Annotated in this window: 53 protein-coding genes and 2 riboswitches (2 of these 55 only partly in view); of the genes, 28 read left to right on the top strand and 25 right to left on the bottom strand. The window is 63.1% G+C overall.

Translation table 11 applies throughout. The annotated features are described in order from the left end of the window. Both IC757_RS16005 and hrpB read left to right on the top strand, forming a co-directional pair. Positions 1–190, top strand: the end of a protein-coding gene (locus IC757_RS16005) for a thioredoxin family protein (protein ID WP_190975273.1). The gene continues 368 nt to the left of window position 1, outside the view; only the last 190 of its 558 coding nucleotides appear in the window; its start codon lies beyond the left edge, outside the window; its stop codon occupies positions 188–190. Positions 191–355: 165 nt separating this feature from the next. After that, on the top strand, positions 356–2806 hold the full coding sequence (gene hrpB / locus IC757_RS16000; RefSeq protein ID WP_190975272.1) for an ATP-dependent helicase HrpB: 2451 nt from the start codon (positions 356–358) through the stop codon (positions 2804–2806). Here hrpB and IC757_RS15995 read toward each other — a convergent pair. Both IC757_RS15995 and IC757_RS15990 read right to left on the bottom strand, forming a co-directional pair. After that, positions 2797–3927: an NnrS family protein gene (locus tag IC757_RS15995; protein WP_190975271.1), complete on the bottom strand. Its 1131-nt coding sequence runs from the start codon at positions 3925–3927 to the stop codon at positions 2797–2799. The genes hrpB and IC757_RS15995 overlap by 10 nt on opposite strands. Before the next feature lie 28 nt (positions 3928–3955). Continuing rightward, a complete protein-coding gene (locus tag IC757_RS15990; protein ID WP_190975270.1) occupies positions 3956–4252 on the bottom strand; it encodes a zinc-finger domain-containing protein in 297 nt (98 codons plus the stop codon). Positions 4253–4423: 171 nt separating this feature from the next. Between IC757_RS15990 and IC757_RS15985 the strand changes: the two genes are divergently transcribed. Together IC757_RS15985 and IC757_RS15980 are read left to right on the top strand one after the other, a co-directional pair. Continuing rightward, positions 4424–5863 carry an FAD-binding oxidoreductase gene (locus tag IC757_RS15985; RefSeq protein WP_190975269.1) on the top strand — a complete coding sequence of 480 codons (1440 nt, stop codon included), beginning with the start codon at positions 4424–4426 and terminating at the stop codon, positions 5861–5863. Then, positions 5853–7133, top strand: a complete 1281-nt coding sequence (locus IC757_RS15980; RefSeq protein WP_190975268.1) for an FAD-dependent oxidoreductase — start codon at positions 5853–5855, stop codon at positions 7131–7133. The genes IC757_RS15985 and IC757_RS15980 overlap by 11 nt, the downstream gene beginning before the upstream one ends. A gap of 9 nt (positions 7134–7142) precedes the next feature. Here IC757_RS15980 and IC757_RS15975 read toward each other — a convergent pair whose 3' ends face one another. From IC757_RS15975 to IC757_RS15965, 3 genes are read right to left on the bottom strand one after another with little or no spacing between them, the layout of a single operon-like run. Continuing rightward, complete coding sequence (locus IC757_RS15975) at positions 7143–7661, bottom strand: ferritin-like domain-containing protein (protein WP_190975267.1); 519 nt, start codon at positions 7659–7661, stop codon at positions 7143–7145. After that, positions 7658–8503, bottom strand: coding sequence for a thiamine pyrophosphate-dependent enzyme (locus IC757_RS15970; RefSeq protein ID WP_190975266.1), 846 nt, complete (start codon positions 8501–8503; stop codon positions 7658–7660). Before IC757_RS15970 ends, IC757_RS15975 begins: the two co-directional genes overlap by 4 nt. Then, entirely contained in the window at positions 8500–10230 is a 1731-nt protein-coding gene (locus IC757_RS15965; RefSeq protein ID WP_190975265.1) for a 2-oxoacid:acceptor oxidoreductase subunit alpha, read from the bottom strand. The genes IC757_RS15970 and IC757_RS15965 overlap by 4 nt, the downstream gene beginning before the upstream one ends. A gap of 190 nt (positions 10231–10420) precedes the next feature. Between IC757_RS15965 and IC757_RS15960 the strand changes: the two genes are divergently transcribed. After that, the gene (locus IC757_RS15960) at positions 10421–11887 is read left to right on the top strand and encodes a UbiD family decarboxylase (RefSeq protein ID WP_190975264.1); all 1467 of its coding nucleotides are present in this window, start codon (positions 10421–10423) and stop codon (positions 11885–11887) included. Here IC757_RS15960 and IC757_RS15955 read toward each other — a convergent pair whose 3' ends face one another. Continuing rightward, positions 11888–13027 carry a sensor domain-containing diguanylate cyclase gene (locus IC757_RS15955; RefSeq protein WP_190975263.1) on the bottom strand — a complete coding sequence of 380 codons (1140 nt, stop codon included), beginning with the start codon at positions 13025–13027 and terminating at the stop codon, positions 11888–11890. A gap of 210 nt (positions 13028–13237) precedes the next feature. Between IC757_RS15955 and IC757_RS15950 the strand changes: the two genes are divergently transcribed. Together IC757_RS15950 and IC757_RS15945 are read left to right on the top strand one after the other, a co-directional pair. Further along, complete coding sequence (locus tag IC757_RS15950) at positions 13238–14233, top strand: peptidase U32 family protein (RefSeq protein ID WP_190975262.1); 996 nt, start codon at positions 13238–13240, stop codon at positions 14231–14233. Next, a complete protein-coding gene (locus tag IC757_RS15945; protein WP_190975261.1) occupies positions 14230–15096 on the top strand; it encodes a U32 family peptidase in 867 nt (288 codons plus the stop codon). Before IC757_RS15950 ends, IC757_RS15945 begins: the two co-directional genes overlap by 4 nt. Positions 15097–15102: 6 nt before the next feature. Here IC757_RS15945 and IC757_RS15940 read toward each other — a convergent pair whose 3' ends face one another. From IC757_RS15940 to IC757_RS16800, 11 genes are all read right to left on the bottom strand, one after another. Further along, the gene (locus IC757_RS15940) at positions 15103–17229 is read right to left on the bottom strand and encodes a TonB-dependent receptor family protein (protein ID WP_190975260.1); all 2127 of its coding nucleotides are present in this window, start codon (positions 17227–17229) and stop codon (positions 15103–15105) included. A 259-nt stretch (positions 17230–17488) separates the two neighbouring features. Beyond that, positions 17489–17947 carry a hypothetical protein gene (locus IC757_RS15935; protein ID WP_190975259.1) on the bottom strand — a complete coding sequence of 153 codons (459 nt, stop codon included), beginning with the start codon at positions 17945–17947 and terminating at the stop codon, positions 17489–17491. A gap of 81 nt (positions 17948–18028) precedes the next feature. Then, positions 18029–18727: a Crp/Fnr family transcriptional regulator gene (locus IC757_RS15930; RefSeq protein ID WP_190975258.1), complete on the bottom strand. Its 699-nt coding sequence runs from the start codon at positions 18725–18727 to the stop codon at positions 18029–18031. 107 nt (positions 18728–18834) lie between these two features. Beyond that, positions 18835–19275, bottom strand: coding sequence for a response regulator transcription factor (locus IC757_RS15925; RefSeq protein ID WP_190975257.1), 441 nt, complete (start codon positions 19273–19275; stop codon positions 18835–18837). 54 nt (positions 19276–19329) lie between these two features. Then, entirely contained in the window at positions 19330–19953 is a 624-nt protein-coding gene (locus tag IC757_RS15920; protein ID WP_190975256.1) for a response regulator transcription factor, read from the bottom strand. Next, complete coding sequence (locus tag IC757_RS15915) at positions 19950–21848, bottom strand: PAS domain-containing sensor histidine kinase (protein WP_190975255.1); 1899 nt, start codon at positions 21846–21848, stop codon at positions 19950–19952. The genes IC757_RS15920 and IC757_RS15915 overlap by 4 nt, the downstream gene beginning before the upstream one ends. Before the next feature lie 168 nt (positions 21849–22016). After that, entirely contained in the window at positions 22017–24308 is a 2292-nt protein-coding gene (metE, locus tag IC757_RS15910; RefSeq protein ID WP_190975254.1) for a 5-methyltetrahydropteroyltriglutamate--homocysteine S-methyltransferase, read from the bottom strand. Then, positions 24289–24738 carry a hypothetical protein gene (locus IC757_RS15905; protein ID WP_190975253.1) on the bottom strand — a complete coding sequence of 150 codons (450 nt, stop codon included), beginning with the start codon at positions 24736–24738 and terminating at the stop codon, positions 24289–24291. Before IC757_RS15905 ends, metE begins: the two co-directional genes overlap by 20 nt. 31 nt (positions 24739–24769) lie before the next feature. Continuing rightward, positions 24770–25003, bottom strand: a riboswitch (cobalamin riboswitch). Between the two features lie 91 nt (positions 25004–25094). Next, the gene (locus IC757_RS15900) at positions 25095–27197 is read right to left on the bottom strand and encodes a diguanylate cyclase domain-containing protein (RefSeq protein ID WP_190975252.1); all 2103 of its coding nucleotides are present in this window, start codon (positions 27195–27197) and stop codon (positions 25095–25097) included. Positions 27198–27269: 72 nt separating this feature from the next. Further along, the gene (locus IC757_RS15895) at positions 27270–29516 is read right to left on the bottom strand and encodes an EAL domain-containing protein (RefSeq protein ID WP_190975251.1); all 2247 of its coding nucleotides are present in this window, start codon (positions 29514–29516) and stop codon (positions 27270–27272) included. A gap of 53 nt (positions 29517–29569) precedes the next feature. After that, on the bottom strand, positions 29570–30520 hold the full coding sequence (locus tag IC757_RS16800; RefSeq protein ID WP_317976669.1) for a methyl-accepting chemotaxis protein: 951 nt from the start codon (positions 30518–30520) through the stop codon (positions 29570–29572). Positions 30521–30822: 302 nt separating this feature from the next. Here IC757_RS16800 and IC757_RS15885 point away from each other — a divergent pair, with 302 nt between their 5' ends. The 5 genes from IC757_RS15885 (at position 30823) to fabB (ending at position 35416) form a co-directional block, all read left to right on the top strand. Continuing rightward, positions 30823–31308 (top strand): TlpA family protein disulfide reductase, encoded by a 486-nt coding sequence (locus IC757_RS15885; RefSeq protein WP_190975250.1) that lies wholly within the window; start codon positions 30823–30825, stop codon positions 31306–31308. 154 nt (positions 31309–31462) lie between these two features. Next, on the top strand, positions 31463–31825 hold the full coding sequence (locus IC757_RS15880) for a c-type cytochrome (protein ID WP_190975249.1): 363 nt from the start codon (positions 31463–31465) through the stop codon (positions 31823–31825). A 38-nt stretch (positions 31826–31863) separates the two neighbouring features. Further along, entirely contained in the window at positions 31864–33492 is a 1629-nt protein-coding gene (locus IC757_RS15875) for a plastocyanin/azurin family copper-binding protein (protein WP_411913461.1), read from the top strand. Positions 33493–33674: 182 nt separating this feature from the next. Then, positions 33675–34202: a bifunctional 3-hydroxydecanoyl-ACP dehydratase/trans-2-decenoyl-ACP isomerase gene (gene fabA / locus IC757_RS15870; RefSeq protein WP_190975248.1), complete on the top strand. Its 528-nt coding sequence runs from the start codon at positions 33675–33677 to the stop codon at positions 34200–34202. Further along, positions 34199–35416, top strand: coding sequence for a beta-ketoacyl-ACP synthase I (fabB, locus tag IC757_RS15865; RefSeq protein WP_190975247.1), 1218 nt, complete (start codon positions 34199–34201; stop codon positions 35414–35416). Before fabA ends, fabB begins: the two co-directional genes overlap by 4 nt. On the opposite strand, the gene IC757_RS15860 is transcribed toward fabB, so the two are convergent. Continuing rightward, positions 35397–35903, bottom strand: coding sequence for a helix-turn-helix transcriptional regulator (locus tag IC757_RS15860; RefSeq protein ID WP_223846167.1), 507 nt, complete (start codon positions 35901–35903; stop codon positions 35397–35399). The two genes, fabB and IC757_RS15860, sit on opposite strands and share 20 nt — an antisense overlap. A gap of 211 nt (positions 35904–36114) precedes the next feature. Here IC757_RS15860 and IC757_RS15855 point away from each other — a divergent pair, with 211 nt between their 5' ends. Further along, the gene (locus tag IC757_RS15855; protein ID WP_190975246.1) at positions 36115–36330 is read left to right on the top strand and encodes a hypothetical protein; all 216 of its coding nucleotides are present in this window, start codon (positions 36115–36117) and stop codon (positions 36328–36330) included. Between the two features lie 10 nt (positions 36331–36340). Here IC757_RS15855 and IC757_RS15850 read toward each other — a convergent pair whose 3' ends face one another. From IC757_RS15850 to moaA, 7 genes are all read right to left on the bottom strand, one after another. Beyond that, the gene (locus IC757_RS15850) at positions 36341–37399 is read right to left on the bottom strand and encodes a HesA/MoeB/ThiF family protein (RefSeq protein ID WP_190975245.1); all 1059 of its coding nucleotides are present in this window, start codon (positions 37397–37399) and stop codon (positions 36341–36343) included. Further along, complete coding sequence (locus IC757_RS15845) at positions 37396–37926, bottom strand: molybdenum cofactor guanylyltransferase (protein ID WP_223846360.1); 531 nt, start codon at positions 37924–37926, stop codon at positions 37396–37398. The genes IC757_RS15850 and IC757_RS15845 overlap by 4 nt, the downstream gene beginning before the upstream one ends. Before the next feature lie 34 nt (positions 37927–37960). After that, a complete protein-coding gene (locus IC757_RS15840) occupies positions 37961–38410 on the bottom strand; it encodes a molybdenum cofactor biosynthesis protein MoaE (protein ID WP_190975243.1) in 450 nt (149 codons plus the stop codon). Position 38411: 1 nt separating this feature from the next. Beyond that, the gene (locus IC757_RS15835) at positions 38412–38696 is read right to left on the bottom strand and encodes a MoaD/ThiS family protein (protein WP_190975242.1); all 285 of its coding nucleotides are present in this window, start codon (positions 38694–38696) and stop codon (positions 38412–38414) included. Continuing rightward, positions 38696–39856 (bottom strand): molybdate transporter family protein, encoded by a 1161-nt coding sequence (locus IC757_RS15830; RefSeq protein WP_190975241.1) that lies wholly within the window; start codon positions 39854–39856, stop codon positions 38696–38698. Before IC757_RS15830 ends, IC757_RS15835 begins: the two co-directional genes overlap by 1 nt. Continuing rightward, complete coding sequence (gene moaC / locus IC757_RS15825) at positions 39853–40350, bottom strand: cyclic pyranopterin monophosphate synthase MoaC (protein ID WP_190975240.1); 498 nt, start codon at positions 40348–40350, stop codon at positions 39853–39855. Before moaC ends, IC757_RS15830 begins: the two co-directional genes overlap by 4 nt. Before the next feature lie 93 nt (positions 40351–40443). After that, a complete protein-coding gene (moaA, locus tag IC757_RS15820; protein WP_190975239.1) occupies positions 40444–41421 on the bottom strand; it encodes a GTP 3',8-cyclase MoaA in 978 nt (325 codons plus the stop codon). Beyond that, a riboswitch (molybdenum cofactor riboswitch) is annotated at positions 41413–41563 on the bottom strand. It overlaps the preceding gene by 9 nt. 143 nt (positions 41564–41706) lie before the next feature. On the opposite strand from moaA, the gene napE reads away from it, so the two are divergent. From napE to IC757_RS15745, 15 genes are all read left to right on the top strand, one after another. Further along, positions 41707–41874, top strand: coding sequence for a periplasmic nitrate reductase, NapE protein (napE, locus tag IC757_RS15815; protein WP_190975238.1), 168 nt, complete (start codon positions 41707–41709; stop codon positions 41872–41874). A gap of 14 nt (positions 41875–41888) precedes the next feature. Next, positions 41889–42368, top strand: a complete 480-nt coding sequence (locus IC757_RS15810; RefSeq protein WP_190975237.1) for a ferredoxin-type protein NapF — start codon at positions 41889–41891, stop codon at positions 42366–42368. After that, the gene (locus IC757_RS15805; RefSeq protein ID WP_223846166.1) at positions 42365–42676 is read left to right on the top strand and encodes a chaperone NapD; all 312 of its coding nucleotides are present in this window, start codon (positions 42365–42367) and stop codon (positions 42674–42676) included. The genes IC757_RS15810 and IC757_RS15805 overlap by 4 nt, the downstream gene beginning before the upstream one ends. Beyond that, a complete protein-coding gene (gene napA / locus IC757_RS15800; protein WP_190975236.1) occupies positions 42673–45180 on the top strand; it encodes a nitrate reductase catalytic subunit NapA in 2508 nt (835 codons plus the stop codon). The genes IC757_RS15805 and napA overlap by 4 nt, the downstream gene beginning before the upstream one ends. 11 nt (positions 45181–45191) lie before the next feature. Further along, positions 45192–45713, top strand: coding sequence for a nitrate reductase cytochrome c-type subunit (locus tag IC757_RS15795; RefSeq protein ID WP_190975235.1), 522 nt, complete (start codon positions 45192–45194; stop codon positions 45711–45713). A 3-nt stretch (positions 45714–45716) separates the two neighbouring features. After that, the gene (locus IC757_RS15790; RefSeq protein WP_190975234.1) at positions 45717–46346 is read left to right on the top strand and encodes a NapC/NirT family cytochrome c; all 630 of its coding nucleotides are present in this window, start codon (positions 45717–45719) and stop codon (positions 46344–46346) included. Positions 46347–46381: 35 nt separating this feature from the next. After that, positions 46382–47614, top strand: a complete 1233-nt coding sequence (gene glp, locus IC757_RS15785) for a gephyrin-like molybdotransferase Glp (RefSeq protein ID WP_223846165.1) — start codon at positions 46382–46384, stop codon at positions 47612–47614. 178 nt (positions 47615–47792) lie between these two features. Further along, positions 47793–48326: a molybdenum cofactor biosynthesis protein B gene (gene moaB, locus IC757_RS15780; protein ID WP_190975233.1), complete on the top strand. Its 534-nt coding sequence runs from the start codon at positions 47793–47795 to the stop codon at positions 48324–48326. Continuing rightward, entirely contained in the window at positions 48323–48997 is a 675-nt protein-coding gene (locus tag IC757_RS15775) for a hypothetical protein (RefSeq protein ID WP_190975232.1), read from the top strand. Before moaB ends, IC757_RS15775 begins: the two co-directional genes overlap by 4 nt. A 219-nt stretch (positions 48998–49216) precedes the next feature. Then, entirely contained in the window at positions 49217–50845 is a 1629-nt protein-coding gene (locus IC757_RS15770) for an FAD-dependent oxidoreductase (protein WP_190975231.1), read from the top strand. Next, positions 50842–52050, top strand: a complete 1209-nt coding sequence (locus IC757_RS15765) for an L-lactate dehydrogenase (RefSeq protein ID WP_190975230.1) — start codon at positions 50842–50844, stop codon at positions 52048–52050. Before IC757_RS15770 ends, IC757_RS15765 begins: the two co-directional genes overlap by 4 nt. A 139-nt stretch (positions 52051–52189) precedes the next feature. Further along, positions 52190–53851 (top strand): acetolactate synthase large subunit, encoded by a 1662-nt coding sequence (locus tag IC757_RS15760; protein WP_190975229.1) that lies wholly within the window; start codon positions 52190–52192, stop codon positions 53849–53851. A 43-nt stretch (positions 53852–53894) separates the two neighbouring features. Next, entirely contained in the window at positions 53895–54851 is a 957-nt protein-coding gene (locus IC757_RS15755) for a threonine/serine dehydratase (RefSeq protein ID WP_190975228.1), read from the top strand. Positions 54852–54891: 40 nt separating this feature from the next. After that, positions 54892–56769 (top strand): putative nucleotidyltransferase substrate binding domain-containing protein, encoded by a 1878-nt coding sequence (locus IC757_RS15750; protein WP_190975227.1) that lies wholly within the window; start codon positions 54892–54894, stop codon positions 56767–56769. A gap of 11 nt (positions 56770–56780) precedes the next feature. Then, on the top strand, positions 56781–57436 hold the 5' portion of the coding sequence (locus IC757_RS15745; protein ID WP_190975226.1) for a 3'-5' exonuclease. It continues 73 nt past the right edge of the window; only the first 656 of its 729 coding nucleotides appear in the window; it begins with the start codon at positions 56781–56783; its stop codon lies off the right edge, out of view.

Raw genomic sequence — 57436 nt, 5'->3', positions numbered from 1 at the left:
CGACTTCTTCGTCTTCGATGCCGACCGCAAACTTGTCTACCGCGGCCAGCTCGACGACTCGCGCCCCGGCAACGGCATCGAGGTCACCGGCAAGGACCTGCGCGCCGCCCTCGATGCACTGATCGAGGGCCAGCCGGTGGCGAAGGAGCAGAAGCCCTCGATCGGGTGCAATATCAAGTGGAAGGGATGAAGGAAGGTTTCGGGTTTCAGGGTTCAGGTTTCAGGGCGGGCTTCGATTGATAGCCTTGGAACACCACGGCTTGGCGACACCTCCTCTGTCTCTGCATAATCCGCTGCCCTGTAGCGAAGCCACCCCTGAACCCTGAAACCTGAACGCTGAACCCTTCCTTCCCCAATGCTTCCCATCGACGACGCCCTCCCCGACCTGCTGGCGGCGCTAGAAACCCACCCGACTGTTCTGCTGACCGCGCCACCCGGGGCCGGCAAGACCACGCGGGTGCCGCCGGCCTTGCTCGGAACCGACTGGCTGGACGGGCGCCGGATTGTAATGCTGGAGCCGCGCCGTCTTGCCGCGCGCTCTGCCGCACGCTTCATGGCCGGCGAAATGGGCGAGACCGTGGGGCGGACGGTAGGCTATCGCACGCGACTGGACACGAAGGTTTCGAAGGCCACCCGCATCGAGGTGGTCACCGAGGGCATTCTCACACGCATGATCCAGTCCGATCCGGAACTGGCCGACTATGCCTGCGTGATATTCGACGAGTTTCATGAACGCTCGCTCCGTGCCGACCTGGGGCTGGCACTGGTGCGCGAATCGCAGCAGGCGCTCAGGGCCGATCTGCGCGTGCTGGTGATGTCGGCCACGCTGGCGGTCGAACCGCTCAAAGCCCTGCTCGATGATCCGCCGTTGATCGTCAGCGAAGGTAGAAGCTTTCCGGTCGACGTGCACTACCGCCCCTGCCCACGCGAAAAACAGCTCCCCGCCCACGTCGCGGCAAGCATTCGACATGCTCTGGACAATGACGGCGGTTCGCTGCTGGTCTTCCTGCCGGGCATGGGCGAGATCCGCCGGGTGGCCGATTTACTGGACGGTCAGCTCCCCGCCAACGTGACGGTCTGTCCCCTGCACGGCAACCTGAAACCGGCCGAGCAGGATGCCGCCATCGCACCGGCGCCGGACGGCGTGCGCAAGGTTGTGCTGGCCACGGCCATCGCCGAGTCCAGCCTGACCATCGAGGGCATAAGGGTGGTCATCGACGCCGGCCTGCAACGACGCTCGCGCTTCGATGCCAACAGCGGCATGTCGCGGCTGGTCACCGAATCGGTTTCGCGCGCATCCAGCGCGCAGCGCGCAGGCCGGGCCGGGCGTCTGGAGCCGGGGGTGTGCTACCGGCTGTGGAGCGAGTCGCAACAGACCGCCCTGCGGTCGCATACGCCGGCCGAGATCCTGGATGCCGACCTGGCCCCGATGGTGCTGGAGTTGGCGCATTGGGGCATTGACAATCCCGGCGAACTCACCTGGCTGGATGCACCGCCGCAGGCCCACTGGCAACAGGCGGTCGGACTGCTGCGCTGGCTTGACGCGCTGGACGAGTCAGGACGCATCACCACCCATGGCCGCGCCATGCTGGAGCTGGGTCTGCATCCACGCCTGGCGCATATGGTCATTCGCGGTCGCGAACGCAATGCCGGCGGTCTGACCGCGGAACTGGCTGCGCTGCTGTCCGATCGCGACCTGCTGGGCCCCGGCGCCGGGGCCGACATGGGTTTGCGGCTCAATGCCCTGCGTGGCGGAAACCCGCGCGTTGCGCGCGGACGACTGGCCCAGGCTCGCAAACTCGCCGCGCAGATTGCGGGCAAACGGAATGGTCGAAACGAATCACTGGATGCCGGCTGTCTGTTGGCGCTGGCCTTTCCCGACCGAATCGCGTGTTCCCGGGGCGGGCGCGGCCGTTACCGGCTCAGCAATGGTCGTGGCGCGTTCCTGTTCGAAGACGATCCGCTGGCCGGCGAAGACTGGCTGGTCGCCGCGGAGGTCGACGGTCAGGCGCGCGAGTCACGCATCTTTCTTGCCGCCGCAGTCGATCCGACCGTACTGGAATCCGACCTGGCCGATCACATCACCAACGAGACATCGGCCGACTGGGACGAGCGACGCGGCACCGTCATTGCCAGGCGGGAAAGAAAACTGGGTGCGCTGGTGCTTGAGAGCAAAGAGCTGGAGCGACCCGACGCGGCCACCATCGAGGCCGGCCTGCTCGCCGCAGTGTGGCGAAAAGGGCTGGACGCCCTGCCATGGACCGATACGGCCCGCCAGTGGCAGGCCCGCGTGCAGTTACTGCACGGGCAGTGGCCGGAACGCTGGCCGGATGTCGATGACAATGCGCTGCTGGAAAGCATCGATGACTGGCTCCGACCCTTTCTCGCCGGCCTGGCGCACTGGCGCGAGCTCGAACAGATCGACCTGTTCAACACGCTCAATGCCCTGCTCGATTACGATCAGCAGCGCGAGCTGACCCGACTGGTACCCACTCACCTGGAAATTCCCACCGGCCGCCGGGTGCGACTGGACTACACCGCCGAAGGCGGCCCCGTGCTGGCGACCAAGCTGCAGAGCGTGTTCGGCTGGACGGAGTCCCCCAAGCTGGCCGATGGCCGGGTGCCGGTGGTGTTGCACCTGCTCTCGCCGGCGCAGCGGCCGCTGGCTGTCACGGCCGATCTGGCCAGTTTCTGGACCAATGCCTACCCCGATGTGCGCAAGGACATGCGCGGTCGCTACCCCAAGCATCCATGGCCGGAAGATCCGTTGCGCGCCCGCCCCCGGGAGGGCGTGGGTCAAGCCTGACGGCGTGACTGCCCCGGGATGAACAGGAGCAGGCCGGTCAGCATCAGCAGGGCCAGCGACCAGCAGCTCGCCGCCACGGACGGCGCCAGGGTGTCCTGCGGGGCGGCCAGCCGGAGTATCGCCGCGGCGGACATCAGTGCCGTCAGCAGCAGGCTGGCCGGCCAGAATGTCTGGACCGACACTTTCAACAGCAGCAGGCGGGTGCGCAGCATGATGATCGAGGTCAGCGTACCCAGCGCCCCGACCGTAATGGCGTGGACGGCAGCGTTCTCGCCAGGGCCGGCCCACTGCAGCGCCGCCAGTCCCATCATCCCCAAACCAATGCCCAGCCAGGCGTAACCCACGCCAAGACAGTAGAGGTCCGCCCGTCCAGGGCAAGCCCACAATCGCCAGCGACCCAGCCGGACCACTGCCAGCGTCGCGGCAGTGAGCAGCAGCACACCACGAAGCGGATCCAGCGCGGGCAACGCCGAGGCCGGCATGGCCGCGGCCAGGAGAATGATCAGGGCGCCTTCGATGCGCGGTTGCACCCGGGCCTCGAGATGCCCTCCGGCCTGTTCGATGGCGCCGGCCGCGGCCGGGGCGATCAGGCGCCCGCCGAAAAACAGCATCAACAGCGCAAACATCAGCACCGCCATCCGGATCACGACCCAGGCAGCCACGGTGGATTCGGCCGTCAGGGCCAGCTGGAGCACGATGGCGGCGGTGCAGATGGCCAGCAGCAGCGGGCCGATGATGCGGTTGCGCCATTTTTTCGCCGCTTTCATGAACCGGGGTGCCGCAACAGTGGCCACGGCCAGTGCAAACCCGGTATTGAGCGCCAGCGACAGCAGGCTGCCGGGCCACCACAGGAAGCTGATGCGCGCCGACAGCCACAACACGGCCAGCATCACCAGCCCCCGGGCTGACAGACGATTGATCAGAAATCCTGCCACCACGGCCAGCGCATAGCCAAAAAACAGTTCATGGGCGTGACCGGCGGGAAATGCCAGCCCGGGGGGCGAAGAATGCCCGTCCATGCCCATGAGCGACAGCGGTATGCTCAGTGCGCCGTAAGCGGCTGCCAGTGGAAACAGCAGCCGTTCGGTCGTCGGGCGTTTTGATCGGGCCCCGGCGCTCATGCAGTACGAGGCCGGCCACGGCGCAGGATCAGACGCGCATGTCGCGTACGCGCTGCTGGGCGCGCCGGAAGCGGTCCTCGATCTCCTGGTTGTCGAAACGCGGCATGGCCTGATCCGGCTCGGGATCCTTCAGCACATAGCGGGTGCCGCAATAGCTGCAACGGGCTTCGCCGCTGCGATGGATGGGCAGGTAGACGCGCGGGTGGGCATTCCACAGTTTCATCTCCGCTGTCGGGCACGACAGCGGAAGGTCTTCCCAGCAAACTTCGAGTACCGCCTCGGAGCATGCGGCTTCCTGCGCTTCCTGCTTGCGTTTGGCAACCATGGCCGTGAACCTCCGACAGAGAAACTGATATTGATTGCCCATGGTAACCCGGGCCCGTGCTGCCAAAGGTTTTCAACGTTCCGGGTCATGCCCGCGATTCCTCGACATTCCAGTGGGATCATCATAACATGCACAACATATGCATTTATTGTTGGGAGGATAATACCCGTCATGTCCGCGCCAGCCACCGATGATCTGTCAAACCGGCTGATTCACCTGCTGGGTGCCGATGCCGTGATGGGCGCCGACGACGATATCGAACGCTATGTCCACGAGCCCAGGGGTCGCTACCGGGGGCAGCCGCTTGCGGTGGTGCGCCCGGGCAGCACTCAGGAAGTGGCCGCCGTTGTAGCCCTGTGTCGGGATGCCGGTGTGGCGATCGTGCCCCAGGGCGGCAATACCGGACTGGTCGGGGGTGCTGCGGCCGGGCTCGGGCGTCGTGAGCTGATCGTCTCGCTGGAACGCATGCGGGCCGTTCGCGAGCTCGACCCCGAGGGCGCCACGATGGTGGTGGAGGCCGGTTGTCCGCTGGCCCGCGTGCGCGAGGCTGCCGCCGGTGCCGGTCTCATGTTTCCGCTTCACCTGGCCTCGTCCGGCACGGCCACCATCGGAGGCAATATCGCCACCAACGCCGGCGGCCACATGACGGTTCGCTACGGCAATACCCGCCGCCAGGTGCTGGGGCTGGAAGTCGTGCTGGCCGATGGCAGCATATACAACGGTCTGACGGCATTGCGCAAGGACAACAGTGGCTATGATCTCAACCAGCTGTTCATCGGTTCGGAGGGCACCCTGGGCATTGTGACGGCCGCGTCGCTGGCACTCGTCCCCGCCCCGCGACAAAGCCTCACCACCCTGGTCGGACTGGCCGAACTGACAGATGCCCTGGCCCTGCTGCGCCTGCTGCGCAATCGCCTGGGCGAAACCCTGTCGGCTTTCGAGCTGATGCCGAGGCTGGCCATGGACTACGTGCTGGCCGACCTGCCCGATGTGCATGATCCTTTCGGTCAGCCCCATGCCTGGTACGTGTTTGCCCAGGCCGACAGCGCCGTGGCCGGAGACTGGCTGCGCGAGGCCTGCCTGGCGGCGCTGGAGCTGGCCGACCTGGAGGGGCTGACGCGTGATGTCATCGTGGCTGGCGGCGATGCCCAGGCCGAACGGCTCTGGCAGCTGCGCGATGCCGTTCCCAGGGCCCAGAAGCGTGGCGGCGTGAGCCTCAAGCACGACATCTCAGTGCCGGTGGCCGCCATTCCCGCCTTTATCGAGCAGGCCACGGCTGCCCTGGCCGAGGCGGTGCCCGGCATCCGGCCGTGTGTGTTCGGTCACGTCGGTGACGGCAACCTGCATTTCAATCTCAGTCAGCCCGAACACATGGGGGCGGACGCGTTTCGGGCCACCGAGCCGGAGTGCAACCGCATCGTGTTCGACCTGGTGCAGAAGCACCATGGATCGATCGCCGCCGAGCATGGCATCGGCCGACTCCGGCGTGACGAACTGGCCCGGCGCGCCGACCCCGTCAAACTGAAACTTCTTGGCCGGCTCAAGCAGTGTCTTGACCCGGATGCCCTGTTCAACCCGGGAAAGGTAGTGGATCAACACCATGACTCGTGACGTCCCTTCGAGTGTTGTTGTCATTGGCGCCGGCGTGGTCGGTGCGACCACCGCGTTGGCACTGGCCGAGCGCGGCGTCGAGGTCACCCTGGTCGATCGCCATCGCCTGGCCGCCGCCGACACCAGTCATGCCAACGGCGGAGGTGTCACCCCGGCTCATGCCGAGCCCTGGAATGCGCCGGGTTTGCTGGGCAAACTGGTGCGCAACCTCGGCCGCGCCGATGCACCCTACCGCCTGGCACCCACGGCGCTGCCCGGCATGGGTCTGTGGGGGTTGCGTTTTCTGGCCAACATGCGCCGCGAACGCTTTGTCCACAATGCGCGTTGCAACATCCGCCTGGGGCTGTATTCGCTGGAGTGCCTGCGCCAGTGGCGGGAACGCTACGACCTGGCCTACGACCAGACCCTGTCGGGTTCGATGCAGGTGTATTTCTCGCGCGAGATCCTGGCCGAGGCGGTGCAGTTCCGGCGCGAGCTGCTGCAGGGCTGGGCCCCGGTGGAAGCAGTGGGAGTCGACGAGGCCATCGCCCGCGAACCGGCGCTGGCGCCGATCCGTGACCGGCTGGCCGGCGCCATTGTCTTCCCGGACCACGAGTCGGGTGATGCCCGGTTGTTCAGTCAGCTGGCTGCCGAAACCGCGGGCGCCCGGGGGGCAAGACTACAGTTCGGCCAGACCATCGAGTCGATCGAGACCGAGGACGGCGCGTTTCGCGCCGTGGTCACCGATCAGGGCCGCATTGCGGCCGATGCCTGTGTGCTGGCCGCCGGTCCGGATTCCGCGGCCCTGGCGCGTCCGCTCGGTCTGCGCCTTCCGATCTACCCGGTGCGCGGCTACTCGGCCACGTTCGAGGTCGAGCACAGTGAACATCTGCCGACCCTGCCCATGCTCGACACCGCCAGTCGTTTCGTGACCGTGCGGCTGGGTGAGCGCAAGTTCCGGATTGCCGGGCTGGCGGATTTTGCCGGCGGCAAGCGAACCATCGAGTCGCGTCGGATCGACAGTCTGCTGGCCGGCGCCCGCCGCCTGTTGCCCGAGCTTTCGGAGGTGCTTCGACGCGAACGCGCCGAACTCTGGGCCGGGCTGCGACCGGTCACGCCTGACGGCGTGCCGCTGATCGATTCGACCCCCGTGCGCGGGCTGTATCTCAACACCGGCCACGGACCCATGGGCTGGACCATGGCCTGCGGATCGGCCCAATTGCTGGCCGCCCGGTTGACCGGGGAGCCACCGGCCATCGAGGCGCAGCCCTATGGTTTGGCGCGCCTCTGAGCGAATCGGTCAGTCGATATCAACCGGCGGATCGAGGTCGTCGGCCCAGTTCTCCGGAGGCTCGGGAAATTCCGCCAGCCACTTCTCCAGTGCCCTGACATGGCCGGCTTCTTCCTCGGCAAACTCGCGGGCCAGGGCCCGGACTGCGTCCAGTTCACTGCGCCGGGCCATGTCGTCGTAGAAGGCAAAAGCGCCCTGTTCGGCCTGCAGCGCCAGCTCCAGGGCGTGATAGGGCGTCATCATGTAGTGCGCCGATTCCAGGCGCCCGCTTTCCGGACTTTCATTGCCCGGCCATTCGAATTCCCATGGCTTGAGGTCGGGCAGACCGTTGGCATGCTGCTCGGCATGCGAAACGGCCTCGGCCCGGTGCATGTCGGAATACTCCGCCATCTTGCGAAACAGGGCTTCGACCTCGGGGTTGTTGTGCACGGCCATGGCATCGGCCAGTTCCCGGTAGCGGGTCGCGGCCTCGTCCTCGAGGACGACGGCGTGGGCGAGAAAGCAGCCCAGGTGGCTGGTTGGCTTCATGTTTTCACCCCGAATTGATCCTGGATGGCCTGAACCGTGGTCTCCTCGGCCCGGGCACTGGCGTGGCAGGGGCGGGGTGCGCGGTACAGCGTGCCGGTGGTAAAGCCGTCGTCGTCGGCCAGTGCGGCAAACGCGGCGGCACGATTGTCGGTGGCCTCGAAGCCGGCGTGGACGCGCTTCTTCCAGCCCAGCTGGTCCGGGCGAAAGGTGATGCACGGGCTGAGGATCTGAACAAAGGAAAAGCCTCTGAACGACAGCGCCTCGGCCATGGTCCGGGCCAGGTCGTTGGGGCTGTTGGAAAAGGCGCGCGCGATATAGGGGGCGCCGGCGGCCAGGGCGATTTCCAGCGGCTGCAGCGGTGGCTGGCCGGTGCCCTGTGGAGACAGCTTGCTGCCGGTCCAGTCGCACTCGGTGGTCGGCGAGGCCTGTCCCTTGGTCATGCCGTAAACCGTGTTGTCCATGACCAGGTAGGTCATGTCGACGTTGCGACGGCAGGCATGCAGAAAATGGTTGCCGCCGATGGAAAAGCCGTCGCCGTCGCCACCGGTGGCGATCACCGTCAGGTCGGGCCGGCTGATGGCCAGTCCGGCCGCCAGGGGCAGGGCGCGCCCGTGCACACCGTGAAAGCCGTAGACGCTGGTGTAGGCCGGAATGCGCGAAGAGCAGCCGATGCCGGCAATCATGGCCACGTTTTCCGGCTGCAGTTCGAGTGCGGCCATGGCCTTGGTGAGTGCGTTGAGCACACCGAAATCTCCGCAGCCGGCACACCAGACCGGCTTGTAATCGGACTTGAAGTCCTTGTGTCCCAGAATACTGATCTGCTTTTCCACGGCCGAACTCATGCGGCTTCCTCCAGGCAGAGTGATTGGATGGCACGGGCAATCTCGCCGGGGCCGATGTTGAGCGGGCCGGGCCGTGCCAGCACGCGGGTGTGTGCCGGCAGGTCGATCAGTGATCTGAGGTAGCGATGGAACTGTCCGCCATGGCTCTGCTCGACGATGAGCAGTCGCTTGACTGGTGCCAGCGCTTCTTCAAGCGCGCCGGTATCGAGCGGGCTGAGCAGGCGTATCGAGACCAGCCGGACGGACTGGCCCTTGGCGCGCAGGCGGGTCACGGCTTCTCTGGCGGCCAGCGTGGTCGAGCCCCAGGTCAGCACCGCGGTGTCACCGTCGCCTTCGATGTCGGCCCACTGCTTGCCGAAGTCGAAAGCCTGCAGCTTGCGACGACGCTTGTCGAGCTGGCGGCGGTGGTCGCTGCCGCTGGCCGAAGGACGGCCGGATGCCATGTGACTCAGGCCGGTGGCGGTGTACTCGCCCCCGGCCATGCCCGGCAGCGACATGGGCGATATACCGTCGCTGCTGTCGGCAAAACGCCGGAAGGACTCTCCCGTATCCGTGGTCAGCTTGCGCTGGGCCTGCCAGCGGGCCGGCGGCGGTGACGGAATGGCCGCCCGGCCCTGGCCCAGGCGCTGGTCGCTCAGGACCACGGCGGGAGTCTGTAGCGCTTCTGCCAGGTGTACGGCCCATTCCGTGGTGCTCACGCAGTCGCCAATACTGTTGGGTGCCAGCACCAGGCGCGGTGCATCGCCGTGGGCGCCATGAATCGCGATGTTCAGATCGGCCTGTTCGGAGCGGGTCGGAATGCCGGTGGAAGGCCCGCCGCGCATCACGTCCACCACCACCATCGGAATCTCCGCCTGACTGGCCAGTCCCAGGGCCTCGACCATCAGCGAAAAGCCGGGGCCGGAGGTTGCCGTGATGGCCGGCACGCCGCCGAACGAGGCGCCCAGGCACATATTGATCGAGGCCAGTTCGTCTTCGGCCTGTACCAGGGTGCCGCCGACAGCCGGCAGGTGGACAGCCAGCCATTCCTGGATCTCGGTCGAAGGCGTGATGGGGTAGGCGGCGCAGAAGCGAACACCGGCACGCAGCGCGCCCAGGCCAACGGCTTCATTGCCGCTGATCAGCCAGCGCTCCCGAGCCGCACCGGCGGCGGGCAGGGTTTGCGGCAGTTCCGGCAGCTCACGGGCCTGCGAGAAACCGAGTTGCAGTCCGGCAATGGCTGCATCGACCAGGCGTGCGCCCTTGCTTTCCAGAATGCCCCGCACGGTGTTCTCGGTCCTGGCGTTGTCCAGGCCGATCCAGTGGCTCAGCAGGCCCACGGCAATGGTATTGGCGCGTGTTCCACGGTGGTTCTTGACCAGCTCGCTTAACGGAACGTCCAGCACCCGTGCGCCGGATGTGCGGACCCATTCGGGTGCCTGGCCCTGCCCGGGGTCGGCGATGATCCGGCTGTTGGCATCCAGTATGAGTTCGTCGGCAAAGCGTTCGGCCTTGTTCCAGTCGATGGCCAGCAGGACATCCAGGCGATCATCCTGGCATTCGACCGGCTCACTGGACAGTCGCAGGATGGCTGCCGCCTCGCCACCACGAATCTGCGGTCCGGTCGCGCGCGTCATCAGCCCGTACAGACCGCAGGCCGCGGCTGCATCCAGCAGGGTCTGGCCGGCGGTCATCACGCCGGCGCCGCCGCTACCGATCAGGGCCAGGGAGAGAGAATCGGAGGACATGCGCATCCACTAACCTGTATATCAAATACATTTATTGTACCATCGACCCGGTTCTCAGGCCGGCTCGAACTGATCAGGTCCCGAATCATGTCATGTCGGCAAGCGTCGGGATTTGACCTGGCGCATGGAATGATGACCCGGTCGGTCATAAAGTCTGGCCATTCACGTGTCGGTCCGGCAGGAGAGAGAGTTGCCCTATCAGGATCTCAGAAGCTTTGTTGCGGCCCTTGAGCGCCGTGGTGATCTGGTTCGGGTCGACCAGCCGGTCGATCCCGTGCTCGAGGCCACGACCCTGGCCCACCAGGTCCAGTCCGCCGCGGGCCCGGCACTGTTTCTGGAGCAGCCCACCGGCAGTATCCATCCCCTGTTGCTCAACCTGTTCGGTCACCGCCGCCGCATCGAAGCCGTACTGGGCGACCGACCGGTCCGTGATTTCGGTGAGCTCGGTGAACTTCTGGCGCGCCTGCAGCAACCGAGGCTGCCGCGCTCGATCCGCAGCGCCCTGGCCGACTGGCCGGAGCTGGGCCAACTGGCGCTGGTCTCCCCCAGGCGAGTCAAACGGGCCGCATTTGATGACTGCGTGCAGGAAGGGCCGGATGTCGATCTCGAGTCATTGCCCATTCAGCACTGCTGGCCGGCAGATGCCGGGCGCCTGATCACCCTGGGCCTGGTCGTGACCCACAACGACCGGCTGGCACGCAGCAATATCGGCATCTACCGGCAGCAGCTGCTGGGTCGAAACCGGGTGATCATGCGCTGGCTGGCCCATCGTGGCGGCGCCCAGGATCTTGCCCAGTGGCAGCAGGACCGCCCGGGCGAACCTTTTCCGGTCGCCGTGGTGATCGGTGCCGATCCGGCCACCACCCTGGCGGCCGTCGCCCCGGTGCCCGACACGCTCTCGGAGTTCCAGTTTGCCGGTCTGCTGCGCGGCGCACGCAGCGAAACCGTGACCACGACCCTGACGGGCCTGGAGGTGCCGGCGGGAGCCGAGATCGTGCTGGAAGGCCATATCCACCTTGATGACTTTGCCGAAGAAGGGCCGTTTGGCGATCACACCGGACATTACAACGCCCGTGGGCTCTACCCGGTGCTGACGGTTGATCGCCTGTCGATGCGAGACGGCGCCATTTACCAGGGCAGTTTCATGGGCAAGTCCCCGCATGACGAGCCATCGGTGCTCGCCAGTGCGCTCAATGACCTGTTCGTGCCCATACTGCGCGGCATCTTTCCCGAGATCCATGATTTCTACCTGCCGCCGGCCGCCTGTTCCTATCGCATTGCCCTGGTGTCGATCGACAAGCGCTACCCGGGTCATGCGCGGCGTGTGATGATGGGGGTATGGTCGTACCTGCGCCAGTTCACCTACACGAAGTTCGTTGTCGTGGTCGATGCCGACATCGATATTCGCGACGGCAACGAGGTGCTGTGGGCGCTGGCCAATCATGTCGATCCGGTACGCGACTCGATGATGGTCGAGCGTACCCCGGTCGATGTACTGGATTTTGCTTCCGCCGAGGCCGGCATGGGCTCCAAGCTGGGCATCGACGCCACCCGCAAATTGCCGGGCGAAATTCATCGCCGCTGGCCCGAAGCCATTGTGCCCGACCCCGAGGTGGAACGCCGGATGTCCGAACTGGCCCGGCAGATCGTGGCCTGATCAGGCCGCGCCGGTCACCGGTGCGGCCGGCCGAATGGCCGGTGCACGACACACCCGGTTGCGCCCGTCCTGCTTGGCCTGGTAGAGCGCCTGGTCGGCACGCTCGATGACTTCGTCCGGCTCCTGTGCCCCCTCATGCTGGGCCACGCCGATGCTGATCGTGACCGGAATGGCATGCCCGTCGCACTGGAACGGTTCATCGGCCATGTACTGACGTATCTTCTCGGCCGCAATGGCTGCCTGATCGGCATCGCACTCGGTCAGCAGGATCAGGAACTCCTCTCCCCCCCAGCGTGCAATACGGTCTTCGGTTCGAACAACGGCGCGCATTCTCCGGGCCGTTTCCTGCAGGACCAGATCGCCGACGGCATGGCCGTAGCGGTCGTTGACGGTCTTGAAGTGGTCGAGGTCGGCCATGAGGATGGAATAGGGTGTGCCGTGTCGCCGCGCGCGCGCGGTTTCGCTGTGGAGCTGCGGTTTGATGTGGCGCCGGTTGCTCAGGCCGGTGAGCGGGTCGGTGGCCGCGTGCTCGGCCAGTTTCTGGTTGGCCAGAAAGGCATCCAGCCAGGTGCGATACAGCAGTTCGGCGCCAATGGCGGCGATCAGGAACATCATCAGAGGGTCGAACATGACCGTCATGACCTCCAGCGCCGGGTACCCCCGGGCTTGAAGCATGGCCAGCAGGGCAACAAAGGGCAGTCCGAAGAAAACCAGCAACTCTCGCCAGCCCTTCAGTGAAAACAGGGTCACGGCGAAGGTGGAGATGATGATGCCGCGCAGCATCCGATCAACCTGGGTGCCATCATTCATCCAGTGCACGGCAAAAAGGCCGAACATCATGCTCATTACCGCCAGGGCCAGCAGGCGCAGCAGGACAGGCGCACCATGAGCGTCGCCGCGAATGCTGCACCAGGCCAGTGCAAAGACGGCGACGAGCAGGGGCAGTGAACGCCAGGCGGCATGTGCCGCCCAGTGTTCGGGCACCGCGCCGATCAGGAAGAACTCCTGAAGCTGGTAGGCCGGCACCACCAAGATGACCAGCCCGGAGGCGGCAATCAGCATCTGCCGGGCGAGCTGCTGGTGATACGTCGCCAGAGCCAGGCTTTGCTGTTGATTCAGTTCGGGGCGTTTCGGAAGCATGGGCCGGGCCGGATGGAGCGGGTATGCAGTTCAGTCTAAGCGATGTGCCGGGCCACGTTATTGTGACGGATCAACTTCGTGCCCAGACTCGTGGCCTGCCGGCGCGGCCCTTTCCACCCGCCGTCTCCGGGATACGGACCTTGATGATGGTCAAGGAAATTTCGTCCGGGGAGTCGCACACTTCCACTGCTGCCATCTCCGATGCTCGACATGAAACTGGTTTGTCCGGCCGGCTCGCTGCCCGCCCTTTACGAAGCCGTCAACAACGGCGCCGACGCGGTTTATCTGGGTTTTCGCGACGCCACCAATGCACGCGCCTTTCCGGGCCTGAATTTTTCCGATCGCGAGATCGATAAGGGCCTGGCCCATGCCCGGTCCCGGGGGTGCCAGGTCTACGTGGCGCTCAATACCTATCCCACATCCGATCGCCTCGACCAGTGGTACTCGGCGGTCGATCGTGCCGCCGATCTGGGCGTGGACACCCTGATCATCGCCGAAATGGCGGTGATGGACTTTGCAGCCCGCAAGCATCCCCATATTCGCCGGCACCTGTCGGTGCAGGGATCGGCCACCACCCCGGCCGCACTTCGTTTCTACCATGAGCAGTTCGGCATATCCCGGGCCGTGCTGCCGAGAGTGCTGGCCATCGGGCAGGTCGAGCATCTGGCCGGGCAGTCGCCGGTGGAGCTGGAGGTCTTTGCCTTTGGCAGCCTGTGCATCATGGTCGAAGGTCGCTGTCAGCTGTCGAGCTACGTCACTGGCAAGTCGCCCAACGTTGCCGGTGTCTGTTCACCGGCCGAATTCGTCCAGTGGGAAGATACGCCGGCGGGCAAGACGGCTCGTCTGAACGGCGTGCTGATCGACCGTTTTGCCGCCGATGAGCCGGCCGGCTACCCAGTGGTGTGCAAGGGTCGTTACCGGGTTGGCGGGCAGACTTTTCATGCCCTGGAAGAGCCCACCAGCCTCAATACTCTTGAACTGCTGCCCCGGCTCAAGGCCATGGGCATTGCCGCCGTCAAAATCGAGGGGCGCCAGCGCAGCCCGGCCTATGTCGGAACAGTGACCCGTATCTGGCGACAAGCCATCGATCGCCTGGAGGCTTCGCCGCAAGCCTCGGTCAACGAGCAAGAATGGCAGCAGGAACTGACCCGGCTTTCCGAGGGCCACCAGGTCACGCTGGGCCCCTACCAGAGGGCCTGGCAATGAAACTGTCTCTGGGCCCCCTGCAGTATTTCTGGCCGCGCGAAAAGACGCTGGACTTCTACCGGGCCATGGCCGGTCAGCCACTGGACACCATTTATCTTGGAGAAACGGTCTGTTCGAAACGGCGCGAGCTCAGTCTGGATGACTGGATGCGCCTGGCGCGCGATCTGCATGCGGCCGGACACGAGGTAGTGCTGTCCACCCTGACGCTGATCGAGGCGGCCTCCGAGTTGTCGGCCTGCAAGCGTATCGTTGGCAACGGCAGCTTTCCGGTCGAGGCCGGTGATCTGTCGGTCGTGGAACTCTGTCGACAGGCCGGGTTGGATTTCGTTGCCGGCCCCGGGGTCAATACCTACAATCACCAGGCCGCGCGCATTCTCATGCGCGCGGGCATGCGTCGCATGGTGTTGCCGGTGGAACTGGGCCGGGAGCAGCTTGAATCCATGAAGGCCGGGCTACGCGAGGACGGCGGGGAGCTGCCGGAGTTCGAAGTGCTGGCTTACGGGCGTATCCCCCTTTCGCATTCGGCACGCTGTTTCACGGCCAGGGCGGTGGGGCGCGGCAAGGACCAGTGCCAGTTCGAGTGCATCCATCATCCCGATGGCCAGCGGGTCAGAACCCGGGAGGATCAGCCCTTTCTTAACATGAACGGCATACAGATCCAGAGTGCCGGCATTCAGGATCTCTCCTCCCATGTGCAGGAACTGGCCACAGCCGGCGCCGACATTCTGCGCATCTACCCCCAGGACAATGACATGGAAAAGACCATTGAGCGCTTTGTTCAGGCGCTGTCCGGGGAACCGGTCACAGCGTCGGCCGATTCGGTCGGTGGCTACTGGCGGGGCGCGCCCGGCATGGCCGACTGAAGGTTCTCAGAAACGGTAAGTCAGCCCGACTTCGAAGTTGCGCTCGGGGCCGGCGTAGATGCCCTGGCGCAGTCCAGCGATATAGCGCCTGTCGGTGAGGTTCCTGACGGCACCGAAGACGTTGAGGTGCTGGCTGAAGTCGTAGTTTGCCGTGAGGTCGACAGTGTAATAGCTCGGTATCAATCCACCCATATGATTGAGCGGGTCGATCTCCGTGCGGTTCATCCCATCCCCGAACACCTCGTCGGTGTAATTCAGCAGCACGGCGGACTTCAGCCCGCCTGTTCGATAGCTCAGGGTGAGATTGGCGGTCCAGTCTGGTGAGTAGGCCAGGCGATTGCCTTCCTCCGCTTCACCGGGGCGATCTTCACCGAATTCGGCGGTCGGGATCCAGGTCAGGTTGCCGTTGATGCCGAAACCGTTGCCGAACTCGTAGCCGGCAGAGGCCTCCATGCCCTGAATCAGGGCGCTGCCCTCATGCGGCGGCCGGATGCCGGAAATGCCCGGATCCACCTGGTTGGAAAAATCCATGCGGAAGGCGGTGAACTCATAGGTGAACGAGCCACTGCCACCGCGCATGCCGAGATCCACATTGACTGATTTCTCGGCCTCGGTGGGGACATCATCGGAGCCGACTACGCTGCCGACCAGGGGCGGTGCAAATGCAATGTATACGCTGCCATAGAGCTGCGTGGAGGGGTTGACCTGGAAGGTGGCGCCGAAGCCGGGCAGCCATTCGGTATTGCTGAAGCTGTCCACGCGATCGACCGTCTGCTGCAGGTCCTTGCGTTCCTGCTCGTAGGTTTCCACGCGCAATCCCGTCGTGACCGACAGTCGCTCGCTGACGTCGAAACGGTTCTGGGCATACAGCGCCAGGCTGTCGGCGGAATCCAGTCGGTTGCGACGCAAGGCTGGCTGGCCCGGTCCCGAGTCCAGAGAAACCGGGTCGCGAGGGGCAGCCCGGGTCGCCCGGGGACGGGTGTCGTGCATCTCTTCTTGCATGAATCGCAGGCCGAACTGGGCCTCGTTGTCGACACCCAAGGCTTTGTGGTTCACGAACAAGCGGGATTCGAAACCCACCCGCTCGAAATCGCGGTTGCGGCCCTCCAGGATGTCGGTAAAGTTCCACACGGTCAGGCCCTCGGCGTTGGTGGTCGTGCCGTCAACATTGAACCGCCAGTAATCACGGCTCATCTCGCTCCAGAAGGCCACGGTCTGCAAGCGCATATCGTCACTGATGTTCCATTCGTGGTTGACATCGAAGGCCCGGCGGTCGGTCAGGAAGTAGTCATCCGGTGCGGGGTTGAAGGTGGCACCGGCCTCGAAGGCATCCTCGAAGTAGCCGCGGTAGGAGATGTTGGCGTCATTTTCGTAGTAGGATAATTTCACCCCGACAAAATGATCGTCACCGAGCGCGCTGCCGGCCTTGACCATGACATCGGTCATGTCCCAGCCCTTGTCCATCCAGCCATCGCTTGTACCGCGGGTGGCCATGATGCCGAACTGGGATTCACGGGAAGCCGAGCTGCCGCCCAGTTCCACGGTGGCCTCGCGCGTGTTCCAGGAACCGACCCGGCTCGAAATCACCAGGCCATCATCGGGAGTCCGGGTCAGGTAGTTGATCACGCCGCCGATGTTGTTCGGGCCATAGCGCAGTGATGAGGCGCCCTTGAGCACCTCGACTCCTTCCATGCGCTGCACGCGCGGGTTGTAGTAGCGGGCGTTGCCGACAAAGATTCCGGGCTGGATCGGGACCCCATCCTCCAGCACCAGGGTCTTGTAGTCTCCGGCCGGCAGACCGCGCACGCCGAAGTTGGTCACCACCGCGCTGTCTTCCTCACGCTTGATGTAGATGCCGGGCACGCGACGGAGAAGGTCCTCGGTCGAGCGTGGCTGGATCTGTTCGATATCCTCTTCGGAAATCTCGTAAACGGCCCCCGGGGTGGTGGACAGGGCGGTCAGCGTCGGGGCAACGACGCGTATACGCGGCAGCTCAATCGAAGCGGCCTCCTGGAAGGTACGTTCTCCGGCGCCATCGGTATCTACGGCGGAATGGGTCAGGCCGGTGGCGAGCAGGGTGGCGGCGGAAATCACCACGGGCAGAGCGTTATTGTTGTGCGTTCTTTTCGACATATGAGGTACACGTTGGTTCAAATAGGAATCGATATTGTAATGAGAGTCACTCGCATTTACAACACCAAGTATTCCCTTAAACCTCCGGATCGTCATGATCCGGTGCTTACCCGAGATTCCAGGAGCGCTCCGGGGGCATGGATGGGCACGGCAACCTGGTTGCCGGTTGATCGGCCGCTCGCCGTAATGCGCCGTCGATACAGTCGGTGACTAGTGGGTCATGCCTGCTGACGCCGCGACGGGCGGCACGGATCTGCGCTTACATGTCGCGCAGGTGATGCGCGTTGCGTACCAGGTGCAGCTTGTCGTGGTTTTCCAGTGCGGCGAGATTCTCGAACAGTTCGCGAATCTTTTCGTTGTTGGTCTGCTCGGCCAGCTGAGTGTAGATTCCGACGATATGCTCATGGAATTCCACCACCCGGGAGACCGCCTGTTCGATATTGTCGGCGTGCGCCAGCGCCACGGCCTCCTGTTCCAGGTCGGGCAGCTCGATCTCGGGGGCACGGTCGAACCAGGTTGCCAGTACACCGTCGGGGGAGGCTTCCTCGAACTTCACGATGGCGTCTTTCAGGCGCGCTTCGTGGTCTGCCAGGTAGTCGACTACCAGCTTGAGACGAGCCCTCTCGGGATTGTCAGCAACCTTCCTGGCCAGGTCTCCCAGCTGCTTGTGCAGCTCGGCAGTCCAGTCGAGCACATCCTTTACCGTCTTGTAGCGCATCCGATCCTGTCTTTGGCTTCGGTGGGGAACCGAAGTTTACCAAGGACTGGCGCCGGGGGCACGGTCCGGAACGGTGAGTGACTAAGAAACTTCCCCACCGGCGGCCATCGTTTCCAGGGCCTCCGAATCGACGATTCGAATGCGGCGGTTGTCGACCTGGATGAACTCACGGCTTTCGAAACCACACAGAGTGCGCGATACCGTTTCCGGCGCCATTCCAAGGTAATGAGCCAGGTTGCGCCGGGAGACCGGCAGGTCAATCCGGGTCGGGCAGCCAATGTCACGACCCTGGCGTTGTGCCAGGTCGAGCAGAAATCCGGCCATGCGGCGTTCGCTGTGGTGGCGCTCCAGTTCAAGTCGTCGGGTCAGCCGACCGATCTCGCGGTACATGCCCATCAGCAGCGTGTGAACCGAATCATCGGTACTGCCGGCATCAATGGAGGTTGCCACGTGCAACAGGGGCTGCAGGCTGCAGACATCCAGTGCAATCACCCCGCGGTTGGCCGGAGCGCCAAGGGCTGCGTCGAACCCGAGTACGTCGCCGGGGCCATGTATTTCGAGAAACTGCTCTTCGCCGTCCCGGTGAATCACATAGCTTTTCAGCGAGCCGCTGCGTACCACGTAGGCGTGCTTGAGCTGTTCGCCGGCGTGAAAGAGATGTTCGCCTTGCTGCAGGAGACGGCGTGTGGCGAAATGTTTTTCGGTCCCGGTACTCCAGTGTCGGGACGACGTGACAGCACGATGAGGAGCCGGCTTGTGTCGCTGCGGATTCAGGCCCATGTCGACGCTCCTCTGTGTTCACTGTCGAAACAGACTAGCGCTGACAGGCAGAGCTGCCAATGAGGGGATCCCCGTACGACTGATGTCTACATACCTGCCAGGTTAACCTACTGCATGCGTGGTCCGGGCTGCAGGGTACAGACCTGTTCCACGGCCCGGATCCATTCCGATGGGGTAATCGGCTTGGACATGACCTTAGACACGCCCGCACTGCTGGCCCGGTGGGCCAGGTCACCATCAGGCCACGCGGTCAATGCCAGCGTGGGGATATTGCGGTTGTGCGATTGAAGCCACTCGGCCAGCTCCGCGCCGTTCATCTCCGGCATCTGCAGGTCGATCACCAGGCAGGCCGGGCGTACCTCGGCTTCCTCGGACCAGTCGAGAAACTCCAGCGCCGAGGCGAAGGCCGTTACATTCCAGCCCCTGAGCTCGGCCAGTGTCACCAGGGAGGCACGCACGGCATCATCGTCTTCGACGATGATGATCGGCGGTTTTCCGTAGGCAAACCCTGCGTGTTCCATCAACCGTAACCCTGGAATGGTCGTCATGGGACAATATTGGAGCATGCCGGGCCAGACATGGAGGTGATGGGAGTCAAGTAATCAGTCATCGAGGAAGCGCTCCAGTCGGACCAGGTCGGCCGCGCTTCGCAGCGCCAGCTTGCGCATCACCCGGCCCCGGTGAACTTCGACGGTGCGTTCGCTGATTCCCAGTTCCTGGCCAATGATCTTGTTGGGCATGCCACGAGCGGCGAGACAGGCCACCTGGCGTTCACGTTCGCTTAGTGTCAACAGCCGTGACTGAAGCGCCTGCTCTTCCTGACGGTGCGCCAGTCGCTGTCGGTGTTGTGCCATGGCCGATTCGATCCGCTCCAGCAACTGGCCGTGATCAAATCCGGTCTTCTCGAAAAAGTCGTAGGCGCCTTGCTTTAGTGCCTGCACTGCAGCAGGTACATCGGCATGGCCGGTCAGGAAGATGACTGGCAGTTCTGCATCCCTGTTCCTGATCTGGTGGTGTGCGTCGATGCCACCGAGTCCCGGCATGCGCAAATCCAGCAGAACGCAGGCGGGTCCGCCTGGCCAGTCGGAGTCCAGGAAACTTTCGGCACTGGCATGCGTGACGGTTGTGTAGCCGGCGACTTCCAGCAGTGATTCCAGAGACAGGCGAACACCATCGTCATCGTCCACGATGACCACTGTTGCCGAAGTCTCCCGGGCGCGAGTCATGACGCCGGTGGACTCAGTGGAAGCCACATAGTAAATACCGCGCCTCCCGTGGGCCGATTGCTTGCTTCCAGGCATCCGCCATGACGGTCGACAATGGATCGACAGATGGCCAGGCCCTGTCCGAGGCCTTCGCTCTTGGTCGTGAAAAACGGGCTGAACAACTGCTGCATGGCGTCCTCGGAAATACCAGGGCCATTGTCCATGATCTCGATCTGGCAGCCCTCGTCCAGGCCTTGTGCACGAATCTGCAGGATTCGATCTTTGCTGGATTCACGCATGGCATCGATGGCGTTCTTGGACAAATTGAACAGCACTTGCTCAACCTGGATTCGATTGACCTGCCATTGGTCGGGCGCCTGATCCATGTCGATTCGAACGTCGATACCCGCCACTTCCAGTTCGTGAATCAGCAGCTTGCGTACGTTATCCACCAGCTTGGCCGGTTGGCAACTGACCAGCTCCTCGGGTTGCCCCTTGCGAAGGAAGGAGCGCAGCTGATCGATGATTCCGCGGGCCCGTTCGCCCTGACAGGCGATCTGCTCGAGCATGTGCCGCAACCGTGCCAGGTCCACTTCACCTCTCTCGCTGAGCATCTGGCAGGCTTCGACTGAAGCCGCAATGGCCGTAAGCGGCTGACTCAGTTCGTGCGTCAGGCCCGAGGTGACCTCGTTCATGGCCGAAAGCCGGGTCACGTGGGACAGTTCGGCCAGGTGTTCGCGGGCTTGCCGTTCGGCCCGCTTGCGAGCGCGAATGTCGCGGGTGAAGCCGACAAAGATATGTTCCCGGTCGCGGATCTCGGCCACGGCCAGTTTGAGGTCGATCGGGGAGCCATCCCGGTGCAGACCCGTGACCTCCCTGGCGCTGTCAATGATGCGGGCCTGGCCACCAGACAGGTAGTTCGCGAGATAGCCGTCATGGTGGTTGCGGTCCATCTCGGTCATGAGTATGCCGACATTGCGGCCGATGACTTCTCTGGCGCTATAGCCGAACATCTCCTCGGCGGCCGGATTGAAGCTCTGGATGATTCCATCGGGGTCGATGGTGATGATGCCGTCAAAAGCATGATCGACAATGGTCTTGCTGCGACGCAGTTCTTCGGCGAGCTGCTCGCGCAGGCGGTTCTCGGCAGTGATGTCGACGGCCAGGATGTAAAAGCCGTCGACCTGTCCGTGCTCATCGTAAGAGGGGATGTAGTTGCCGTGTATGAAGCGGGTTCCGCCTCGGGCATAAGGCACTTTGCCGTGAGGCGTGGCGCTTTCTCCGGCCAGTGCCTGCGCAAAGCGCGGCCCGAGCGTGGCAAAAGCGGCCTCACCGATGATTTCCCGGACATGTCGCCCGTGCTGTGCGGCGGGGTCCAGGCCAAACCATTCCCGGTAGCCGTCGTTGGCATAGAGCACCCGGCAATTGCAGTCGATCTGGGCGATCAGTACAGGCAGCGAGTCCAGCAGGTGTTCCAGCCGGACTTCCGCGTGCCGACGCTGCCGTCTGGCGCGGTCTTCTGCGCTGATGTCTATGCCGGTTGCCAGGATGCAAGTAGACTTGCCATCGCCGCCCGTGAGCAACCGGTTGCGCCAGCGGATGAGGTGTCTTTGGCCGTTGCGTCCCACCCAGTGATTGGTGAACTCCCTGCCGCCGGTTCCCGATACCAGTGCCTCTGCCACGGCGCGGACCCTGTCGGCCTGATCGGCGGGAATCAGAGTCTCCCAGATCGATCGCCCGATGATCTCCCCGGCGGCATGCCCGGTCAGTTCCTCGCAGGCCCGGTTGAACAACAGGATTCGACCTTCGGCATCAAGCATGACCACCAGCTGACCGGAAATGTCGAGCAGCGCATCGAGCAAGTCCGAGGCGGCCACATCATGTAAGGACCCGCTGGGGGAGGTCGGCACGGTCATCAGGAGTCCCGGGGGAATCAACGCATACGTCACCGTATGATACCGAATCCATGCGGTGCGCTGATCCTGATGTCGCGGGCCGCCTGAGGCGGCAGGCGTGTTGCGGGCCCAGAATGCTGACCACCCGCGCGCAGCGCCGGGTGGTCAGCCGGACGTGCCGACCAGGAATCAGGCGGAGTGGCGTTGTGACGTCGACTCGCGCATGGTTCTCGCCGCCGCGACCAAGTGGGTCAGGGCCTGTTCAACCTCGGGCCAGTCGCGGGTCTTGAGGCCGCAGTCCGGGTTGACCCACAGGCGATCGCGGTCGATCACGCTGGCGGCTCTTTCAAGCAGCCGGGTCATCGCTTCGCTCGACGGCACACGTGGCGAGTGAATGTCCCAGATACCCGGGCCGATCTCGTTGGGGTAGTCGAAATCCACGAAGGCATCGAGCAGTTCCATGGCCGAGCGCGAGGCCTCGATCGAGATGACATCGGCATCCAGCGCCGCGATGGCGGGCATGATGTCGTTGAACTCGGAGTAGCACATGTGGGTGTGGATCTGCGTACTGTTGCCGGCCACGGACGTGGCCAGCCGGAAGCTGCATGTTGCCCAGTCCAGGTAGTCGTCGTGGTCGGCCCGCCGCAGAGGCAGGCCCTCGCGCAGGGCCGGTTCGTCGACCTGGATGGCCCGCGCCCCGGCCGATTCCAGATCCGCCACCTCGTCGCGCAGTGCCAGTGCGATCTGCTGACAGGTATCCGAGCGCGGCTGGTCGTCGCGTACAAACGACCATTGCAGCATGGTGACCGGGCCGGTCAGCATGGCCTTGACGGGACGCCGGGTACACGACTGCGCATAGCGTAGCCATTGCGTGGTCATGGCCTCGGGTCGCCGGACATCACCGAAGATGATCGGTGGCTTGACGCAACGCGAACCGTAGGATTGCACCCAGCCATTGTCGGTGAAGGCAAATCCCTCGAGCTTTTCGCCGAAATACTCAACCATGTCGTTGCGCTCGAACTCGCCGTGGACCAGCACGTCGAGTCCAATGCGTTCCTGAAACTCGATGGCATGGTCGATCTGACGTTCGATGAAAGACCGGTAGGTCGCATCGTCGATGTCACCCCGGCGCCAGGCTGCCCGGGTGCGCCGGACTTCCATGGTCTGTGGCAGCGAGCCGATGGTCGTGGTCGGAAAGCCAGGCAGGTTCAGGTGGGCCTGCTGCACCTTGCGTCGCACGGGGTAAGAGCTGTCGCGAACCACGTCGTCCGGCCCGACTGCGGCCAGTCGTTGGGCAACGGCAGTGTTGTGAATTCGGTCGGAGCTGCTCCGGGCATGCAAGGTCCGACGACTGTCCTCGAAGGTGCTGCGTGCCTGATCTCCTTGACCGTTCAGTGCTCGGGCCAGGGCACTGATCTCCTCAAGCTTCTGGCGGCCGAAGGCCAGCATGGCAGCCAGTTCGTCATCGAGATGCCGTTCCAGTGACAGGTCCACCGGAACATGCAGCAGGGAACACGATGGCGCGATCTGCAGAGGGCGTTGGCCAAGTAACTCCCGGGCCTGTTCGAGCAGCTCCAGTGTCGCGTCGAGGTCGCTGCGCCAGATGTTGCGTCCGTCGACAACCCCCAGCGACACGGTCTGGTCGGGATGCAGCTCCGCGGCCAGTTCGTCGAGATGGTCATTGCCGCGTATGCGATCCAGGTGCAGACCTGCGACCGGGAGTCTGCAGGCCAGATGCCGGTTGTCGCGCAAGCCTTCGAAGTAGGTGGCCAGCAGCAGTCTGACCCCGGACCCGGCCAGGCCGTCGTAGGCTTGCTGAAACGCGTCTCGGGCCGATTCATCGAGATCCATCGCCAGAAAGGGTTCGTCGATCTGAACCCAGTCGGCCCCTGCAGCGACCAGGCGCTGGAGCAGCTCGCGGTAGACGGGCAGCAGGCGCTGAAGCAGATCAAGTGGGCGGCACGGCTCGTCACGCAGCTTTCCCAGTAACAGGAAACTCACCGGCCCGATCAGCACCGGTCGTGTGTGGATGCCGAGTTCCCGCGCCTCAAGGAACTCGTCGATGGCCTTGCTGGATGACAGGCTGAAGTGCTGGTCGTGGCAGAACTCCGGCACGATGTAGTGGTAATTGGTATCGAACCACTTGGTCATTTCCATCGCCGGCGCCTGGTCGGTGCCCCGCGCCATGGCGAAGTAGGTGGTCAAATCCTTACCATCGCCAATATCGGCGAAGCGCTCGGGTATGGCGCCGAGCATGGCGATCATGTCCAGCACCTGGTCATAATAGGAAAAATCATTGGACGGAATGACGTCCAGGCCGCATTCGGCCTGCAATGACCAGTGCCTTTTTCTTAACTCGCGACCGATGTCTTTCAGCTCGCCGTCTTCCAGCCGCCCCGACCAGTAGCCTTCAGTGGCTTTCTTGAGTTCGCGGCGTGCGCCAATGCGTGGAAAGCCGAGATTAGTTGCTTGTATCGTCATGGGGTTCTCCGTAGTGCTGATGGTGCCGGATTCTGCCCCGGGCATTCGGGGTGGTTTGCGCTCCGGCAATGGTTTCCAGAAGCACCAGCAGACGACGGTTGCGAGGTGTCGCCAGGATTGGGGAGATATCGCGACGCAATGCGGCCAGCAGCCGGCGGGCGGCCGGGACTGTTCCGGGTGAATCCGGCTGCAGGAACAGCCAGGCCAGGATCAGGTCTTCCGCATCGGCATCAGCGAAATCGCCATGCAGTGCCCGCAGCAATACATCCTCGCGGTCGTCGCGTGAGGAACCATTCGGCCACCGGGCCGCTTGCTGTCGGGACAGTCCATCGGGCTCACCGGGCGCGCGGCGCGATGCCAGCGTGTCCACTTGCCGAGATTGCCGGGACGCGTTCGATCCGAACCCGTCGCCGTTTGACGGAGACTTCATGCATGCACCTCCACCAGCCCTCCGCTGGTTGTTTCGGGTTTGACGTGATGGCAGGTCTCCTGGCTCGTGGTGTTTGGAGCAGCTCCGCCTTCCCATCCGGCCGAGGGGGTCGACCGGTCAGTGGCGTCATGGAGCGCCCGAACCACTTACAGTTGCGGGGGCAGCTTCGGAATAGCCGGAATGGTTGCCGGCGCACCGAATTCCCTTTTCATCCCAGGCCGGCAATGTGCCGCCGGACATGAGAACCATCACGGTCAGTATAGGGCATCTGCGAGCAGCAGTTTGGGCTTTGGCTTACGCCCGGAACGCACCACACGGTCGGCGGCTTTTTAGGCAGAAACGCCCTCCGCGCAGAGTTACTCAGAGGCTCCCCAATCGTTGGACGACTTGGTAGTGCGGGGGCCCTGCAGCGTGACGGCATTGACCCAGCCCTTCTCAATGGCGCCGGCCAGATCCGTCTGCAACGTTTGGCCAACCGTTTCCAGCGACACTTCCAGGCCGAGAACTCCAACGGCCTGGTTGCGGCCCTGGGTCTTGCCCATGTACAGCGCCAGATCGGCAATCTGCAGCGCCTTTTCCCAGCCGATATTGTGTTCTTCGGCTCCGGCGAGGGGCAAGGTGACAAAGCCGCCGGTTGCGGTGACCTGGACTGACCTGCCGTCGTGAACAACCGGCTGCTCACCAATGGCAGACAGCACCTTCCGCGCGTAACCCGGCAGGCAATCGGGATCCATCTGGCGCAGATACATCAGCAACTCCTCTCCGCCCCATCGCACAACCATGTCCGATTCGCGGGTCAGTGCTTCCAGTCTGCGGGCTAACTCCACCAGCACGGCATCTCCGGTGCTGTGGCCGTGCCGGTCATTGATGCGCTTGAAGTGATCCACATCCAGCAGCAGTATGGCATCCGGGAGATCGTCGTCACGGCGATCCGTGGCCGTTTCGCTGCGATCAAGCATCCTTTCATGGAACAGGCGCCGATTGAGCAGGCCGGTCAGCGGATCATGCCGCGACTGGTATTCCAATTGCCGGTTGGCCACCTTCAGGCTGCGGTTGGCCTGCCGTGCCGCACGCCAGGCCAGCCAGAGCAGTACCAGACCCATCAGTACGACCAGCACGAACAGTATGGCGATGCGCTGCTGCAAACGCTGGTTCTCGATCATTTCTTCCTGAAGTGCATTGCGTTGCTCGAGCAGTTCGATCTGCGTGGCCTGCTCCTGCGCCTCGTAGCGGGTCTGAAGTTCGCTGAGGCTGCGTTCCCGTTCGCTGCGAAACAACGCCTCGTTCAGACTGCGCTGCTGCTTCAATACCGAAATGGCTTGCGGGTAGTGCGCGGCTTCCTGATAGGCGCGGGCCACGTAGTCGAGCAGGGCCGAAAACTGCGAACGGGTGTACTGCGCTTCAAGCCGCTCTTTCGCATCTTCCAGGCGAGCCAGGCCATCATCGTGCTGCCCCTGCATGACGGCGATGTAGCCCAGGTTGAAATCCAGCAGGTCTGCCGTGACTTCTGCCTCCTGTTCGCGAGCTTCGATCAGTGCTTCCTGCATGATGGCTTTCGCTTCATCGTAGCGGCCCAGGTGCACCAGGGCCGAGCCGATGTTGTTCATGCTGTTGAGAACCACGCTGGCCTGGTCGTACTCCAGGGCCAGCTTCCATGCCTGTTCATGCGTGTGGATGGAGTCATCGAACCGTTCCAGGTGATTCTCCAGGTAGCCGCGAAAGAGCAGTAGTTCGGGGATGGAATGATCGATGCCGATTTCAGTGGCCTGCTCGATTGCGCGCTCCACCATGTCCAAAGCCGTCTCGTGGTTGCGCAGCTCGGCCTGAAGATAGGCCATGTTGACGTTGAGAAACTGCCTGCGCAGCGGCGAGCGTGGGTCGTCCGATTCCAGCTGAGCGTCGTGGGCGGCCAGAAAATGCGCCATGGCCTCCTCGAACTGACTGACCTGGCGCAGCAGTCTTCCCAGTACATTGTGCACGTAGTAGCGCACGCGCGGGTCGCGAACCTCGGTCAGTGTCTGCTCGGCCCGGGGCGCCAGCAGCAAGGCCTCTGAAAGCTCCCCGGTGGCCATCAGTGCTTCCATCCGAAAGCCCAGCGCTTCGCTCAATGCCTGGATGTCGTCGTCGTTTTCGGCAACCTCGATGAGGGTTTGCGCCGTGATCTCCGCGGCATCCAAATCGCCATGAAAGACCTGGTGCAGGACAAGATATCCCAGTGCACGAACCTGAGTTGCGGCCGGCGTGGTTTCGGTGAAGTCATCGATGATGGCACGGATGGCCGAGTGACTGGTTTCGCGGTCGGTGTCCGGTCGATCCAGCAGCAACAGGTAGTCGTCCAGCCTGGACTCCAGTGCATATTCCCCATCATCGGACATGGCCGCAATACTGCAACATAACGCCAGTGCCAGACCTGTCAACTGCCAGAGTCTCTGCCAGCAAGTGTTCGATCCGTCCGTCATGTATTCTCCGCCTCCTGGCGAATTCAACCCGTCATTCTAGCTGGAACGAAGGCTCCAGTGCCTTGAACTGGTTCACGTTTCTGAAACATGGCTGGCCGATGAATCGAACTCGAGCGCCAGCTGTCTGAGTTCATTGGAGGGAACCGGTCGACCCATCAGAAAGCCCTGGGCCAGCTCGCAGCCCATGTCCCTGAGCAATTGATACTGGCGGGCGTTCTCGATTCCTTCGGCCACCACCCGCATGTCCAGGTTGTGGGCAAGGCCGATGATGGCGCGCACAATGGCTTGACCGCTGGTCTGGTCGGTGCGCAGGTCGGCAATGAAGCGACGATCGATCTTCAGTGTGTCGACCGGCAGTTGTCGAAGATAATTCAGCGAAGAGTAGCCGCTGCCAAAGTCGTCAATGGCAATACTGATGCCGGGCAGGCGTCGCTTGATCAGGTGCAGGTGCTTGATGGCTGTTGGCATGTCTTCCATCAGTGCTGTCTCGGTAATCTCGAAGCACAGTCGTTCGCCACTCTCGCCGCCGCTTTTCTGCGTGTCCCTGATCAGTGCCAGCACATGCTCGGCGTCATACAGGTCGCTGGCTGACAGATTGACGGCCATCAGGAACCCGGGAGTCCGGGCGGGAGACCAGGACACCAGTATCCGGCAAGCGCGGGAAATCATCTGACGATCAATTCGACCGATCAGCTTGAAGCGCTCGGCCAGAGAAAGGAACTGGCCCGGCGGCAGCATGCCGCGTTCGGGATGCTGCCATCGCACCAGGGTTTCCAGGCCAATCAGCCGACCGTCATTCAGGCGGTAGATGGGCTGGTACCAGGCCTCCAGTGCATCCCGCTCTACAGCATCGGCCAGTTCGGAGCGCAATCGGAGTGTGTCGGAAATGGCAGCCGACATGGCCGGCTCGAAAAATCGGAAGGTGTTCTTGCCAGCGGCCTTGGCTTCGTACATGGCCAGGTCTGCGTTGCGCAGCAGTCGTTCCTGGTCCTGATCGTCATCCGGCATGAGGGTGATTCCAATGCTGGCCTGTATGCTCAGCCGTTGCCCCCGCAGTTCGACAGGTGCGGTAATCGCTGCCATGATCCGCCTGGCCATTTCGATGGCGTCATCACGCTTGCTGATCTCGCACAGAAGGACAAACTCGTCTCCACCCAGTCGGGCCACCGTGTCGGATTCGCGCAGCGCCGATTTCAGCCGCCGACCCACTTCAACCAGCAACTGATCGCCGGCGGCGTGCGTGAGGGTATCGTTGATGATCTTGAAGTCGTCGATATCCAGCAGCATCAGGGCGGCGCGCTGGTTGTAGCGCCGGCACCGGTGAGCTGTCTGCTCGATCCGATCGGCCAGCAGCTTGCGATTCGGCAACTGGGTCAGCACATCGTGATAGGCCATGTGGCGCAACTGACGACCCAGACCCGCGGCATCCAGTGCACCCGCCAGCAATTGTCCCAGCAGGCGCAAATCGTGCTGAATCTCGTCGTTCCAGTACTGACGCTGCCGCACCGCATCCAGGCCGAACATGCCTGCAACCTCTCCGCCCCGGATGATCGGTACGATCAGCAGCGACTTGATATTCTGTGCCTGGTACTCGGTCCGATCATGGGCATACTGATCATCCATTCCGTCAACATCCGGCGCGTGAGCCACACAGTTGGCTTTCATGTGCTCCCTGAGCCAGGGCAGTTTGGCAAATGGCAGGTTCTGAAGCCGATGGATGGCCGGGGGAATACCCTGATCAAACCATTCATGTGTGTTGGTGATGGTGTCGTTTTGCCAGTCGATGGTGAACAGGTAGCAGCGGTCGACTGCAAAGAATCTACCGATATCGGCCAGCAATTCATCGATAGCCTGATCCAGCGATTCCGGATCCAGCTTGACCAGGCGCAGGGAAATATCGAGTAGCAAGCGGTTGAACCCGATGCGCTGTTCGACGCTGTCATGCAGACGCTGAGGTTCATCCAGCGGTCGCATGATGGCGGCATAGAGCGGTGTGGGGTCTCTACGCAGCCTGGACAGGCTGACCAGTACCTGGCGTATCTCTCCCGATGACCGGCGATGCTGTGCGTGGAAGTGGGTTTCGTCCTCTCCGGCCGGCAGGGCTTCCAGCAGCTTTTGCGACACTTCCTCGGGAAGAACGTCCGTATCAAGGTCGGCGACGTTGAGTTTGTACAGTTCCCGCAGTTCGTAGCCGCTTTGCCGACAGGCTGCCGCATTGGCATGAAGGATGTGCCCCTGGGCATCGTGAATGAGGACGGCCTCGCCCAGCCCCTCGAGAAACAGCCGACCCAGAGTTTCAGTGCTGTCGTTGCAATTCATGGCCGGAAGTCTGCGATATCCCTTGGTTTGTCCCCGACCCGGCTACCGCAGCTTTAGCCCGAAAGCTGTGATTGCATTTGCTCCACCAGATAATTCCGAATCTGATCAAGAAACTGGTGCATGTGATCGATCTGTCGAGACAGATCGCCCATACTAGCCAGGCCTGCCTGGCGGTTGCCACGTTGCCAGTCATTTCGGATTCCCTCGTACAACTCGAAAAGCTCGTCATAGGCCTGCCCCAGCCGACTGAATTCAGGCAGATCACGAAAGTCGAATTCGTTATCCGATGCATCATAGTACCACTCACCGAAGTAATTGCCGGTCTTGCTCACTTCGGGGAAGCCATGTCGATCGGGATTTTCGAAGGCCAGTATGATCCGGGTATGGAGCTCATTGAGCCAGCACATTACAGCCATCAGGTGACCGGCAGCCATGCTCTTGTAAGCCGCCTTCTGCAAATCGACCATACGATGGTGGGTGTCCGTGGTCACTTCGTTGACCTCGGTGGATACCTGGCTGATATCCTCCAGGCTGCCGGCCAGAACCTCGATCAGTGATTCGGTGGCCTGAGTGTCGGACTCGATGCCTTCCAGTTGTTCGCCGATATCGCGCGTGATCCGGGTAACGTTATCCGAAAGCTTGCGTACTTCATCGGCAACAACAGCAAAGCCCTTGCCGTGCTCTCCGGCCCGGGCTGCTTCGATGGCGGCATTAAGTGACAGGATCCGGGTCTGCGCCGAGATGTTTTCAATCCGTGCGACAAATCCCTCGATGTGGCTGACATGGCCACGCAGCTTGCCGGCAATGCCCTTGCGTTCCTCCACAGTCGTGCGGATGGTATCCAGCCGGTCATCGAGCAGCGTGACATGTTTCGCGGCCTGCCCCATCAGATCCTGAGAGCTGTAGGTGTGCGACATGGGCTCGAAAAGCTCGCCCACGATCACGCCGCACTCGTTGGAGAGCAGGTTGAGCTGCTGCAGGAAGTGCTTCGTGTTTCGCGGCATGGTACGGGGGCGGGGCTTTTCCACGCCTCGCCCGGCACCATCGGCATCGCCACCGGTCGGCTGGCCGGTTTGGCTGCCAGAATTCCTTTTCCCGCTTGTTCCTAGTATGCGGCTAAGCACGGTGGCCTCTCGATGGTCTCGCCTCCTCTGTTTGTAGCGGCCAGATTGCCTCTTTCTGAAGCAGCGAGGTTTGACACAGGGCAAATCCTGAAGGGCCACAAAGAAGTACAGTGCATTCATGAAAGTTGCTCCCCCGTTCCATTGACGGGTTCAGGCGGGCCGCTGACCGGAGTTGGAAATCCATGAATAAACTGTTGTTCGTCTCTCTCATCGTTACTTGTCTACTGGTTGGCATGCCGGCGTTTGCTGCCGACCCTGTGCCCGATGCCTGCTTTGATACTATCGATGGCGGCCAGGCTGACCTGCGGTCACTCGAAGGTCAGGTTGTCGTGTTGAATCTCTGGGCCGTCTGGTGTTCCCCTTGCTTGATCGAAATTCCCCACCTGGTACGACTGCAGCCAAAACTTGAAGATGTGGGGGCCACGGTAGTCGGCCTCGCCGTCGACTCGGGCAGTGCTTCGGCGATACAGCGATTCTGGACCCACCGGCTGGAAATCGAACCGGTCTATCCCCTGTGGAAGACCACCGCGGACGAGGCCGGTGAGCTGTTTCAGGCCCGAACCTATCCGACCACGCTGATCATAGACCGCGAAGGGCAGGTTCGCGAAACAATGCTCGGTCTGCAGACAGGCGAGGATCTGCTGGCAGCAGTCGAGCCTTACCTCTGAACGCTCCAACTCCAAACTTTTTTGAGGAATTGACCCAGGTCAACATCTGCAAAGCAGTATTTTCATAGCATGTTTGTCAAGCGCGACGGTCGGTGAAACCGTCGGTAGACACTCCCAGCGATGGACAAACATGACCCACCACACGCCAATCCCATTGAAACCTGTCTTCCGCCACACGCTGGTGGCCGTGGTGATGCTCTTTGCCGTCGCCCCCGTGCTGGCCGAGGAGACTTTCAACGGCAAGGGCGATGTGCAGGTCGGCCAGGAGCTCTACCAGACACATTGTGCCGATTGCCATGGAGAGCATGGCCGGGGCGACGGCTCGTGGGCTGGTGCCTATGAGCCGCCACCCTCGGATCTGACCCGCGAGGGCCTGACTGGTGAGCGCCTTTTCATTGCCACGCGCGATGGCGGAATGGCTGTTGGCATGCGCGCCACGATGCCCGCATTCCGGCACACGCTGGACGACTCATCCATCCACGACATCGTGGCCTATATCCAGTCACTTTCGGATTGAGCTTCACCCTGTAACCAAGACACCTGAGGAACAAGACCATGTTAAATAGATACACACCAACCACGCTTCTGGGGGCCGCCGCTCTGGCGGTTGGCCTGAGTGCGGCCGTGTTCTCACCGGATGCGCAGGCCTGCCCGTCGTGCAACGACTCGTTCATGCACGAACTCAAGAATGAACGGGCCCACACGGCCGTCGGGCGCGACCTGCTGGCCGCCGTGGCCAACCAGGAAGGCCTGCCGCTGGGCTCGGCCAGCCAGGCGATCACCGCCAGTTCCGTGGCCGCGGCCCGGGGCGGCGATGTCGTTCTCGATGCCATCTTCGAGGGTGCCGATTTCATCGAGATCATCAAGCGCGACGAAGGGCTCGACATTCCCGCCACCAGCTACGTGCCGCAGGACGCCGAACCGGATGTGGAGTTCACCATTCGCCTGGACGAGGGCGAGACCTACATCGGTCAGGGCGTCATCTACGACGGCTTTCTCTCCGACGGCAAGATTCCCGGCCCGACGCTGAAGGTGACCGAGGGCGATATCGTGCGAATCACGGTGGAAAACACCGGCACGGTTCCGCACGGTGCCTCCATCCATGCCGCCGATACACAGACCTCCAAGTACATCGGTGATATCGGCCCGGGTCAGTCGAAGAGCGTGACCTTCCGCGCCAACATGCCGGGCGTCTACATGTGGCACTGCGCGCCGGGTGGCCATGCCATTCCGATGCACGTGCTGTTCGGTCAGTACGGCATGATCGTGGTCGAACCGAAGGAGACCAAGTACAAGCTCGAGGAGAAGCTTGGCCATGGTCCGGACCTGGAACTCTACATGATCCAGCACGAGTTCTATGCCAGCGGCAAGGACGCCATCGAAGGCAACCCGATCTATACCGCCTTCAATGGCAAGTTGTTCCGCTACGTCGAAGAGCCGATCGTGGCCAAGCCCGGCGACTACGTGCGCGTCAACTTCCTCAACATCGGCCCCAACCTGGTCTCGACCTTCCACCTGGTGGGCATCATCTGGGACTTCGTTTACTGGCAGGGGCATCCGGAAGCATGGATGCCGGGTGGCCAGACTGTCACTGCCGGACCGTCCGACTCCTGGGTGATTGAGTTCCGTGTACCGCCCGATGAAGGCGCCTACCTGATGCTCTCGCACGCGGTCGGTTCCACGGCCCGTGGCGCGATCGGGGTGCTGGTGGCCGACGCCGATGCAGACACGCCCAAGACCGTTCTGGCCGACGGCCCCGAATACACCGAGGAAGAGATTGACGAGATCCGCGAAACGGCCATGCGGGCGATCTCCCCGTTTGCTCCGGCCGAGCGCCTCAATGGCCTGCCTGCCGAGCCGGACCGCCCGGTCAGCTATGGCCCGGAAGTCGATGAAGTGTTCGTGCAGATCATCGGCAACTCCTACTATCCGAAGGTCATTGAGATCGAGCCGGGCACCAAGGTGACCTGGGTCAATGAAGACGTCTTCACCTACATGGCCGGCGAGTTCTCGGGCATTCACAATGCCGTGGCCATTGATGGTCCGGAACTGTTTGCCACCGGCATGCTGGGACATGCCGAAGCCGACAGCTTCACCTTCAGCGAGACGGGCGAGTACACCTACATCTGCACGCCCCACCCCTACATGAAGGGCAAGGTCATTGTTCGCGAGCCGAGCAACTGATCACACCCCCTCCTGTCAGGACATGCAAAGGGCCGGGTTCTCCCGGCCCTTTCATTTGGCAGAACCTGAATTCAATCAGGCTGGCCATGCTCAACCATTCGCTACCGTACGTCACGCAGGGTCAAGCACCAATGGATCCGAGCAGCTAAAGTGAGCCGGTTCACCCGCAAAGAATATTCATCATGACTTCTCCCTCGCATTACGACAAAGCGGCGCTCCAGGCCTGCGGCATGGGGCGCCTTTTTGAAGGCAATATGCGCTTGCCGGTCGACAAGATGCTGATGTTCGATCGGATCACCCACATCAGCGACCAGGGCGGTGCCCATGGCAAGGGCGAGGTGGTCGCGGAACTGGATATCCATCCGGACCTCTGGTTCTTCGACTGCCATTTCATTGAAGACCCGGTCATGCCCGGTTGCCTGGGTCTTGATGCCTTGTGGCAACTGGTGGGCTTCTTCCTGGCGTGGAACGGCGGCAATGGACGAGGGCGGGCGCTGGGCGTGGGCGAAGTGAAGTTCTTTGGCCAGGTCCTGCCCGACAACAAACTGGTCAGCTACCGGCTTGATATCCGCCGCGTCATTCGCCGCGGTCTGGACATGGCCGTGGCCGACGGCAGCGTGGCCGTCGATGGTCGGGACATCTATACCGCCCGCAACCTCAAGGTCTGCCTGTTCACGTCCATGGATGCATTCGAGGGAGGTGGCTCATGAGGCGTGTGGTGGTGACCGGCCTGGGCGTGGTCTCCAGCCTGGGCAATGATCTGGATGCGGTTGATGAATCCCTGCGGTCAGTTCGCTCCGGCCTGACTTTCAGCGAGGAGGCCCGTGAGGCCGGCTTGCGCAGCCATGTCTGGGGCTCCATCGACGTGGATCTCGAAGCCCTGATCGACCGGAAACTGCGACGTTTCATGTGCCCGGGTGCCGGCTATGCCTGGCTGGCCATGCGCGAGGCCATCGAGCGGGCCGGACTCGACCCGACCGTGGTCAGCAGCGACCGCACCGGCCTGGTGGCCGGCTCCGGCGGCAATTCCAGCGTGGAGCTGCTCGATGCCGTCGATACCCATCGTGAGCGCGGTATCCGACGCGTCGGACCGTTTCGGGTACCGCGCACCATGAGCAGTGCCATCAATGCCTCGCTGAGCACGGCGTTTGGAATCCGCGGCATCAACTACGGCATCACCTCGGCCTGCGCCACCAGCGCCCACGCCATTGGCCATGCCGCCGACCTGATTGCACTCGGCCGCCAGGACGTGATGTTTGCCGGTGGCGGTGAAGACCTGCACTGGAGTCTGAGTCTGCTGTTCGATGCCATGGGCGCCCTGTCCACACGCTACAACGACACGCCCGAGGCGGCTTCACGGACTTACGACGCCCATCGTGATGGCTTTGTCATCTCCGGCGGCGGCGGCATGCTTGTTTTGGAGGAGCGCGACCATGCGCTGGAACGCGGGGCCACGATCTGGGCGGAGGTGGCCGGCTTCGGTGCCACTTCGGACGGCGCCGACATGGTCCAGCCCAGCGGTGAAGGCGCGGTGCGCTGCATGCAGATGGCCCTGGACGGACTGGAAGAGCCGATCAGCTATATCAATACCCATGGCACCAGTACACCGGCCGGCGACATCGTCGAGCTGAAAGCCATATCCGAGGTGTTCGGCCAGGATCTGCCGGCCCTGGGGTCGACCAAGCCCCTGACCGGTCATTCCCTGGGGGCGGCCGGCGTACACGAGGCGATCTACTGCCTGCTGATGCAGCGCGGCAACTACATCACGCCGTCAGCCAATATCGAAGATCTGGATACAGGCGCCGAAGGCTATCCCATCGTGCGTGAACTGCGTGATGCGGTCGAATTGCCCCTGGTGATGAGCAACAGCTTCGGTTTCGGCGGCACCAACGCCACCCTGGTGTTCAGGAAAAACGAGCCCTGAAGCGTGCCGGAGACAGCCCCATCCAGCGCTTGAAGGCGCGACTGAAGGCGCTGAGCTCGGAAAAGCCCAGGCACTGAGCGACCTCGGTCAGGCTGCGGTCCGTATCACTGACAAACCACAGCGCCTGCTCGCGTCGCACGTCTTCGAGCAGTGCGGCGAACGTCTGGTTTTCCTGCTTGAGGCGCTTGTATAGCGTCTGTCGGCTGATATGGAGTTCCGCGGCGATCACTGCGGCCCGGGCACGCCCGGTTTCCAGCTTGCGACGGATCAGTTCGCGGACCTGCGGGGAGAAGCCCGGAGTCTGACGCATCCTCTCCTGGGCCAGCATCCATAACCGGGCGAGCTGTGACAGCGACAGATCTGTCGGCTCGCCGGCCAGGCGTTCCGGGGGAATATTGGCCTGGTTGGCCAGGTCTCGCAGGGAGCCACCGGCCGACTGCAGGTAGCTGCGAATTCTGTCGATCAGATGATTGACCAGGGGTTCCATGGGTGGCTGCCGGCAACTGGCTTGGGTGGTGGACAGGGCTCAAGAGTACCAAGTCCCGATGGCCAATGCGCCCAAGCCTTCTAAAGTTCCTTGCCTGCTGGCCGCTAAATGGGGCACGGCGGTAATCCGTTTCGATTTTCGCCCTGCCCTGCACAGGCGCAACCGGGCCAGTGTGTGGGCTTAGCGACCCACTCAGCTCGGGGCAGCCGCCATGGACGCAACCTTCAATTCTGCAGCGCAGGCACTTCAGCAGGGCACGACCAACTTCCGCGAGGCCGCCGAGCGCGTCAGCTCCGGGCCGGCCCAGGACGGATTCGTTTCTGCGGTAGTCGAAATGCAATCAGCCCAGCGCGAAGTGGAGGCGGCCGTCGAGGTAGTGCGCGCCGTCGATGAATCGCTCGGGCGCCTCATCGACGTCATGGCCTGAACCAGCCTGTTCACCAACGGCGTCGACTCCACGCTTCAAACCCACCCTTGAGACTGTAGAGGGTTTCGATGCCTGCTGCCGAGAGCACCGGGGCGGCTGTCTGACAGCGCATACCGCTCTGACAGTAAATGATTGCCGCTGGTGCCCGTGGCACCTTGACCTCGCCGCGCTGCAGCTTCGACAGGGGCAGGTTGAGGGCCCCGTCGACATGGCCCTGGGCAAACTCATCGGCTTCGCGCACGTCGACCCAGAGCGTGTCACCCAGGGCGAGCGCATCTTCCGGGACAAGCTCGATCAGCCTGTTGCCAATGCCAGACAGTGAAATGGTCGCCGCCGGCTGACTGCAAAGCGGGCAATCCGGCTTGTGGGTTATGGACATCTGCCGGCTGCTCATGTCGCGCGCATCGAACATCCACAATCGCCCTGACAGGCTTTCCAGCTTCGGGCCGCTGACCAGGCACTTGATGGCTTCGGCGGCTTGAATGCAGCCGGCCATGCCGACCAGGGGTCCCAGCACCCCGGCCTCGGCGCAGTTGGGCATCCAGCCGGTGGGGGGCTCGGGAAACAGGCAGCGCAGGCAGGGGCCGTGATCCGGGGCGAATACCGTCACCATCGCTTCCATGCCGGTGGCCGAGCCGTAGACCAGCGGCACAGCGAACTTCACCGAGGCATCGGCGACCAGATACTTGGTGGCGTAGTTGTCGCTGCCGTCGATGACCACGTCGGCCCGGGCAAACAGCGACTCGACATTGTCGACGTCCAGGCGCGAGACCAGGGGTTCGACGACGATGTCGCCGTTCATGGCGGCCAGCCGCTCGGCTGCCGCCTTTGCCTTGGGTTGCCCGATATCGGTCTCGGCAAACAGCGTCTGGCGCTGCAGGTTGGACAGGTCGACGCGGTCGTCGTCGATGATCACGATATGACCGACGCCGGCGGCGGCCAGGTAGGGCAGCGAGGCACAACCCAGCCCACCGGCACCGATGCACAGCACCGTTGCCGCGCCCAGGCGGCGCTGCCCTTCAGTGCCAAGCTCGGGCAGTATGGTTTGCTTGGCGTAGCGCGAACTCATGGGTTGTCTGAAGCCAACCGGTAGTCGTCCGGGCTGTTGATGTTGCCCGACAAGCGATCGGAAGTCGGTTCCACCGAGGCCAGATCAAGGTGATTGGCCAGGTTGCGCAAGGCCAGGTCCTGCTGGTTTAGCAGGGCGACGATGATCCGGCGTATTCTCGGATTGGCACTCAGGGCCATCGGTAGCGGGGTCGTTGTGAACCTTGATCCATCGTGTGACGCTGCTGCGCTCACCAATGGAGTCAGATCGTCGGAGACCAAATGAGGCATGTCCACCGGCACGATCAACAGTGTCCCGCCCAGTTCCGGTCGCCGCACCAGTATCGAAGCAATGCCACCCATCGGCCCCAGGTGGGGCTGCAGGTCGGGCACATGGTCGTAGCATGGCCGGTTGCCGGAGACGATCACCCGCGCACACCCGGCCTCCCCCAGCAAGGCGATGCTACGGTCAAGAAACGTCTGCCCATTGCCCCAGACCAACCCGGCCTTGTCCCGCCCCATCCGAGACGACCGCCCCCCGGCCAGCACAATCCCTGTCAAATCACCTGTCACCTGTCACCTGTCACCTGTCACCCGAACCCCCACACAAAGCATGTCCCTTAACCCACTCACTGTCGCCGTCAAAGTAATGTTCCTGCTTCCAGATCGGGGCGCGGTGCTTCATCTGTTCGACCAGGTAACGGCAGGCCTTGAAGGACTCGTCGCGGTGGCGTGAACTGGCCGCGGCAATCACGCTGGCCTCGCCGACTTCCAGACGCCCGTGACGATGGGCCAGCCACAGGTGAATGCCTTCGCCCCACTGCTGTCTGGCTTCGGCACAGATTTCGCTGAACACGTTGCGGCACAGTACGGCATGCAGGTCGTAGCTCACTGCCAGCACCTGCCGGCCCAGGTTGATATCGCGCACCCGTCCGATAAACAGATCGGCCGCGCCATGACCGGGCGCCGAGCAGTGATCGAGTGCGGTTACCGGGTCGAGCACGGCATCGGTGACATCGACATGGATGCTCATCTCACCCTCCACACACCGGTGGCAGAATCGAAAGCGGTTCGCCCTCCGGCAGGCTGTCGTCATCGTCCAGCACGGCCTGGTCGGTGGCAAACGCCGAGGCCTTGAGCAGGGCCAGGGCATTGTCGTCGCCGGCATAGTGCGCTTTCAGCGCCTCGCGCACATCACGAACTTGGGCATTGCCGGGGAGGGTCACGGTAACCGTGCTGTCGTCACCGAACTGGCGAAAGGCACCAAACAGCCGGATGGATATCGTCACATTGTTGTCAGTGGCGGTTGCGTCGTTCATCAGGGACCTGCCTGTTGCGGACTGGAGGGAGTGGAGCCATCGCCGCCGATGGCCCGGGGTACGGGAAAGCGGTAGCCGAGCTGGTACGCGATCAGCAGCGCGGCGGTGCCGACAACCAGCACCGCCAGCATGTTGGCAAACACCAGCGCGGCGCCACCCATCAGCAACAGCACGGCGCGGCTGTGCATGAGCTGCCAGCTCGGCCGGGCGAGTTGAAAATGAAACCAGCCGATCACGCCGATCAGCAGGGCCTGCAGGATGGCCGGATACTCCGGTAGTCCACCGCCGCCAGCGACCAGGATGGCGCTCATGGCCAGCAACGTGATTCCGATGATGGCGTTGGAGCGCCAGGTACGGCTGCCACCGCGATAGTGGGCGGTCACGCCGCCGGAGCCGTGGCAGTAGGGCATGCCCCCGAAGGTGCCGACTACCAGGTTGCCGATGCCCAGAGACTGCAACAATCGGCGCGGAGTGACGCGTTCGGCGCGCTCGCCATAGTAATCCCGAGCCGCCCGTTCCGTGCCCAGCACCGAATTGGTCAGTGTCAGGGCAATCTGCGGCAGGACCATCAGGGCGATGATGCTGGCCCGGATGCCGGAGTCGGCCACATCACCGCTGACCGGTACGGCGTGAAACAGACCCCAGACCAGTCCCCCGGCTGCCACCAGACCGAGCAGGGGCCAGCGTGTCAGCTGGGTGATCAGTACCAGCGTGATGGCGGCCGCCACGACCACGGCCAGTTCGGCGGGTGAAGCCCCCAGCATGCGCAATGCCGCCAGCATCAGCATGATGCCCAGACCGAGCTGGAAGCCATGAACCAGCACCAGCGGGATCCGATTGGAGAAACGATTGACCGGCAGCCAGGCAATGGAAAAATAGATCAGCCCCAGCGCCAGACCGGCCAGCTGCAGTTCCTGGGCGCTGGCGCCGGCGGCGATGGCCATGACCGACAGGGATTTCAGTGGCTGAACGGGAATGGGCAGGCGAAACAGCCAGCCGGTCACCAGGTAGGCTGCCCCGGTGGTCGCCAGCATGATTGCGGCCGAAGCCCCGGTTTGCCAGGCCAGCGCCAGCAGCAATGGGAAAAGTACCGCACCATCGGCAAAGGCGCCGGTCAGGTCACCGTGCCACGGTGAGCTCCTGGTCGTAGAGCGGTTCACGAACCGAAGCCTTCGGGCAGCTCGCCGATGCCGTCGGGATGCTCGTAGCGGCCGGACTTGCCCCCGGTCTTGAGCAGCAGCCGAATTCCCTCGATGGCCAGGTCGGGCTGGACCTGCTTGGCCAGGTCCCAGATGGTCAGCAGTGCCCCGTTGACTCCGGCCAGTGCCTCCATCTCCACCCCGGTGCGCGCCGAGGACGAGGCCTGGCAGAAGGCCGTGACTGCCGAGTCGGCTGCATCGAGCCGGAATGCCACGCGCACCTGGTCCAGCCCCAGCGGGTGACAGAGTGGAATGATCTCCGGCGTCTTCTTCGCCGCCAGCACCCCGGCCACCTCGGCCAGCCTGAGCGGGTCACCCTTGGGCAGCGTGCCATCGCGCACCATGGCAAAGGTCTCGGCGTTCATCACAATCCGCCCCGAGGCCACGGCGACACGGCGGGTGATGGCTTTATCGCCAACGTCGATCATTTTGTAGTGCTGTCGGTTGTCGTTCATCGCTGCACTCGAAGGTTTCAGGGTTCAGGTTTCAGGATTCAGGGCGGGCTTTGGTCGGGCTTTTCCTGAACCCTGAACCCTGAAACCTTTCTTCTACCCTCCCGTCATCGCCAAGTGGGGGGTGTCGCCGTAGTCGCCGTCGTGCAGGAAGTGCGAGACGCGCTTGCCGAACAGGGCGGTCAGTACGGTGGCTTTCAGTTCTTCCTTCTGCTCGTCGCTTTGCAGTAGTGGCCTGAGGTTGCCGGTGCCGTTGCCGAACAGGCACAGTCGCAGCCCGCCGCGCGCGGTCACGCGCAGGCGGTTGCAGGTGTCGCAGAAGCCCGGCGCGTAAGGGGCGATGATGCCGATGCGTCCGGCGTGCTCGGGATGCCGGTACTCGATGGCCGGGCCGTCGGCCTCGCCGCGTTCCATCGGCGTCCAGCCGGCGGCGTCGAGCTGGTCACGCACCAGTTGCCCGCCGACATGGCGCTTTTCGAAATACTCGCCGTTGTCGCCGGTGCGCATCAGTTCGATAAAGCGCACGCTGACCGGGCGCTTGCGCACGAACTCGAAAAACGCCGGTAACTGCTCGTCGTTGAGGCCCTTCAGCAGTACCGTGTTGATCTTGACCGCATCGAAACCGTGCGCCAGGGCCGCGTCGATGCCGGCCATGACCTTGTCGAAGCGCTTGTCACCGGTAATGCGCTTGAAATGCTCGGCATCCAGTCCATCCAGGCTGATGTTGACCGCATCCATGCCGGCGTCCTTGAGTTTCGCTGCATCCTGTGCCAGGCGGAAGGCATTGGTGGTCATGGCGATGCGCTGCACGCCCGGTGCCGCGCGCACGGTGCGCACGATGTCGAGGAAGTCCTTGCGCACGGTGGGCTCGCCGCCGGTCAGGCGGATCTTCCAGGTGCCAAGTTCGGCGAAGGCGGTGACCAGCCGGCGGATCTCGTCGTGGTCGAGAAAGCCCGTGGGCTTGCCCTGGTAGCCATTGGGCAGGCAGTACTCGCAACGAAAGTTGCAAACGTCGGTCACCGACAGCCGCAAGTAGGAAAAGCGGCGGCCGAAGCCGTCTTTGAGCTGTGTCATTGCCACTCCTTTTCAAGGCCGGAAGGCGGTGCCGTTTCCGGCGACCACCCTGGCTGCCCGGACGGAAAGTCCCGCCTGCAGCGGCACAGCCACCCTGGCCGGTTGCGGCTTTAGGCAGATGTGCTCGGAGTCGGTTATTGAACAACCATGAGACCGCAAGTGGTCGAGTCAGGTCAAGTCCGGAAAGCCTGATTTGAAATGCCCCTATGGTTTATCTAGTATGACTATCAGGCAATGTCACGCCAAGTTCCGATGGCGCCGGACCAGATCAGGGAGTGCACGCGCATGGACGACAGGAAAGCCGAGAGGGATCGCAAGCGCAAGGAGTGGCGGTTGTTCCTGTTTATCATCCTCCTGCTCTTTCCACTGCTTTCGGTGGCCGTGGTGGGCACCTACGGCTTCTCGATCTGGATGTATCAGTTGATCATGGGCCCGCCCGGGCCACCGGCCTGAGGCGTGACTTTCAGATGAATGCTCGCCGCGAATTCTTTCTCAGGCTGGTAGGCCGCAAGCCGGCATTGCGACCGCCGTGGACGGCGGCCGATTTCGCGGATCGCTGCACCGGTTGTGGTGACTGCATCCCGGTCTGTCCGGAGGGTGTGCTGGTTGCCGGTCGGGCTGGTATTCCGCAAATGGCGCCACGTGGCGATGGATGCATTCAGTGCGGTGCCTGCGTCGAGGCCTGCGAGGAAGGCGTGTTTGAAGTCGACCGACCCGCATTCCCCTGGCAAGTGGCCATTTCAGAACGCTGCCTGACCCATATCGGTGTGAGCTGTCGCAGTTGCGAGGAAGCCTGCCCGGAAATGGCCATCGGCTTCCGGCTGGCGCCGGGAGGCGTTTCCAGGCCATTCATTGATCAGGACGCCTGCACCGGTTGCAGCGCCTGCCTGCCCGTGTGTCCGCAACAGGCCATCGAGTTGCATGAAGCAGGGAGAAAGAGGGCATGAGCCCCGTCATGGACGCCAGCACCCGCGCTGCTGTACTCAAAGGCCCGGGTGCCGGCCAGCTTCACGTGGCCAGCGTGATCGTGCACTGCCGACCCGAGAAGCTGCAGTCGCTCAAGGCCTGGCTGATCGAGCAGGAGGGCGTCGAGATCCCCGTTTCCAGCCCGGAGGGCAAGCTGGTGGTGGTCAGTGAAAGCGACTCCGAGCGCGCCATCGCCGACCTGATGCAGATGATCGGCGATCGCCCCGGGGTGCTCAACACCGCCATGGTCTACCACGAAATCATTGATAACGAGGACGATTCGCCATGAAGATAACCCGACGCGAGTTCGCCAAGGCACAGGCTGTTGCCACGGCCGCGGCCGCACTGGGACTGTCAGCTCCGGCCAGTGCCATGCAGTTCGTCACCCAGCGCGAATTGACCGAGCTGACCTGGAGCAAGGCGCCGTGTCGCTTCTGCGGCACCGGCTGTGGTGTCATGGTGGCCACGCGCAACAACCGGATCGTCGCCACTCACGGCGATGTCAAGGCCGACGTCAATCGGGGACTCAATTGCGTCAAGGGTTATTTCCTGTCCAAGATTCTCTATGGCAAGGATCGCCTGACCCGGCCGCTGCTTCGAAAGAAGAACGGTCAATATGACAAGAACGGTGAGTTCGAGCCGGTCTCCTGGGACGAGGCGCTGGAACTGATGGCCGAGAAGTTCAAGACCGCGCTTCAGGAACACGGCCCGGAAAGCATTGCCATGTTCGGCTCGGGGCAGTGGACCATATGGGAGGCCTACGCCGCCTCCAAGCTGTTCAAGGCCGGATTCCGTTCCAACAACATCGATCCCAACGCGCGCCATTGCATGGCCTCGGCCGTGGCCGCCTTCATGCGCTCATTCGGCTACGACGAGCCCATGGGCTGCTACGACGACATCGAACATGCCGATGCCTTCGTGCTGTGGGGAGCGAACATGGCCGAGATGCACCCGGTGCTGTGGAGCCGGGTCGCAGATCGTCGTCTGTCACACGACCACGTGCGCGTGGCCGTGCTCTCTCCCTACGAGACACGCAGCTTCGAACTGGCCGATATCCCGGCAGTGTTCAAGCCGCATACCGATCTCTATATCCTCAACTACATCGCCAACCACATCATCCAGTCGGGCAAGGTCAACGAGGATTTCGTCAACAGACACGTCCGCATCCTCAAGGGTCAGCAGGACATCGGCTATGGCCTGCGGGCCGAAGATCCGCGTCAGCAGGCAGCCACCGGTGCCGGCAATCCCGGTGCGGGAGAGCCCATGGACCTCGATGAGTTCGCCGATTTCGTCAGCGAGTACACGTTGGAGCGAACCGAGCGTGAAACCGGTGTCCCGGCCAGTCGACTCAAGGCCATGGCCGAGCTCTATGCCGACCCCGACACCAAGGTGATGTCGCTGTGGACCATGGGCTTCAACCAGCACACCCGCGGCGTGTGGGCCAACCACATGGTCTACAACCTGCACCTGCTCACCGGCAAGATTTCCGAACCGGGCAACAGCCCGTTCTCGCTGACCGGCCAGCCTTCAGCCGGGGGCTCCACCCGCGAGGTCGGCACCTTCGCTCATCGCCTGCCGGCCGACATGGTGGTGACCAATCCTGAGCATCGCCGATACGCCGAGGAGATCTGGAAGATGCCCGACGGCACCATTCCCGACCAGGTCGGATTCGATGCCGTGCAGCAAAGCCGCAAGCTCAAGGACGGCGTGATCAAGGTCTACTGGACCCAGGTCAACAACAACGTGCAGGCCGGGCCCAACGTCAATGACGAGATCCTGCCGGGCTGGCGCAATCCGGAAGCCTTCGTCATCGTCTCCGATATCTACCCGACGGTGTCGGCCCAGGCCGCCGACCTGATCCTGCCCGCGGCGTCCTGGGTGGAGAAAGAGGGTGCCTACGGCAATGCCGAGCGCCGCACCCAGACCTGGTACCAGATGGTCGACGCCCCCGGCGAGGCGCGCTCGGACCTGTGGCAGACCATGCAGCTGGCCAGGCGCATCCGGGTTGACGAGGTCTGGCCGGATGAACTGCTCGACAAGGTGCCGGAGTTCCGCGACAAGACCCTGTTCGACATTCTCTATGCCAATGGTCAGGCCGATCAGTACCCGCTAGACGACATGAATCCGGACTTCCCCAACCAGGAATCGAAGGACTTCGGCTTTTATGTCCAGAAGGGCCTGTTCGAGGAGTATGCCCGCTTTGGCCGCGGCAAGGGTCACGACCTGGCCGACTTCGACCTGCTGCATGAAACCCGCGGCGGACTGCGCTGGCCGGTGGTCAACGGCGAGGAGACCCGCTGGCGCTATCGCGAGGGACTGGACCCCTACGTCGAGGAAGGCACCGGCTACCAGTTCTACGGGCACGATGACAACAAGGCGGTAATGTATGCCTTGCCCTACGAGCCGCCCGCCGAAGCGCCGGACGAGGAATACCCGTTCTGGCTCAGCACCGGGCGGGTGCTGGAGCACTGGCACACCGGCACCATGACCCAGCGCGTGGCCGAGCTGCACCGGGCCGTGCCGTATGCCATGGTGTACATGAACATGGATGATGCCAGCGACCAGGGTTTTCGCCGGGGCAGTGAGGTCCGCCTGATCACCCGCCGCGGTGAAATGCGTGCCCGGGTCGAAACGCGCGGCCGGGTGCGGCCGCCCAAGGGGCTGGTCTACGTGCCGTTTTTCGATGCCAACCGGCTGGTCAACAAGCTCACCCTGGACGCGACCGACCCGATTTCGCTGCAGACCGACTACAAGAAATGCGCGGTGCGGCTGGAACTGGTCAGCCTGGCCTGAGGAGCGTGACAATGAGCAAGCTGCAAGTACTACTGTCGATCGCGATCATCCTGCTGTTCACCTCCGGTACCGCGCTGCTGGTGCTGGCCGGAGATCCGGAAGACGGTTACAACGACGACCGGGGTCCCTCGGCGCCTGACGGCCTGCGCGCCGGGGGTACGCTGTTCGAGGACTTCGCCGCACCGCCCATTCCGCGCGAAGTGCGCGAGATGCCTCGGCCCAAGCGCAACTTTCCCGAACAGCCGCCGGTGGTTCCGCACTCCATCCGCGATTACCAGATCGATCAGAACTTCAATACCTGCATGGGCTGTCACAGCCGCACGCAGAGCCCGGAAACCGGCGCCATTGCCGTCAGTGTCACCCATTACTACGACCGCGATGGACAACCGCTGGGGGCGGTATCCCCGCGACGCTACTTCTGTCTGCAATGTCATGTCCCCCAGAAGGATATTGACCCGGCCGTGGAAAACACCTTCCGCGATATGGAGCAACTGATCGCGGAGGAGGCCCGGGAGCGCCGGGGAAGGGACTGAGCCATGGGTATCCGAAACACGGTGCGTGACTACTGGCGGCTGCTCAACCAGCCGGCAAAATACCTCAGCCTGGGTGTGCTGACGCTTGGCGGCTTTGTTGCCGGCATCCTCTTCTGGGGCGGGTTCAATACCGCCATGGAGTTCACCAATACCGAGCAGTTCTGCATCTCCTGCCACGAGATGGAAATGAAGCCCTACCAGGAACTCAAGCCCACCATCCACTACACCAACCGCTCCGGGGTCCGTGCCGAGTGTGCCGACTGCCATGTGCCGCACGACTGGACATTCAAGGTGGCGCGCAAGATGGAGGCCTCAAAGGAGGTCTGGGGCTGGATCTTCGGCACCATCAACACCCACGAGAAATACGAGGCCAGGCGGCGCGAGCTGGCCGAGCGCGAGTGGGCGCGGCTCAAGGCCAACGACTCGCTGGAGTGCCGCAATTGCCACAACTTCGAATACATGGACTTCACCGAACAGGCGCCCAGGGCGCGCATGATGCATGCCAGCTCCCTGGCCACCGGCGAGGCCACCTGCATCGACTGCCACAAGGGCATCGCCCATCGCCTGCCCGACATGACCGGTGTATCGGCCTGGCAGCAGGCGGCACGGCACTTCGAGAACGAAGACAACTGAGCGGTACATGTTGAAGCGGGCCCGGATGGATGCTGATGACGCATCCCGTTGTCACCATGACTGACCGATCCGCACCGGTCACGATGTCGGCAAAGGATGCGCGTGAGCGCATTTTGTCGACACTGGCGCCGCTGAACGGCTCCGGGCTCGTTGCCCTGGGCCAGGCACTCGGCCGGGTTGTTGCCGAGGATCTTCAGTCCCCGATCGATGTGCCCCCGGCCGACAACAGCGCCATGGACGGCTATGCCGTGCGGGTTGACGATCTGACTGGTGAGGGCAGTCGTTTGCCCGTGTCGGCCCGTATACAGGCCGGCGTTTTTCCGGCGCCGCTGGAGCCGGGTACGGCCGCACGCATCTTTACCGGCGCGGTAGTGCCGGAAGACGCCGACACGGTTGTGATCCAGGAGCACTGCCAGGAAGACAACGGCCTGGTCAGCGTGGAGAAATTGCCGAAAACTGGTGCCAACATCCGCCGCTCGGGTGAGGATATCGGCAGCGGCAGCACGGTGGTTTGTGCCGGGACTTGCCTGCAGCCCCAGCACCTGGGCCTGCTCGCATCGGTGGGCCTGGCAGAAGTCCCGGTCCGCCCGCGACTGCGCGTACAGGTGCTCTCGACCGGCGATGAACTGGTCGAACCGGGCCGGCCGCTGGCGCCGGGCCAGATCTACAACAGCAACGACACGGTGCTGACCGGACTGCTTGAGCGTCTGGGTTGCGAACTGCTCCCGACCCAGCAGGTGCCCGATGCCGCCGAGGCGACCCGCGAAGCCCTTGAACAGGCGCGCGGACAGGCCGATTTGGTACTGACCTCCGGGGGCGTGAGCGTGGGCGAGGCCGACCACGTCAAGCCTGCCGTCGAGGCCATGGGTCGGCTCGATCTGTGGAAGATCAACATCAAGCCCGGCAAGCCGGTCGCTTTCGGCGACCTCGGCGGTGTACCGTTTCTCGGCCTGCCCGGCAATCCGGTGTCGGTATTCGTTACCTTCTGCCTGTTCGCCGCCCCCGTGATCCGATATCTTCAAGGTCGAAGCGAACCCTTCCCCGACCCGATCCAGATTCCCGCCGCCTTCGATCGTCCGGCCGCCAAACGTGAGGAATACCTGCGCGTTCGCATCAAAGACGGCCAACTCCACGGTTACCCCCACCAGGGCTCGGGCGTGATGAGCTCGGTCGCCTGGGCCGACGGACTGGCGCGGATCCCGGCCGACAGCGTGGTGGCTTCGGGCGATCGGATCGAGTATTTTGGGTTTGGGGCCTTGGTTGGATGAGGGGATAGTGTGAAGTGTTAAGTGTTAGGTGTTAAGTGGTGGGTATTAGGCTGGTATGGTGGTTGTCCGATGTTCTTGGCTTCGGTTTGGACTGTAGCCGGGAAGCAACGCGGGCGGACCGGACCCTGACCGTCTTCACACTTCACACTTAACACCTAACACTTAACACTCCCAATCCATGTCCAAAACCCGCTGCCAATCCCACACCCCTCTCAAGCCCCTGAGCATCGCCGTCCTCACCGTTTCCGATTCGCGAACGCGTGACAACGACACCTCCGGTGACACGCTTTCCGAGCGCATCGTGTCGGCCGGTCATGTGCTGGCCGATCGCAAGTTGTTGCCTGACGACATCTTTCAGTTGCGCGCGGCGGTGTCGGCCTGGATTGCGGCGGACGATGTCGACTGCGTGCTGATCACCGGCGGCACCGGCATTACCGGGCGCGATTCCACGCCCGAGGCCATCGGGCCCTTGCTGGTGCGCGAGATTCCGGGTTTCGGGGAATTGTTCCGCTACTATTCGCTGGAAGAAATTGGCACTTCCACCATCCAGTCGCGCGCATTTGCCGGCACCGCCAATGCCACGCTGATCTTCGGTTTGCCGGGCTCGACCGGTGCCTGCAGGACCGCCTGGGATCGCATTCTTGAAGCCCAGCTTGACTCGCGCACCGGCCCATGCAATTTCGTGTCGCTGATTCCACGGTTGAACGAGTGAGTTCCGAGAGTCGAACCACACCCGAGGAACGTGCCGGCCTGCCCGGCCTGCTGGCCGCCTTCGCCGTCGATTACCTTCGCTGGCTGGCGCTGGTTCCCATGGTGTTTTCCTGGGCCTTGCTGCTGCTGGTTGTTGTCTTGATGCTGGCGATCAATTTTCAGGGCGATATCGACAGCATGCTTGAGCGGGCAGAGCCCTGGGTGGAGCGCTGGCTGGGCCCGGTCGAGCAGGGCGAGGAAAACGGGGGCGAGGCTGAAACCATTGTTCTCACCGAGCAGGACTTCAAGCCCTGGGTCTACCGTATCTGGCTGTTTGCGGCACTGGCCGGTTTCCTCCTCGGCTTGTTGCGCAGCTGCTTGTTCGGGCCCTGGCGGCCGGCAACCATCAAACGCAAGATCCTGCGCGCGGGCCTGGCCGCTGCCGCCTGCTCGGCGCTGCTGTTCTTTGCCTGGCTGTTCGGCAGCGAGGCCTATGCCGGTCCGGCTGCGGGCTGGATCGTCATGTTCATTGTGTTCCCCCTGCTGGCGTGGGGTGTCAGTTCGGCCAGCCTGGGCTTCAGTCACCTGCTCGATCAAATTCGGCCCGGCGTGATGCGGGTGGTCGACCGGTCGGCGCTTGCTGTCATGCGCAAGGTGACAGCCACGGAGTCGCAAGCAGGCTGGCGGCAATGAATGATGTTGGTCATGATGCCGGCCTCATTGGCAAGTCCATGAATCTGCGTTCATCCGCGGTTTCATGAACTGGGTCAGGGCCATGGCTGAAAAGCATGCGTGATCACATTCCTGCAAATGCAGGCAAAGTGGTCTGATTGATGTAGTCTTGCAGATTATGATTGGTTGCATGACCGTACAGCTACACGTTGCTGGGGCCTCCAGATCGGGGTTTTGGTCGTGAGGCGCAACCTGTCTTCCGATGTGGTGGTGATTGGAGGCGGCCTCGCCGGTATCGTCACCGCGCTGGAGGTCCTGCGTGGCGGGCGTTCGGTGACACTGGTTGAGCGCGACACGCCGGATCGCTTTGGTGGCCTGGCGTTGTGGGCGTTTGGTGGCATGGCGCTGATTGGCACACCGTTGCAGGCGCGTGCGAAGATCACTGATACACCGGAGCGGGCTCTCGCCGACTGGCTGCGCTTTGGTGAGCTTGATCGCAGCGACCGGCGTTCGGTCGCCTGGGCCGAGCATTATGTCGAGCGTTCGCGGCCCGAGGTCTATGACTGGCTGGTCGAACACGGGCTTAAGTTCATGCCGGCGGTCAACTGGGTCGAGCGCGGCCGCTTTGGCGAAGGCAATTCGGTACCGCGCTACCACATTGTCTGGGGAACGGCACGCGAGCTGACGCGGTGCATGATCGATCACCTGGGCCGGGCCGGCGAAGGCGGCCGGCTGACCCTGCTGCATGGTCACCGGGTCGACCGCATCGAGCAGGCCGGCGGGCGGGTCTGTGGTGCGCTGGCCATGGATGAATCCAGCGGCCGGGAAGTGCGCCTGCAGGCGCCGGTCGTGGTGCTCGCCACGGGTGGCATCAATGGCAGCCATGAACAGTGCCGGGCCCACTGGCCGAAAAGCAGGCCCCAGCCGGAAGCCATGCTCAATGGCGCCCATCCGTTTGCCGATGGGCAACTTCACCATTTCACCGAGCGACACCTGGGCGGTCAGATCGTCAACCCCGGGGAGATGTGGAACTACGCCGCGGGATTCTCTCACCCCTATCCGCATTTCTCAGGCCATGGGCTGTCAAGCATCCCGTGCAAGTCGGCACTTTGGCTGGATCACAGTGGTCGTCGTATCGGCCCGGAACCCCTGGTCACCGGTTTCGACACCCACTGGCTGTGCCAACGCGTGGCCGAGCAGGAAAAGCCCTGGACCTGGCATTTGCTCAACCGCCGCATCGCGCTCAAGGAGTTCGCCATCTCCGGCGCCGAGCACAACCACGCCATTCGCGAAAAGCGGTTCCCCGTGTTTCTGAAGGAACTGTTGTTGGGCAACAAGCGCCTGTATGAGCAAATACTGCACGAGAGTGATGACTTCCTGGTCGACGACACGCTGGACGGGCTGGCAGGCAAAATGAACCAGCTGACCTGCACGCATGATATGGATGCCGCCGTTCTTGAAGCCACGGTGAACGCCTTCGATGCCAATTTCGACAAACGCGATGCGCTCAACAACGATGCCCAGATTCGCATGATCCGGCATGCGCGGCAGTGGGGCCCGGACAGGCTGCGCACCTGCACGCCGGCTCCGCTGAGAAAGAAAGGCGCCGGGCCGTTCATCGCCATCCGCATGCAGCTGATTACCCGCAAGAGCCTCGGCGGGCTGCGTACCGATCTGCAAAGCCGGGTGCTCGATGGCGCCGGTCAGCCCATTGATGGACTGTACTGCGTCGGCGAGGCGGCGGGTTTCGGGGGAGGCAATTGCAATGGCAAACGATCGCTGGAAGGCACTTTCCTGCCTGGCTGTATTCTCACGGCGCGGGCTGCTGCCCGTTCGATCCTCTCCGGCGATTCGCGAGAGTTCTCATGATTCGACAGATACCCGCAACCTTCGAAGACTTTCGTTCCCGGGCACGAAAGCGCCTGCCGCGATTTCTTTATGACTACTATGCCGGCGGCTCCGGTCGCGAGTGGACTCTGACAGCCAATGCAGCCGACTGGGATCACGTGAAGCTCAGGCAAAGCGTGTTGGTCGATGTCGATTCGATTGACACGGCAACCACGGTCGCCGGCGAGGACCTGCAGATGCCGCTGGCGCTGGCGCCGATCGGTCTTGGCGGTATGAGTGCGCGCCGCGGCGAGCTCCAGGCCTTGGCCGAGTCCGAAGCGGCCGGTGTGCCGTTCACCCTGTCGACGGTGGGAATCTGCGGGCTTGAAGAGCTGGCCGGGGCCGCCAGCCGGCCCTTCTGGTTTCAGCTCTACATGATTCGAGACCGCGACATCGTCAAGGCGGTCGTGGATCGGGCCTGGTCGGTCGGTTGTCGAACCCTGGTCTTTACCGTGGATTTGCCCATGCCGGGCCCACGTCATCGCGATACCCGAAACGGCATGGCGGTGCCGGGTACGCGAGCGAAACTGCTGAAGATTGCCCAGGTGCTCTCCAGGCCCGGCTGGCTGTGGGATGTGCCGTTGCGCGGGGGTCCGATGTGCCTGGGGACGATGAACCCGCACGTGCCTGCGGCCAGCGACCCCGATTCGTTTCGCAAGTGGATCGATACCCAGTTTGATCCGACCGTCACCTGGGCCGATGTCGAATGGCTGCGCGACTACTGGAAGGGCAAGCTCTTGTTGAAGGGAGTGCTTGATGGCGACGATGCCGAGCGTGCGGCGGCGATGGGCGTGGACGGCATCGTGGTGTCGAACCACGGTGGTCGCCAGCTCGATGGCGTGTCCTCGACGGCCATGAAACTGCCGGAGATTGTCAGCGCGGTGGGCGGGCGCTGCGAAATCCTTGTAGACGGCGGCATTCGCGGCGGTATTGACATCTACCGTGCACTGGCCTTGGGTGCCAGTGGGGTGCTGATCGGGCGCGCGTGGATCTGGGCGCTGGCCGGCGGCGGCCGGCCGGGCCTCGAACGACTTCTGGCCGGCTACCGCGAGGAACTGCGCCTGGCCATGGCCCTGACCGGTGTGACCCGCATCGCCGATATCGGCCCCCATTGTCTTGATACCGGTCAGCGGGAATCCAGCGAATTGCAGGATTCACCACAGAGTCACAGAGAACACAGAGGTTGAGATGATTTGAAAGAACTGTTTTTAATTCTTTCCTCTGTGCACTCTGTACCTCTGTGGTGTGATCCTTTTTTGAAACCCACCCACGAGAACCCGCGTTGATTCGCGGTTGGAAGTAATCCGAAATGACAGGAGACCAGCTATGCCCAATGGCGCTCAAGCTCTTATGAAGACGCTGGCTGATGCTGGTATCGAGGTCTGTTTCACCAACCCTGGCACCAGCGAGATGCATTTTGTCGCCGCCCTTGACGATGAACCTCGCATGCGCGCGGTGCTGGGGCTGTTCGAGGGCGTGGCCACGGGGGCCGCAGACGGCTATGCCCGCATGGCCGACAAGCCGGCTGCCGTGTTGTTGCATCTGGGTTGTGGCTTGGGCAATGGACTGGCCAATCTGCACAACGCACGCAAGGGCAAGGTGCCCGTGGTCAATATCGTGGGTGATCATGCCACCTATCACCAGCCGCTCGATGCGCAGTTGCAGTCCGACATCGAGACCGTGGCACGCAATGTCTCGCCGGAATTCGTGCACTCCTCGCAATCCACTCAAGACCTCTGTCGAGATGCCGCGGCAGCAATCGCTGCGGCAATCGGTCCACCGGGTCGGGTTGCTACGCTGATCCTGCCGGCCGATATTTCCTGGGGCGAAGGTGGACAGCCGGCAACGCTGCCCGTCATGCCGGCACCCGAGCCGGCTGATGATCAGACCGTCCAGTCCATAGCAGAGGCCATCTGTTCGGGCGGCCGAGTAGCCATGCTTCTCGGCGGGCAAGCCCTGCGCGAGCCGGCCCTGGTTGAGGCCGGGCGCATCGCCGCGCATGCCGGCGTCAAGGTCTTTTCCGAGGTGTTTCCGACGCGCCTGGAGCGTGGTGCGGGCCGACCCATGGTCGAGCGTATTGCCTACCTGGCCGAACTGGCCATTTTGCAACTGGCGGAGTTCGACCACCTAGTGCTGGTCGATACCCGGCCGCCGGTCTCTTTCTTTGCCTATCCTGGAAAGCCCAGTGAGCTGGTTCCGGACCATTGCCAGGTGCATACGCTGGCTGCGGCGGATCAGGATGCAGCAGCAAGTCTGGCGAAGCTGGCCGCGGCGGTTGGAGCCGAGGGCACTGAACCTGATCTGCAGAAGTCCGCCCGCCCCGGTCGCCCCCGCGGCCGGCTGAGCGCCGAGAAGGTCTGCAAGGCCATCGGTCACCTGCTGCCCGACAATGCCATCATGGTGGACGAGGCCAATACATCGGGCCTGATGCTGCCTGTGATGACGGCCGGGGCTCCGAAGCATGACCTGATCACACTCACCGGCGGTGCCATCGGTCAGAGCCTGCCCAATGCGGTCGGCGCCGCCATCGCCTGCCCAGGCCGGCCGGTTCTGGCGCTGGTGGGGGACGGGTCGGCCATGTACACCAACCAGGCGCTGTGGACCATGGCACGCGAAAACCTCGATGTGACCGTGGTGGTGTTCGCCAATGCCGCCTATTCGATTCTCAACGTCGAGTTGGAGCGGGTAGGAGCCCGCGACAGCGGCGGACCCAAGGCCCGGTCGCAGCTTGACCTCACCGAACCGAACCTCAACTTTGCCCGATTGGCCCAGGGCATGGGCGTGCACGCCGTTCGCACGGATACCGCGGAAGACTTCTGCCGGGCCATGGAATATGCCTTCGAGCAACCCGGCCCGCACCTGATCGAGGCGGTCATTCCCGAATCCCTCAACCGCACCAAACGCCGTATCCTGCCGTGGCTGCTGCGATCCTTGCCGGCCATGCCAAGACCGATGGCCAAGGCATTGAAGAAAAAGCTGGCGCCCTGACTCGACTGCGCCATGACACAACTAAAAGAAGGTTGGAGCTGATATGTCCGAGACCTTGCGCCTGCCATCCTGGACGGATATCGAGCAGGCTGTCCGACGCATTGATGGCTACGTCCATCGCACTCCCGTGCTGAGCAGTCGCTACTTCAATCGTCGAACAGGTGCCAACCTGTTCTTCAAGTGCGAGAATTTTCAGAGAGTTGGTGCATTCAAGTTCCGCGGTGCATGCAATGCGATTGCCGCCCTGCCAGCCGAAACGGCCCGCCGTGGCGTCATCACGCACTCCTCCGGCAATCATGGTCAGGCCGTTGCACTGGCGTCAAGGCTTCACGGCTATCAGGCCGTGGTGGTGATGCCGGACGATTCCGCCCGGGTCAAAGTCGAAGCCGTGCGCGAATACGGCGCCGAGGTCGTGTTCTGCGCGCCGGGAACGAAAAGCCGCGATGACGCCGTTCAGGAATTGATTGACCGGCATGATCATGTCTTCGTGCCGCCCTACAATCACCCCGACATCATTGCCGGTCAGGGAACGGCCGCCAGTGAGTTGCTAGGCGAGATTCCGGACCTCGACGTCATCTTGGCGCCGGTCGGTGGTGGCGGACTGATCAGCGGCACGGCCATCGCTGCACGCCACCTGGCCCCCGACATTCGTGTGATCGGTGCCGAGCCCCGAAATGCCGATGACGCTGCGCGGTCGTTTCATTCCGGAAAACTCGAACCCGCATCGCCCGAGCAGACGGTGGCCGATGGATTGAGAACCACACTGGGTCCGCTCAATCTGGCCGTGATCCGTGATCATGTCGACGACATTCTGACCGTGTCGGAAGAGGCCATCATCCGCGAGATGCGCACGGTTTGGGAGCGGATGAAAATCATCATCGAACCCTCGTGCGCGGTCCCGCTGGCCGCACTGAGCGAACATGACATGGGCATCAACGGGCTGCGCGTTGGGATCATACTCACCGGCGGAAACGTCGATCTCGACGCGCTGCCGTGGTAGTTTGAGCCGCATTGATGCCGGTCGTGCAGGGAGCAGGCGCATGGAAGTCGAGCAACTCGAGGTCCGCGATCACCTGAAACGGCACCCGCCGTTTGATCAATTGCCCGGGGAATGGCTGGATCGGGTTGCCGGTGAGGTTGAGGTCGGCTATTTCAAGGCCGGCGACACCCTGTTGGCCTTCGGAAACAAGGTCAGCGATCTTGGCTACATCCGCTCTGGCGCAGTCGAAATGTTCCGGCGCGATGGCGAGCTCTACAATCGGCTGGGTGAGGGTGAGCTGTTTGGCCAGCTGGCACTGATGACCACCGGGCGTGCGCGTTTTCCGGTCAGGGCGAAGGAAGACACGCTGGTCTATTTCATTCCCGCCTCGCTGTTCCATGAGTTGTTCGAACAGTTCGAGTCGTTTGCCGACTTCGTGGAGGTCGAGGACCGTACCCGGCTGCGCCAGGCCGCGGCCGCATCGGTTGGCGACAATCCGCTGCTGACAACGCGCGTCGACCACTTGGTCAGCCTTCATCCGGTTGTCATATCCGATAGTGCCCGGGTTCAGCAGGCTGCCGAGCTGATGACACGCGAAAACATTTCCTCGGTGATCGTGGTTGCCGGTGAACCCGGCGAAAGCGTCATGGCCGGCGACATGGTCGGCGTACTCACCGACAGTGATCTCAGACGTCGCGTGGTGGCCGAGGCAATGTCGTTCGAAACGCCGGTCAGCGAGGTCATGTCCTCCGGGGTGATCACCATCGAGCGCGACCAGTTCCTGTTCGAGGCGCTGATGGTGATGCTCAGGGACAAGGTGCATCATCTACCCGTGCTCGATCGCGGTCGCCTCATTGGTCTGGTGGATCTGTCCGACATTGCCGGGCATGAGTCCCAATCCAGCCTTTTCGTGGTTCGCAACATCCTCTATCGCAACAGTATTGAGGGACTGGAGTCGCTGGTCGGCGATGTGCGGGACTGTTTTGTGCGGCTGGTGAAAGAGGACGCCAACTCGCACATGATCGGCAGTGCCATGGCCGGCATTGGTCGCGCCTTCAAGCAGCGCCTGCTCCAGCTTGGCGAAGAAGCGCTTGGCCCGCCGCCTGTCCCGTACTGCTACCTGGCACTGGGTTCAATGGCGCGCGATGAGCAGTACATCGTCACCGATCAGGACAATGCCATGGTGCTGGACGATGCGTTTGACCCGCAACAGCACGACGCCTATTTCCTGGAGCTGGCCCGATTCGTGTCCGATGGCCTGGCCCGGCTGGGCTACACCTACTGCAAGGGCGATGTCATGGCGACCAATCGCAAGTGGCGCCAGCCGCTGGCGGTGTGGAAGCAGATGTTTACCGACTGGATCGAAAACCCCAAACCCGAAACCCTGCTGCACAGTTCGATCTTTTTCGATCTTGACGGCGTGCATGGGAACACGGCGCTCGCCAGCACGCTCCAGTCCTTCATCGCCGGCAAGGCCAGCCAGTCGCCGCACTTTCTCGGCTGTCTGGCACGTAATGCCCAGAACCGCACGCCGCCACTCGGGTTCTTCCGTGATTTCGTGCTCGAGAAGGGCGGCCGGCACGAAAACTCCATTAACCTCAAGCGCCGCGGTTCCGGGCCCATGGTCGATGTCATTCGCGTGCATGCCCTGGCTGCCGGCTCGACCGCCCAGAACTCCTTTCGGCGGCTAGACGATATCCGCGCTGCCGGCTTTCTGACCGCCAGCATGGCCGACGACCTGCGCGATGCGCTGGAGTTCATCTCGGTCGTGCGAGCGCGACACCAGGCCGCAGCCATCGAAGTCGGCGGGTCGCCCAACAACAACATCGACCCCGAAACCCTCTCGAACCTGGAGCGACGCAGCCTCAAGGATGCCTTCAAGGTGCTGGCCAACGCACAGAAGTTTCTCAAGTTTCGCTACCGCCCGGGTGCGCGCTGAGGACAGGCAAGATGTCGACAGGCCGAGCACGCAAGCGCCCGAATGCCGCCCCCGACTGGCCAACGATTCTGGCAGGCAGGGCCGAATCGGCGAGCTCGGAGGTGCTTGGGCGGTTTTACTCGGCAGGGTGCGTGGAGCCGGACCGGCCGCTGGCCGATACTCCCCTGGTGGCGCTGGACCTTGAAACCACGGGACTGAATCCGGAAAGCCACAGCATTGTCAGCTTCGGGCTGGTCCCCTTCTCACTGACTCGAATCCGTTGTCGCGAATCTCACTACCGGGTGGTTCAGCCACGTCGCGACCCGGCGCCTGAATCGGTGACCATTCACCACATCACGCATTCGGAAATGGCCCGCGCGCCGGATATTGCCGAGTTGCTGGAGTCACTGCTGGACATGCTGGCCGGACGCATTGTCGTGGTCCACTATCGCCCGATCGAGCGACGGTTTCTGGATGCCGCGGCGCGCAGCCGGCTGGGAGAAGGGCTGGTCTTCCCGGTCCTCGATACCATGGCCCTGGAAGCCCGCCGGCATCCACGGCGCAAACCCGGAGTGATCGGTCGCTGGCTGGGGCGCAAGCCGGTGTCGCTGCGGCTGGCGGCCTGCCGTCAACGCTACAACCTGCCGCACTACGCCCCGCACCACGCACTCACCGATGCACTGGCGAC

Source organism: Wenzhouxiangella sp. AB-CW3, from assembly GCF_014725735.1.
Lineage (GTDB): Bacteria > Pseudomonadota > Gammaproteobacteria > Xanthomonadales > Wenzhouxiangellaceae > Wenzhouxiangella.
This window is presented reverse-complemented; position numbering and strand designations above follow the sequence as displayed.

Coding starts and splice junctions, on each gene's coding strand:
- IC757_RS15915 (WP_190975255.1), bottom strand. CDS start 21,848: ATGACCGTGCCGACCTCCCCCAGCGGGTCCTTACATGATGTGGCCGCC.
- IC757_RS15975 (WP_190975267.1), bottom strand. CDS start 7,661: ATGAAGCCAACCAGCCACCTGGGCTGCTTTCTCGCCCACGCCGTCGTC.
- IC757_RS15900 (WP_190975252.1), bottom strand. CDS start 27,197: ATGACGGACGGATCGAACACTTGCTGGCAGAGACTCTGGCAGTTGACA.
- IC757_RS15885 (WP_190975250.1), top strand. CDS start 30,823: ATGAATAAACTGTTGTTCGTCTCTCTCATCGTTACTTGTCTACTGGTT.
- IC757_RS15755 (WP_190975228.1), top strand. CDS start 53,895: ATGTCCGAGACCTTGCGCCTGCCATCCTGGACGGATATCGAGCAGGCT.
- napA (WP_190975236.1), top strand. CDS start 42,673: ATGAAGATAACCCGACGCGAGTTCGCCAAGGCACAGGCTGTTGCCACG.
- IC757_RS15955 (WP_190975263.1), bottom strand. CDS start 13,027: ATGCTTCCGAAACGCCCCGAACTGAATCAACAGCAAAGCCTGGCTCTG.
- IC757_RS15850 (WP_190975245.1), bottom strand. CDS start 37,399: ATGAGTTCGCGCTACGCCAAGCAAACCATACTGCCCGAGCTTGGCACT.
- IC757_RS15945 (WP_190975261.1), top strand. CDS start 14,230: ATGAAACTGTCTCTGGGCCCCCTGCAGTATTTCTGGCCGCGCGAAAAG.
- IC757_RS15835 (WP_190975242.1), bottom strand. CDS start 38,696: ATGAACGACGCAACCGCCACTGACAACAATGTGACGATATCCATCCGG.
- IC757_RS15760 (WP_190975229.1), top strand. CDS start 52,190: ATGCCCAATGGCGCTCAAGCTCTTATGAAGACGCTGGCTGATGCTGGT.
- IC757_RS15855 (WP_190975246.1), top strand. CDS start 36,115: ATGGACGCAACCTTCAATTCTGCAGCGCAGGCACTTCAGCAGGGCACG.
- IC757_RS15765 (WP_190975230.1), top strand. CDS start 50,842: ATGATTCGACAGATACCCGCAACCTTCGAAGACTTTCGTTCCCGGGCA.
- IC757_RS15840 (WP_190975243.1), bottom strand. CDS start 38,410: ATGAGCATCCATGTCGATGTCACCGATGCCGTGCTCGACCCGGTAACC.
- IC757_RS15940 (WP_190975260.1), bottom strand. CDS start 17,229: ATGTCGAAAAGAACGCACAACAATAACGCTCTGCCCGTGGTGATTTCC.
- IC757_RS15980 (WP_190975268.1), top strand. CDS start 5,853: ATGACTCGTGACGTCCCTTCGAGTGTTGTTGTCATTGGCGCCGGCGTG.
- IC757_RS15790 (WP_190975234.1), top strand. CDS start 45,717: ATGGGTATCCGAAACACGGTGCGTGACTACTGGCGGCTGCTCAACCAG.
- IC757_RS15805 (WP_223846166.1), top strand. CDS start 42,365: ATGAGCCCCGTCATGGACGCCAGCACCCGCGCTGCTGTACTCAAAGGC.
- IC757_RS15950 (WP_190975262.1), top strand. CDS start 13,238: ATGAAACTGGTTTGTCCGGCCGGCTCGCTGCCCGCCCTTTACGAAGCC.
- glp (WP_223846165.1), top strand. CDS start 46,382: ATGACGCATCCCGTTGTCACCATGACTGACCGATCCGCACCGGTCACG.
- IC757_RS15905 (WP_190975253.1), bottom strand. CDS start 24,738: ATGAAGTCTCCGTCAAACGGCGACGGGTTCGGATCGAACGCGTCCCGG.
- IC757_RS15965 (WP_190975265.1), bottom strand. CDS start 10,230: ATGTCCTCCGATTCTCTCTCCCTGGCCCTGATCGGTAGCGGCGGCGCC.
- IC757_RS15875 (WP_411913461.1), top strand. CDS start 31,864: ATGTTAAATAGATACACACCAACCACGCTTCTGGGGGCCGCCGCTCTG.
- IC757_RS15810 (WP_190975237.1), top strand. CDS start 41,889: ATGAATGCTCGCCGCGAATTCTTTCTCAGGCTGGTAGGCCGCAAGCCG.
- IC757_RS15795 (WP_190975235.1), top strand. CDS start 45,192: ATGAGCAAGCTGCAAGTACTACTGTCGATCGCGATCATCCTGCTGTTC.
- IC757_RS15920 (WP_190975256.1), bottom strand. CDS start 19,953: ATGACTCGCGCCCGGGAGACTTCGGCAACAGTGGTCATCGTGGACGAT.
- IC757_RS16800 (WP_317976669.1), bottom strand. CDS start 30,520: ATGCCGCGAAACACGAAGCACTTCCTGCAGCAGCTCAACCTGCTCTCC.
- IC757_RS15930 (WP_190975258.1), bottom strand. CDS start 18,727: ATGGGCCTGAATCCGCAGCGACACAAGCCGGCTCCTCATCGTGCTGTC.
- IC757_RS15895 (WP_190975251.1), bottom strand. CDS start 29,516: ATGAATTGCAACGACAGCACTGAAACTCTGGGTCGGCTGTTTCTCGAG.
- fabB (WP_190975247.1), top strand. CDS start 34,199: ATGAGGCGTGTGGTGGTGACCGGCCTGGGCGTGGTCTCCAGCCTGGGC.
- IC757_RS15970 (WP_190975266.1), bottom strand. CDS start 8,503: ATGAGTTCGGCCGTGGAAAAGCAGATCAGTATTCTGGGACACAAGGAC.
- hrpB (WP_190975272.1), top strand. CDS start 356: ATGCTTCCCATCGACGACGCCCTCCCCGACCTGCTGGCGGCGCTAGAA.
- moaB (WP_190975233.1), top strand. CDS start 47,793: ATGTCCAAAACCCGCTGCCAATCCCACACCCCTCTCAAGCCCCTGAGC.
- napE (WP_190975238.1), top strand. CDS start 41,707: ATGGACGACAGGAAAGCCGAGAGGGATCGCAAGCGCAAGGAGTGGCGG.
- moaC (WP_190975240.1), bottom strand. CDS start 40,350: ATGAACGACAACCGACAGCACTACAAAATGATCGACGTTGGCGATAAA.
- IC757_RS15985 (WP_190975269.1), top strand. CDS start 4,424: ATGTCCGCGCCAGCCACCGATGATCTGTCAAACCGGCTGATTCACCTG.
- IC757_RS15990 (WP_190975270.1), bottom strand. CDS start 4,252: ATGGTTGCCAAACGCAAGCAGGAAGCGCAGGAAGCCGCATGCTCCGAG.
- metE (WP_190975254.1), bottom strand. CDS start 24,308: ATGACGATACAAGCAACTAATCTCGGCTTTCCACGCATTGGCGCACGC.
- IC757_RS15995 (WP_190975271.1), bottom strand. CDS start 3,927: ATGAGCGCCGGGGCCCGATCAAAACGCCCGACGACCGAACGGCTGCTG.
- IC757_RS15750 (WP_190975227.1), top strand. CDS start 54,892: ATGGAAGTCGAGCAACTCGAGGTCCGCGATCACCTGAAACGGCACCCG.
- IC757_RS15860 (WP_223846167.1), bottom strand. CDS start 35,903: ATGGAACCCCTGGTCAATCATCTGATCGACAGAATTCGCAGCTACCTG.
- IC757_RS15925 (WP_190975257.1), bottom strand. CDS start 19,275: ATGACGACCATTCCAGGGTTACGGTTGATGGAACACGCAGGGTTTGCC.
- fabA (WP_190975248.1), top strand. CDS start 33,675: ATGACTTCTCCCTCGCATTACGACAAAGCGGCGCTCCAGGCCTGCGGC.
- moaA (WP_190975239.1), bottom strand. CDS start 41,421: ATGACACAGCTCAAAGACGGCTTCGGCCGCCGCTTTTCCTACTTGCGG.
- IC757_RS15935 (WP_190975259.1), bottom strand. CDS start 17,947: ATGCGCTACAAGACGGTAAAGGATGTGCTCGACTGGACTGCCGAGCTG.